The organism is Teichococcus aerophilus (genome assembly GCF_014490485.1).
Taxonomy (GTDB): Bacteria; Pseudomonadota; Alphaproteobacteria; order Acetobacterales; family Acetobacteraceae; genus Pseudoroseomonas; species Pseudoroseomonas aerophila.
The window spans coordinates 1-56,131 of the sequence record NZ_JACTVA010000023.1 but is presented as its reverse complement, the minus strand read 5'-3'; the positions used below and the strand labels follow the sequence as shown (position 1 = coordinate 56,131).

48 protein-coding genes (1 of these 48 cut by a window edge) are annotated in these 56,131 nt (G+C 68.6%); 17 read left to right on the top strand and 31 right to left on the bottom strand.

The features are described from left to right. The 3 genes from IBL26_RS13725 to IBL26_RS13715 all read right to left on the bottom strand — a co-directional run. Nucleotides 1-151, bottom strand: partial view of a 3-ketoacyl-ACP reductase gene (locus IBL26_RS13725; protein ID WP_187785061.1) — the 5' portion only. It extends 626 nt beyond the left edge of the window; only the first 151 of its 777 coding nucleotides appear in the window; its start codon is at nucleotides 149-151; its stop codon lies off the left edge, out of view. Next, nucleotides 148-1,284 (bottom strand): acyl-CoA dehydrogenase family protein, encoded by a 1,137-nt coding sequence (locus IBL26_RS13720; RefSeq protein ID WP_187785087.1) that lies wholly within the window; start codon nucleotides 1,282-1,284, stop codon nucleotides 148-150. The genes IBL26_RS13725 and IBL26_RS13720 overlap by 4 nt, the downstream gene beginning before the upstream one ends. A gap of 69 nt (nucleotides 1,285-1,353) precedes the next feature. Beyond that, a complete protein-coding gene (locus tag IBL26_RS13715) occupies nucleotides 1,354-2,364 on the bottom strand; it encodes a LacI family DNA-binding transcriptional regulator (protein WP_187785060.1) in 1,011 nt (336 codons plus the stop codon). Between the two features lie 409 nt (nucleotides 2,365-2,773). Here IBL26_RS13715 and IBL26_RS13710 point away from each other — a divergent pair, with 409 nt between their 5' ends. Both IBL26_RS13710 and IBL26_RS13705 read left to right on the top strand, forming a co-directional pair. Beyond that, nucleotides 2,774-3,697: a ring-cleaving dioxygenase gene (locus IBL26_RS13710; RefSeq protein WP_187785059.1), complete on the top strand. Its 924-nt coding sequence runs from the start codon at nucleotides 2,774-2,776 to the stop codon at nucleotides 3,695-3,697. A 57-nt stretch (nucleotides 3,698-3,754) separates the two neighbouring features. Then, entirely contained in the window at nucleotides 3,755-4,378 is a 624-nt protein-coding gene (locus tag IBL26_RS13705) for an alpha/beta hydrolase (RefSeq protein ID WP_187785058.1), read from the top strand. 156 nt (nucleotides 4,379-4,534) lie between these two features. On the opposite strand, the gene IBL26_RS13700 is transcribed toward IBL26_RS13705, so the two are convergent. After that, a complete protein-coding gene (locus IBL26_RS13700; RefSeq protein WP_187785057.1) occupies nucleotides 4,535-6,175 on the bottom strand; it encodes an ABC transporter substrate-binding protein in 1,641 nt (546 codons plus the stop codon). Nucleotides 6,176-6,319: 144 nt separating this feature from the next. Between IBL26_RS13700 and pobA the strand changes: the two genes are divergently transcribed. Continuing rightward, complete coding sequence (gene pobA / locus IBL26_RS13695) at nucleotides 6,320-7,510, top strand: 4-hydroxybenzoate 3-monooxygenase (RefSeq protein ID WP_187785056.1); 1,191 nt, start codon at nucleotides 6,320-6,322, stop codon at nucleotides 7,508-7,510. A 310-nt stretch (nucleotides 7,511-7,820) separates the two neighbouring features. On the opposite strand, the gene IBL26_RS13690 is transcribed toward pobA, so the two are convergent. From IBL26_RS13690 to IBL26_RS13665, 6 genes are all read right to left on the bottom strand, one after another. Then, nucleotides 7,821-8,417, bottom strand: coding sequence for an alkylhydroperoxidase domain protein (locus tag IBL26_RS13690; RefSeq protein ID WP_187785055.1), 597 nt, complete (start codon nucleotides 8,415-8,417; stop codon nucleotides 7,821-7,823). A gap of 16 nt (nucleotides 8,418-8,433) precedes the next feature. Continuing rightward, the gene (locus IBL26_RS13685; RefSeq protein ID WP_187785054.1) at nucleotides 8,434-9,045 is read right to left on the bottom strand and encodes a CMD domain protein; all 612 of its coding nucleotides are present in this window, start codon (nucleotides 9,043-9,045) and stop codon (nucleotides 8,434-8,436) included. Nucleotides 9,046-9,082: 37 nt separating this feature from the next. Next, on the bottom strand, nucleotides 9,083-10,111 hold the full coding sequence (locus IBL26_RS13680; protein ID WP_241749361.1) for a putative FMN-dependent luciferase-like monooxygenase: 1,029 nt from the start codon (nucleotides 10,109-10,111) through the stop codon (nucleotides 9,083-9,085). A gap of 171 nt (nucleotides 10,112-10,282) precedes the next feature. Then, complete coding sequence (locus IBL26_RS13675) at nucleotides 10,283-10,957, bottom strand: RraA family protein (RefSeq protein WP_187785053.1); 675 nt, start codon at nucleotides 10,955-10,957, stop codon at nucleotides 10,283-10,285. 170 nt (nucleotides 10,958-11,127) lie between these two features. Next, on the bottom strand, nucleotides 11,128-11,712 hold the full coding sequence (locus IBL26_RS13670; RefSeq protein WP_187785052.1) for a hypothetical protein: 585 nt from the start codon (nucleotides 11,710-11,712) through the stop codon (nucleotides 11,128-11,130). Continuing rightward, the gene (locus tag IBL26_RS13665; protein WP_187785051.1) at nucleotides 11,709-12,041 is read right to left on the bottom strand and encodes a hypothetical protein; all 333 of its coding nucleotides are present in this window, start codon (nucleotides 12,039-12,041) and stop codon (nucleotides 11,709-11,711) included. Before IBL26_RS13665 ends, IBL26_RS13670 begins: the two co-directional genes overlap by 4 nt. A 449-nt stretch (nucleotides 12,042-12,490) precedes the next feature. Here IBL26_RS13665 and IBL26_RS13660 point away from each other — a divergent pair, with 449 nt between their 5' ends. Together IBL26_RS13660 and IBL26_RS13655 are read left to right on the top strand one after the other, a co-directional pair. Next, nucleotides 12,491-14,077, top strand: a complete 1,587-nt coding sequence (locus tag IBL26_RS13660) for an ABC transporter substrate-binding protein (protein ID WP_187785050.1) — start codon at nucleotides 12,491-12,493, stop codon at nucleotides 14,075-14,077. Beyond that, nucleotides 14,077-14,982: an NAD(P)-dependent oxidoreductase gene (locus IBL26_RS13655; protein ID WP_206684223.1), complete on the top strand. Its 906-nt coding sequence runs from the start codon at nucleotides 14,077-14,079 to the stop codon at nucleotides 14,980-14,982. Before IBL26_RS13660 ends, IBL26_RS13655 begins: the two co-directional genes overlap by 1 nt. Before the next feature lie 102 nt (nucleotides 14,983-15,084). Here IBL26_RS13655 and IBL26_RS13650 read toward each other — a convergent pair whose 3' ends face one another. The 6 genes from IBL26_RS13650 to IBL26_RS13625 all read right to left on the bottom strand — a co-directional run bounded on the left by IBL26_RS13650 (nucleotide 15,085) and on the right by IBL26_RS13625 (nucleotide 22,054). Beyond that, nucleotides 15,085-15,840, bottom strand: a complete 756-nt coding sequence (locus IBL26_RS13650; RefSeq protein WP_187785048.1) for an IclR family transcriptional regulator — start codon at nucleotides 15,838-15,840, stop codon at nucleotides 15,085-15,087. A 51-nt stretch (nucleotides 15,841-15,891) separates the two neighbouring features. Then, nucleotides 15,892-17,112 (bottom strand): chromate efflux transporter, encoded by a 1,221-nt coding sequence (gene chrA, locus IBL26_RS13645; RefSeq protein WP_187785047.1) that lies wholly within the window; start codon nucleotides 17,110-17,112, stop codon nucleotides 15,892-15,894. A gap of 97 nt (nucleotides 17,113-17,209) precedes the next feature. Beyond that, the gene (locus tag IBL26_RS13640) at nucleotides 17,210-18,064 is read right to left on the bottom strand and encodes an HpcH/HpaI aldolase/citrate lyase family protein (RefSeq protein ID WP_187785046.1); all 855 of its coding nucleotides are present in this window, start codon (nucleotides 18,062-18,064) and stop codon (nucleotides 17,210-17,212) included. Beyond that, a complete protein-coding gene (locus tag IBL26_RS13635; protein ID WP_187785045.1) occupies nucleotides 18,061-18,516 on the bottom strand; it encodes a MaoC family dehydratase in 456 nt (151 codons plus the stop codon). The genes IBL26_RS13640 and IBL26_RS13635 overlap by 4 nt, the downstream gene beginning before the upstream one ends. 10 nt (nucleotides 18,517-18,526) lie before the next feature. After that, nucleotides 18,527-19,744: a CaiB/BaiF CoA transferase family protein gene (locus IBL26_RS13630; RefSeq protein ID WP_187785044.1), complete on the bottom strand. Its 1,218-nt coding sequence runs from the start codon at nucleotides 19,742-19,744 to the stop codon at nucleotides 18,527-18,529. A gap of 3 nt (nucleotides 19,745-19,747) precedes the next feature. Next, nucleotides 19,748-22,054, bottom strand: a complete 2,307-nt coding sequence (locus IBL26_RS13625) for a molybdopterin guanine dinucleotide-containing S/N-oxide reductase (RefSeq protein WP_187785043.1) — start codon at nucleotides 22,052-22,054, stop codon at nucleotides 19,748-19,750. Nucleotides 22,055-22,151: 97 nt separating this feature from the next. Between IBL26_RS13625 and IBL26_RS13620 the strand changes: the two genes are divergently transcribed. The 3 genes from IBL26_RS13620 (at nucleotide 22,152) to IBL26_RS13610 (ending at nucleotide 26,986) form a co-directional block, all read left to right on the top strand. Next, complete coding sequence (locus IBL26_RS13620; protein WP_187785042.1) at nucleotides 22,152-23,081, top strand: LysR substrate-binding domain-containing protein; 930 nt, start codon at nucleotides 22,152-22,154, stop codon at nucleotides 23,079-23,081. A gap of 550 nt (nucleotides 23,082-23,631) precedes the next feature. Beyond that, nucleotides 23,632-25,341, top strand: coding sequence for a gamma-glutamyltransferase (ggt, locus tag IBL26_RS13615; RefSeq protein ID WP_187785041.1), 1,710 nt, complete (start codon nucleotides 23,632-23,634; stop codon nucleotides 25,339-25,341). Nucleotides 25,342-25,387: 46 nt separating this feature from the next. After that, nucleotides 25,388-26,986, top strand: coding sequence for an ABC transporter substrate-binding protein (locus IBL26_RS13610; RefSeq protein WP_241749359.1), 1,599 nt, complete (start codon nucleotides 25,388-25,390; stop codon nucleotides 26,984-26,986). A 44-nt stretch (nucleotides 26,987-27,030) separates the two neighbouring features. Here IBL26_RS13610 and IBL26_RS13605 read toward each other — a convergent pair whose 3' ends face one another. Further along, nucleotides 27,031-28,020, bottom strand: a complete 990-nt coding sequence (locus IBL26_RS13605; RefSeq protein WP_187785040.1) for a Bug family tripartite tricarboxylate transporter substrate binding protein — start codon at nucleotides 28,018-28,020, stop codon at nucleotides 27,031-27,033. 85 nt (nucleotides 28,021-28,105) lie between these two features. Next, entirely contained in the window at nucleotides 28,106-28,729 is a 624-nt protein-coding gene (locus IBL26_RS13600) for a TetR/AcrR family transcriptional regulator (RefSeq protein WP_187785039.1), read from the bottom strand. Between the two features lie 105 nt (nucleotides 28,730-28,834). Between IBL26_RS13600 and IBL26_RS13595 the strand changes: the two genes are divergently transcribed. Together IBL26_RS13595 and IBL26_RS13590 are read left to right on the top strand one after the other, a co-directional pair. Next, nucleotides 28,835-29,935: an NADH:flavin oxidoreductase gene (locus IBL26_RS13595; RefSeq protein ID WP_187785038.1), complete on the top strand. Its 1,101-nt coding sequence runs from the start codon at nucleotides 28,835-28,837 to the stop codon at nucleotides 29,933-29,935. Nucleotides 29,936-30,384: 449 nt separating this feature from the next. After that, nucleotides 30,385-31,881, top strand: a complete 1,497-nt coding sequence (locus IBL26_RS13590) for a M81 family metallopeptidase (RefSeq protein ID WP_187785037.1) — start codon at nucleotides 30,385-30,387, stop codon at nucleotides 31,879-31,881. A gap of 338 nt (nucleotides 31,882-32,219) precedes the next feature. Here the strand turns inward: IBL26_RS13590 and IBL26_RS13585 are convergent, their stop codons facing one another. The 3 genes from IBL26_RS13585 to IBL26_RS13575 are packed head-to-tail and all read right to left on the bottom strand — an operon-like array spanning nucleotide 32,220 to nucleotide 35,183. After that, nucleotides 32,220-33,407 carry an extracellular solute-binding protein gene (locus IBL26_RS13585; RefSeq protein ID WP_194443598.1) on the bottom strand — a complete coding sequence of 396 codons (1,188 nt, stop codon included), beginning with the start codon at nucleotides 33,405-33,407 and terminating at the stop codon, nucleotides 32,220-32,222. Continuing rightward, nucleotides 33,397-34,467 carry an N-acetylglucosamine-6-phosphate deacetylase gene (locus IBL26_RS13580; RefSeq protein WP_187785036.1) on the bottom strand — a complete coding sequence of 357 codons (1,071 nt, stop codon included), beginning with the start codon at nucleotides 34,465-34,467 and terminating at the stop codon, nucleotides 33,397-33,399. The genes IBL26_RS13585 and IBL26_RS13580 overlap by 11 nt, the downstream gene beginning before the upstream one ends. Then, nucleotides 34,464-35,183: a glucosamine-6-phosphate deaminase gene (locus IBL26_RS13575; protein ID WP_241749355.1), complete on the bottom strand. Its 720-nt coding sequence runs from the start codon at nucleotides 35,181-35,183 to the stop codon at nucleotides 34,464-34,466. The genes IBL26_RS13580 and IBL26_RS13575 overlap by 4 nt, the downstream gene beginning before the upstream one ends. Before the next feature lie 131 nt (nucleotides 35,184-35,314). Between IBL26_RS13575 and IBL26_RS13570 the strand changes: the two genes are divergently transcribed. Then, on the top strand, nucleotides 35,315-36,574 hold the full coding sequence (locus IBL26_RS13570) for an ROK family transcriptional regulator (RefSeq protein WP_187785034.1): 1,260 nt from the start codon (nucleotides 35,315-35,317) through the stop codon (nucleotides 36,572-36,574). Between the two features lie 186 nt (nucleotides 36,575-36,760). Here the strand turns inward: IBL26_RS13570 and IBL26_RS13565 are convergent, their stop codons facing one another. From IBL26_RS13565 to IBL26_RS13555, 3 genes are read right to left on the bottom strand one after another with little or no spacing between them, the layout of a single operon-like run. After that, nucleotides 36,761-37,588 (bottom strand): transporter substrate-binding domain-containing protein, encoded by an 828-nt coding sequence (locus tag IBL26_RS13565; protein WP_187785033.1) that lies wholly within the window; start codon nucleotides 37,586-37,588, stop codon nucleotides 36,761-36,763. A gap of 29 nt (nucleotides 37,589-37,617) precedes the next feature. Beyond that, nucleotides 37,618-38,268: an amino acid ABC transporter permease gene (locus IBL26_RS13560; RefSeq protein ID WP_187785032.1), complete on the bottom strand. Its 651-nt coding sequence runs from the start codon at nucleotides 38,266-38,268 to the stop codon at nucleotides 37,618-37,620. A gap of 10 nt (nucleotides 38,269-38,278) precedes the next feature. Next, on the bottom strand, nucleotides 38,279-38,950 hold the full coding sequence (locus IBL26_RS13555) for an amino acid ABC transporter permease (protein WP_187785031.1): 672 nt from the start codon (nucleotides 38,948-38,950) through the stop codon (nucleotides 38,279-38,281). 240 nt (nucleotides 38,951-39,190) lie between these two features. On the opposite strand from IBL26_RS13555, the gene IBL26_RS13550 reads away from it, so the two are divergent. After that, nucleotides 39,191-41,218, top strand: a complete 2,028-nt coding sequence (locus IBL26_RS13550; RefSeq protein ID WP_187785030.1) for a M3 family metallopeptidase — start codon at nucleotides 39,191-39,193, stop codon at nucleotides 41,216-41,218. 426 nt (nucleotides 41,219-41,644) lie between these two features. Here the strand turns inward: IBL26_RS13550 and IBL26_RS13545 are convergent, their stop codons facing one another. Next, nucleotides 41,645-42,799: a serine hydrolase domain-containing protein gene (locus IBL26_RS13545; protein WP_187785029.1), complete on the bottom strand. Its 1,155-nt coding sequence runs from the start codon at nucleotides 42,797-42,799 to the stop codon at nucleotides 41,645-41,647. A 51-nt stretch (nucleotides 42,800-42,850) separates the two neighbouring features. Next, the gene (locus tag IBL26_RS13540) at nucleotides 42,851-43,447 is read right to left on the bottom strand and encodes a helix-turn-helix domain-containing protein (RefSeq protein WP_187785028.1); all 597 of its coding nucleotides are present in this window, start codon (nucleotides 43,445-43,447) and stop codon (nucleotides 42,851-42,853) included. Nucleotides 43,448-43,506: 59 nt separating this feature from the next. Here IBL26_RS13540 and IBL26_RS13535 point away from each other — a divergent pair, with 59 nt between their 5' ends. Then, entirely contained in the window at nucleotides 43,507-43,734 is a 228-nt protein-coding gene (locus tag IBL26_RS13535; RefSeq protein WP_187785027.1) for a hypothetical protein, read from the top strand. Continuing rightward, nucleotides 43,731-45,107, top strand: coding sequence for an LLM class flavin-dependent oxidoreductase (locus IBL26_RS13530; RefSeq protein ID WP_367615432.1), 1,377 nt, complete (start codon nucleotides 43,731-43,733; stop codon nucleotides 45,105-45,107). The genes IBL26_RS13535 and IBL26_RS13530 overlap by 4 nt, the downstream gene beginning before the upstream one ends. Nucleotides 45,108-45,158: 51 nt before the next feature. On the opposite strand, the gene IBL26_RS13525 is transcribed toward IBL26_RS13530, so the two are convergent. The 5 genes from IBL26_RS13525 to glsA form a co-directional block, all read right to left on the bottom strand. Next, on the bottom strand, nucleotides 45,159-45,482 hold the full coding sequence (locus IBL26_RS13525) for a hypothetical protein (protein ID WP_187785026.1): 324 nt from the start codon (nucleotides 45,480-45,482) through the stop codon (nucleotides 45,159-45,161). A gap of 399 nt (nucleotides 45,483-45,881) precedes the next feature. Further along, on the bottom strand, nucleotides 45,882-46,391 hold the full coding sequence (locus tag IBL26_RS13520) for a DUF1269 domain-containing protein (RefSeq protein ID WP_187785025.1): 510 nt from the start codon (nucleotides 46,389-46,391) through the stop codon (nucleotides 45,882-45,884). Nucleotides 46,392-46,438: 47 nt separating this feature from the next. Beyond that, a complete protein-coding gene (locus IBL26_RS13515) occupies nucleotides 46,439-47,422 on the bottom strand; it encodes an asparaginase (RefSeq protein WP_187785024.1) in 984 nt (327 codons plus the stop codon). After that, nucleotides 47,419-49,068 carry an MFS transporter gene (locus tag IBL26_RS13510; RefSeq protein ID WP_241749351.1) on the bottom strand — a complete coding sequence of 550 codons (1,650 nt, stop codon included), beginning with the start codon at nucleotides 49,066-49,068 and terminating at the stop codon, nucleotides 47,419-47,421. The genes IBL26_RS13515 and IBL26_RS13510 overlap by 4 nt, the downstream gene beginning before the upstream one ends. A 56-nt stretch (nucleotides 49,069-49,124) precedes the next feature. Next, nucleotides 49,125-50,129 (bottom strand): glutaminase A, encoded by a 1,005-nt coding sequence (gene glsA, locus IBL26_RS13505; protein WP_187785023.1) that lies wholly within the window; start codon nucleotides 50,127-50,129, stop codon nucleotides 49,125-49,127. A 373-nt stretch (nucleotides 50,130-50,502) separates the two neighbouring features. Between glsA and IBL26_RS13500 the strand changes: the two genes are divergently transcribed. From IBL26_RS13500 to IBL26_RS13490, 3 genes are all read left to right on the top strand, one after another. After that, complete coding sequence (locus IBL26_RS13500; protein WP_187785022.1) at nucleotides 50,503-51,567, top strand: helix-turn-helix domain-containing protein; 1,065 nt, start codon at nucleotides 50,503-50,505, stop codon at nucleotides 51,565-51,567. A 340-nt stretch (nucleotides 51,568-51,907) separates the two neighbouring features. After that, the gene (locus IBL26_RS13495) at nucleotides 51,908-53,008 is read left to right on the top strand and encodes an efflux RND transporter periplasmic adaptor subunit (protein WP_187785021.1); all 1,101 of its coding nucleotides are present in this window, start codon (nucleotides 51,908-51,910) and stop codon (nucleotides 53,006-53,008) included. Beyond that, nucleotides 53,005-56,100: an efflux RND transporter permease subunit gene (locus IBL26_RS13490; protein WP_187785020.1), complete on the top strand. Its 3,096-nt coding sequence runs from the start codon at nucleotides 53,005-53,007 to the stop codon at nucleotides 56,098-56,100. Before IBL26_RS13495 ends, IBL26_RS13490 begins: the two co-directional genes overlap by 4 nt. Nucleotides 56,101-56,131 lie beyond the last annotated feature (31 nt).

The following is a 56,131-nucleotide window of genomic DNA, read 5'->3' as shown; positions in this document are numbered from 1 at the left end:
CGGCCGCCGTCTCCGCCGCGCCATCCTCCGCGATGTCGGCGATCAGGATGTCGAAGCCCCGCCCGGCCAGGGCGACGCAGGCGGCACGGCCGATGCCGCGCCGGCCACCGGTGACCAGCGCCACCGGGCGGTGTCCGGACAAGCCGCTCATGCCAACAGGCTCCGCGCCATGATCATGCGTTGGATCTGGTTGGTGCCCTCGTAGATCTGCGTGATCTTGGCGTCCCGGAACAGCCGCTCCACCCGCACGCCACGGATGTAGCCGGAGCCGCCATGGATCTGTACCGCATCGGCGGTGCGGCTAACGGCGGCGTCCGAAGCGAAGCACTTCGCCATGCTGGCTTCCAACGTGGCGCGGCCGCCGCCATCCAGCATTTGCGCAGCGTGCAGAATCATCAACCGCGCCGCATGCGCATCCTTCGCCATGTCGGCGATCATCCACTGCACCGCCTGGAAGTCGCCGATGGCCTGGCCAAATTGCCGGCGCTGCTTGGCGTAATCGATGCTGTCCTCGAGTGCCGCCTGCAGGATGCCGAGTGCCAGCGCGCCGATGCCGACGCGGCCCTTGTCGAGCACCGACATCATCATGTGGAAGCCGCGCCCCTCCTCGCCCAGCAGCGCGTCGGCCGGCACCTGTACGTTGTCGAAGCGCAGCCCGCCGACCTGCGAGGCGCGCTGGCCCATCTTGTGTTCTTTGCGGTCGCGCGTCACGCCGGGGCTGTTCAGATCCACCAGCAGGATCGACATGCCGCGATGCCCGGCCTCCGGGTCCGTGCGGGCCAGTACGGCGGCGAAATCGGCGACGGGTGCGTTGTGGATCCACAGCTTGGCGCCATCCAGCACCCAGCCATCCGCCGTGCGGCGCGCACGCGTCTTCAGCCCGGCGAGGTCGGAGCCCGCCTCGGCCTCCGTCAGCGCATAGGCGCAGCGCAGCTCGGCCTTCAGCAGCGGGCGCAGATAGCGCTCCTGCTGCGACGGGGTGCCATGGCGGGTCAGCAGCGTGCCCAGCAGCTCCACCAGCCCGACCTGGTCGGCGACGGAGGCGTAGCCGCGCGAAAGTTCCTCCATCACCATCGCATAGGCAAGGACGTCGGCGCCGGCGCCGCCCAGTTCCTCGGGTACGCTGATGCCGAACAAACCGGCCTCGGCCAGCTTCCGGTACAGCTCCGCCGGATATTGCTCCGTCTCATCGAGCTCGACGGCGAGGGGGGCGATCTCGTCATCGGCGAAGCGGCGGGCGGCGTCGCGCAGGGCGACATGCCACTCCGACACGCCAGCCGGCATGTTGGTGTCTGGCACCGGATGTTTCTCCCGATTCTTTACTTCTTCTTGGACAGGCAAGGCACGGCAGACTTACGCGATCCGCATATTCTCCATCCTGGATGCGCCGCAGGATTCACGGATGACGAGCGAGGGCCGCAGGATTTCCCGCTGCGGCGGGCTGTCAGGATTGGTGATGCGTTGCAGCAGCACCCGCGCCGCCGCCTGCCCCAATGCCTTCAAGGAGACGCCGACGCTGGTGAGCCGCGGATACCACACCGCGGCTTCCCGGACGTCGTCGAAGCCCGTCAATGCCACGTCGCGGCCCGGCAGGCGGCCGCCGCGCAACAGGCCCAGCGTGGCGCCGAAGGCGACGGAATCGTTGAAGCAGACCAGCGCGGTCGGGCCACTGAGCGGCAGCGCCTGCGCCAGCGCGGCGGCGACGCCGATCTCGGTGGGGCAGGAGAGATGCTGCGGCGTCAGCCCCGCCTTGGCCATGGCGCGGGAATAGCCTTCAAGCCTGCCGGTGCTGACGGAGTTCTTTGCCGCACCGCCGAGGAAGGCGATTCGCCGATGCCCCAGCCGCAGCAGATGTTCGGTCGCGATCTTCGTGCCCGCACGGTTGTCCGGGCCCGCATGCGCCCCGCGGCGGAAGCCGCGCACCACCGTGGCATGCGGCAGGCCCCAGTGTTCCAGCTCGTCGATGAGGCCCGGGGGCGTGCCGGAGGCCGGCATCATGATGACGCCATCGACCGGCTGTTCCCGGAAGCGTTCCAGCATGCGGCGCTGCCGCGTCGGTGATTCTGCTGTGTTGGCCAGCATCGTCACGTAGCCGGCGGCGTCGAGCGCTTCCTCGATGCCGGCGGTCAGCTCCGCGTAGAAGGGGTTGGTGATCTCGCAGACCAGCAGGCCGATGGTGTGGGACTTGCCGGAGCGCATCATGGCGGCCGAGCGGTCATACACATAGCCAAGCCTGGCGGCGGCCTCGCGCACCACACGGCGGGTTTCCTCGCGAAGCCGCGAATCATCCCGCAGCGCCAACGCGGCCGTGGACAGGGCTACACCTGCCTCGCGCGCGACATCCTTGATTCTAACACGTTGCATCGTTCAGGTCTGGGTTTCCGACGCCGACAATGGAACGTTCTAATAGATGCGTCAAGGGAGGGTTCTGCGTATCGAGCCTGCGCGCTGCATCCAGCGAACGGTGGTAGCGATGGGTTGGAGAGGGCCGTCCTGCGGCGCAGCGCAGGAGCAGACCGACGTTCAGCACGGCCGGGCAAGCGCCATACTCTTCCAAGCCAAGCCGGGTTCATCTCGTCTTTGCGGTAGGCTGCGTGCGCCGGTCCTGGCTTCCGTTCCGCAGGAACTGCGGTGGTCTATCGGCCACCGCACCTGCTTGCAATGCGTCGATTGCATTTATGCAATCGGTTTTCGCTATCTTCCGTGTGCAGTTTGCCTATTTGCTGTGTTCAGACAAGAGCGCCCCACCGGCGCATCACAGGAGACCGAGACCATGACCCAGAACGGCATCCATCATGTGACCGCCATCGCCGGCAGCGCCCGGCGGAACCTCGACTTCTACACCCGCACCCTCGGGCTGCGTCTGGTGAAGAAGACGGTCAATTTCGACGATCCCGGCGCCTACCACCTGTATTACGGCGACGCCGCCGGCAGCCCGGGCACCATCCTCACCTTCTTCCCCTGGGAGAACGCCGCGCCCGGCCGTGCCGGCGCCGGCGAGTTGCAGGAGACGAGCTTCCGCATCCCGCAGGGTGCGATCGGCTACTGGATGCAGCGCTTGACCGCTTATGGCGTGGACCGGGTGCAGCGCTTCGGCGAGACCGTGCTGACCTTCAAGGACCCGGACGGCATGCGCCTGGCCCTGGTCGGCCTGCCCGGCGTCGAGGCCGAGCCCGCCTGGGATAATGGCGAGATCCCCGCCGAGTTCGCCCTGCGCGGCTTTCACGGCGTCAGCCTGATGCTGGACAAGACGGAGGCTACCGGCGCCATCCTCTCGGACATCTTCGGCTTCGCCGAGGCGGCGCGGGAAGACGGTACCATCCGCTACCAGGCGCCCGGCACCAAGGTGGGCGGCATCGTCGACCTGCGGGGTGTCGGTGGCTTCCTGCCGGCGCGGCTGGGGCGCGGTTCGGTGCACCACCTGGCCTTCCGCGCTGCCGATGATGCGGCGGAGGCCGAGATGGTGCGCAAGCTGGCCGCCAACCACGGCATCGAAACCACGGAGCAGAAGGACCGGAACTACTTCCGCTCCGTCTACTTCCGGGAGCCGGGCCACGTGCTGTTCGAAATCGCGACCGATATCCCCGGCTTCGCGGTGGATGAGCCGTCCGAGACGCTGGGCCAGGCGCTGAAGCTGCCGGACTTCCTGGAGCGGCACCGCGACAGCATCAAGGCGACGCTGCCCGAGCTGGCCTGACCTTCCATTCCCGGCCCCGCTGCCCGACGAGGCGGCGGGGCGCGAAGGAGAGATCCCATGACGACGACCGAAGACCTGGCCTTCATCCACCGCTTCGAACCCGCACGGGACGCCGCCCTGCCGCCGCTGCTGCTGCTGCACGGCACCGGTGGGGACGAGAACGACCTGCTGCCGCTGGGCCAGGCTGTGGCGCCGGGCGCCGCGCTGCTCTCGCCCCGCGGCCAAGTGCTGGAGAACGGCATGCCGCGCTTCTTCCGCCGTATGGCGGAGGGCGTGTTCGACGAGGACGATGTGCGCCGCCGGGCCCATGAACTGGCCGACTTCATCACCGCTGCGCGGCAGCAATACCGCCTGCCGGCCCCGGTGGCGCTCGGCTTCTCCAACGGCGCCAATATCGCGGCGGCGCTGCTGCTGCTGCGGCCGGAGGCGCTGGCCGGCGCCGTGCTGCTGCGCGCCATGCCGCCGCTGCGGCAGCCCCCGGAGGTGGCCTTGGGCGGGAAGCCGGTGCTGATGCTCTCCGGCGTAGCGGACCCGATCATCCCGCCTGCCTCCAGCCAATTGCTGGCGGAGCAACTGCGGGCCGGCGGTGCCACGGTGACGCAGAAGGAACTCCCTGCCGGCCATGGCCTGACGCAGATGGATGTGGCGCTGAGCAAGAACTGGCTGGCCGGGTTGGCCTGAACCTCCGCGGCACCGCCCGGGCGGCCACGGCCGCGAGTCCTTGCGGTGCTCTGGGACGAAAAGCGCGCCGGGGGCTATGCCTCCGGCGCGCTTCCTCATTTCCAGGCCGATCGGCCGGCCAGTCAGGCCTGGGGGACGTCCCCAGGCCGCCAGCGGCTACTTCTTCTCGACGTTCCAGAACACCGGCACGGTGGTCGGCCGCAGGCCCTCGATATTGCTGCGATAGGCGGACAGCGTACGGAACTGCGCGGCCGGGATATAGGGCAGTACCTGGAAGGCGCGGGCCTGCACCTGGTCCAGGATGACCTGGCGCTTGGCCGGGTCGCTCTCCTCCCACCAGGCGCGGCGCAGGGCTTCCAGCTGCTCGTCCTTCGGCCAGCCGGCCGGCGCGGCATCGCCCGTGCTGGCCAGGTACTGGTTGGTCAGCGGGTTCTGCCCGTCCAGCACGTTCGCCACGGTGACGAAGAGGTTCCAGCCGCCAGCCTCCGGCGCCTCCCGCCGGTTGCGGCGCTGGGTTACCGTGCCCCAGTCCATCGAGGGCACGTCCATGTTCAGCCCGGCGCGCTGCATGGCATCGGCCATCACCAGGGTGGAGGCGTTGTTCAGCGGGCTGTCCGAGGCGTTGAGGAACACCACCTTGGCGCCGTTATAGCCGGCCTCGCGCAGCAGGGCCCGCGCCTGGTCCAGGTTCGGCGCGCCGAGCCCGGTGGCACCGGCGCGGCTTTCCAGCGGCGTGCCGCAGAAGAAGAAGGCCGGGCAGTTCGCGATCTGCTCGGAAGGCCGCACGCCCATCCCGTCCAGCACGTCCTGCTGGTTGATGATATGCAGCAGCGCCTGCCGTGCGCGCGGGTCATTGAAGGGCGGCTGGGTATGGTTCAGCCGCAGCCAGACCTGGAAGCCGACCGGGTTGTACGCCATCGTCCGCACCTGGCGGTTGCGCTCCAGCGTCGGCACCACATCCGGCGTAGGCTGCTCGATGAAGTCGATCTCACCGTTCTGCAGCGCGGCGGCGGCGGTGGCCGGGTCCGGCATCGCCAGCCATTCCACCGTGCCCACCTTCACCACCTTGCCGCCGGCGAGCCCGTCCGGGGCCTCGGCCCGCGGGCGGTAGGCGGGGTTGCGGCGGTAGATGGCGCGGTCGCCGGCCCGCCAGTCGCTGGTGCTGAAGGTGAAGGGGCCGGAACCGGTCGGGTCGGTGATGGCGACGTTCGCCGGCGTGTTGGCCACGCGCTCCGGCATCACGAACAGCGCGCTGCCGGTGGGGCGTGCCAGCGCCTCCAGCACCAGGGCGAAGGGGCGGGAGAGGGTGAGGGTGAAGGTCTTGTCGTCCACCACGTCCATCGAGGCCGTGGCGGCGGCCAGGGCGCGGCCGACGATATCGCGCTGCGCCCAGCGCTTGATGGAGGCCACCGCATCCGCCGCCCGCACCGGCTGGCCGTCATGGAAGGCCAGGCCGTCGCGCAGCGTGAAGCTGTAGCGCAGGCCGTCCGGGGAGGCGGTGTAGCTGTCCACCATCTGCGGCTTCGCCTTGCCCTCACTGTCGAAGGCGAAGAGCTGGTCGTAGACGAAGAAGCCATGGTTGCGCACGAAGGCGGCCTGGGACAGCACGGGGTCGATGGCCGTCAGGTCGTTGATCAGCACCACGCGCAGGGTCTGGTTGGGGGCCGGCGCCTGGGCGGCGGCGGGGGCGGCCGCCAGGGTGGTGCCGATGGCGGCGCCCAGCGTGGCAGCGGCAGCGAGCCGCGACAGGCCGCGCCGGCCGGGCAGGGAGATACGCCCGGGCAGGGAAATACGCATGGTGAAAGCCCCTCGATTCAACGGTGACACATCCTGTCACAAGCACCGCCGCTTGCAACGGCCATGCCAGACGCCGCCTTGGCCATGGATAATCCGCCCGAAGTGTCGGATACCGGAGGCAAGAGAGACAAACAGAGGACGTCCATGCGGTCACGGACCCAGGTTGCGATCATCGGCGCGGGCCCGGCGGGCCTGCTGCTGTCGCAATTGCTGCATACACAGGGCATCGACTGCGTGGTGCTGGAACGGCAGACCCAGGCGCATGTCGAGGGCCGTATCCGCGCCGGGGTGCTGGAACCCGGCACCGTCGCGCTGCTGGAGCAAGCCGGGGTGGCCGGCCGGCTGCGGCGCGAAGGCCTGCCGCATCACGGCTTCCGCCTGGCGCTGGACGGCGCCTCCTTCCGCGTCGATATGCAGGACCTGACCGGCCGTGCGGTCACCGTCTATGGCCAGACCGAGGTGACGCACGACCTGATCGCTGCGCACCAGGCACGCGGCGCCGCCCTGGTGTTCCAGGCTGCCGACGTCGCCTTGCACGACATCGCCGGCGATACTCCCTTCGTCACCTACAGCCAGGACGGCACTGCGCACCGCGTCGACTGCGACTACATCGTCGGCTGCGACGGCTATCACGGCCCCAGCCGCGCCAGCATCCCACCCGACGTGCTGCGGGTGTTCGAGCGGGTCTATCCCTTCGGCTGGCTCGGCCTGCTGGCGGACGTGCCGCCCTGCGACGAGGAGCTGATCTACTCCAACCACCCGCGCGGCTTCGCCCTGGCCAGCATGCGCTCCCCCACCCGCAGCCGCTACTACGTGCAGGTGCCGCTCAGCGAGAAGCTGGAGGACTGGCCGGATGAGCGCCTGTGGGACGAGCTGGCGCTGCGCCTGGGTCCGGATGCCGCCGCCAACATGGTGCGTGGCCCCTCCATCGAGAAAAGCATCGTCCCCCTGCGCTCATTCGTGGCCGAGCCGATGCGCCATGGCCGGCTGTTCCTGGCCGGGGACGCCGCGCATATAGTGCCGCCGACCGGCGCCAAGGGGTTGAACCTGGCAGCGTCCGATGTCGGCCTGCTGGCCGAGGGCCTCGCCGCCTACTACCGCGAACACAATGCCAGCGGCCTGGAGCAGTACTCTGCCCGCGCGCTCTCCCGCGTCTGGATGGCGGAACGGTTCTCCTGGTGGTTCACCGGACTGACCCACCGCTTCCCGGACATGGACGACTTCGCCCGCCGCATGCAGGTGGCGGAGCTGAACTACATCCGCGCCTCCGACCACGCCCGCCGCGTGCTGGCGGAGAATTACGTGGGGCTGCCTATGGCTTATGCGCTCGGCTGAACTGCGCGGTTTGTTTGGTGAGGTTTGGGGAGCGCTTTGCTGGGCAGGGCAGAGGGAAGGCTGGGGAATGAATTCCCCAGGCCCCTTCTTTTTTCTGCAAGTTTGGCGTTGCGCCTCAGGACTGAGAGCGGACGCTGCTTGATGATATTAAAAATGAGCCGCGAGGGCTTAACCGTCAGTCGCCGGAGGTCCTAGACCTCCTGCGCACCCTGCCGTCTCTCAGGGACCATCCATTCAGCAGCCATGACCAAAACTCGAAAAAAGAAAAGAAGGGGTCCGGGGAATTCCTTCCCCGGCCTTTCTCCGGCCCTCAAAGCGAGGGTTCGCCAATCGATAGCATCAGGCGGTTCGCCCAGTTGAAGAAAGCGGCGCCATGGATGACGTCGGAGATTTCCAGTTCACTGAGGCCGGCTTCGCGCAGGCGGGTGATTTCGGCTTCGCCAAAGACTGTTGGTGTCTTCGTCAGGGCGACGGAGGCGGCGATGATGGCGTCCCAGCGCGGATCGATGGTGACGGTGACGCCTTCATCCAGCAGCCGCTGCACGTCCCCTTCGCGCTTGGAGAATTGCGTGGTGAAGCGGGCATGGACGGAGGCGCAGTAGATGCAGCCGTTGAAGCGGGAGGCCGCGGTCGCGGCTAACTCCCGCTCCGGTCGCGGCAGGCCGTCCTTGGTGTTGTAGAAGATGTCCTTGTCGGTCTTGGTGCGGGCGCCAAGGATGTCGGGGTCGCGGGCCAGCAACATGAAGTAGGGGGATTTGGCGCGCGCCTTGTCCACCAGCCCGTCCCAATGGCGCTCGGTCAGGTCGGTCTCGGCGAGGGGTTCCAGCCAGGGCAGCCAGTCCAGTTGCGCCTGGGTGAAGACCAGCGGCGGGTTCTCGGCGTGCTGGACGACGATTGTGTCGGTCATCGTGGTCTCTCCTGCTTCAAGCGCTGTGGGGCGCGGTCTTCGCCATGATGCGCAGACCGTGGATGACGCGGAGCTGGAAGGTGAGGAAGGCGACGAGCTGGGAGAGGGTGACGATGCCGGTGGCTGACCAGCCGGCCGAAAGCAGCGCCTGCAAGGCGTCGGCGCTGGCATCGCGTGGGTGGATGACCAGCATGTGGGCATGCTCCAGCGCCGCGGCCAGGCGGTTGCCCAGCCTGGCGCGAGAATCGTCCGGGATGCGGTAGGCGGTACCCTCGCTGTCCTCGGCGCTGAGCGGGCCGGCAGGGAAATGGCCGGTCGGGCCTTCGGCTTGCCCCCGCGTGATTTCAGCATCGATGGCGTCGGGGAGGGACGGGTCCCGCGCCACCTTGGCCAGGCCATCCCGATAGAAGGTGGTCTCCGGTGCCTGGGCGTGCAGGCCGGCGACGAAGCAGGCGACGGCGAAGCGCTCCTGCAACGAGGCCTCTGCGGTATCGACTGGCTCGAACAGGGCCAGGTAGCTGGCCTGGGCATTGTCCCGTGCCTGCTGTCGTGCGGCACGGATGGTATCAAGCGCCGAGCCGGGCGTGATGCCGGCCAGCAGGTCGATGACGTCAGGCGTGGAGGCCATCAGGCGGTATCCTGTGGTGGGCGTGGTGAGGGAGAGCTCAGGCGGTCGCGGCGGCGCGGGACCGTGCGGGCACCGGGGGCGCCCAGCCCAGGGCCGGGGCGACGCGGGTGGCCAGCAGCTCGATCGAGCGCAGGATGTAGGGGTGCGGCGGGTCGGCCGAATGCACCTGGAACACCAAATCGGTGGCCCTGGCCAGCGCGGTGTCGGCGGAGAGGCTGGCGATCACCTCGTCCGGCGTGCCGACATGCATGTCGTTGATGGCCATGAGCTCGGCCAGGCTGCCGGTGGGGTAGTGCTGGCCGATGCTGCGCGCGCGGGCGGCGGCGCGTTCCAGGCCGATTTCCGTCAGCCGCAGCGCCTCCTGCCGGTCATCGGCGACGAACAGGCTGCGGGAGCCGAGGATGCGCGGCGTGGCGCCGGAGGGCAACTCGTGCAGATAGGCGTCAATGATGGGGTTCTGCACGTCCCACAGCGTGGCGCCGTCCGGCTTCGGCTGGGTGCGGGAGAGCATTAGCCCATCCCCCGCCTGGCCGGCGCGGATGCCGCCGGCGACGGAAAAGGTGGCCTGCCACAGGCGCTCATGCAGCCGGGGCGCGGTGGGGTAGAGACGGGCGCCGCCTTCCAGCGGATCGCCACGCCAGGCGCGCAGCAACAGGTCCAGCTTCTCGCCATAGATGGCGCCGCGCGCGCTGCTCTCCAGCCCGAAGGCGGTATAGGCGGCGGCGGAGCCACCGGAGCCGAGGCCGATTTCCAGCCGGCCTTCGCTCAGCAGGTCCAACACGGCGGTATCCTCGGCCACCCGTAGCGCGTTCTCCAGGCTCAGGGTGATGATACCAGTGCCGAGGCGGATGCGGCTGGTGCGGGCCGCCAGCGAGGCGAGGTAGACCAGCGGCGCCGGCAGCCCGCCTTCCTCGGAGTCGAAATGGTGCTGGGCGATCCAGGCGGCATCGAAGCCCAGCCGTTCGGCATGCAGGATCTGCTCGGTCAGCAGGCGATAGCGCTCGGCCGGACCGGTCTGGTCCAGGACGCGGGAGAAAAAGCCCAGGCGCTTCGTGGTCATGCTCATGCTCGCAATGCCTCGGGGGAAGGACGTCGCAGGCAGGATACAGGCTGGGACCGGAAATCGCACGCCGGGGATCGCGGACCCTGCCCGACGCTGGAAGCACGGCGGGGCCGGGCAGGGATAGGCCACCGGAGGCCAAGACCTCCGGCGGCGCGGGCTGGATCGGCGCGGTGGCTACAGACCCTCGCAGCCCAGGCGGCGCAGAGCCGCATCGACCCAGCTGGTATCGTTCGTGCCGGCCTCGATATCGGCGATCATCTTCACCTCCGCCGCGTGCTTGGCGGCGGCGGCGGCGTGGATCGCTTCCATCTCGTCGAACGGCACGCAGAGCAGGCCGTCATCATCGCCCAGGATGAGGTCGCCGGGCGCGATGACCATGCCGTCGATGGCGATTGGCACATTGATCTCGCCGGGGCCGTCCTTGTAGGGGCCGCGATGCGTGACGCCGGCGGCATAGACCGGGAAGTCCTGCTCCCGTAGCGTGGCGCAGTCCCGGATGGCGCCGTTCAGCACAATGCCGCCGACGCGGCGCTTGACCATCTGCGCCACCATCAGCTCGCCGATCAGGGCGTTGGTCAGGTCGCCGCCGCCATCGACGACGATGACATCGCCGGGCCCGGCGAGGGACAGCGCTTTATGGATCATCAGGTTGTCGCCAGGGCGCGTCTTGACCGTCAGGGCCGGGCCGACCATGCCGCCGCCACGGTGCATCGGCCGCAGCCGCGGGCCGGCGGCGGTGATGCGGGCCATGACGTCGCTGACATTGGCCACGGGCAGCGGGCGGAACCGCTCCACCCACTCGGCGCTGGCGGCGCGCTGGCGCGGCAAGATCCTGAAGCCTGTACCCATTCGTTCCTCCTGCTCGGCAGCGGCCGATCCTGGCCGCGAGGCGGCAGGATTGCGCGGAGCGGGAGGGAACGCAACGGCATTTCAAAATGGCTGACCGCCCTGGACCGATGCGCCTGGGCAGGGCCTGGGGCCGGGCGCCCGTCGGCCAGGCGGGACGCTGCCCGTTGGCTTCAGCTTCCCGCGGCCCGCCCGCGCTTCTCCCGCGCCGCCAGCAGACGCCGCGCCAGCCGCGGGTCTTCCGGCAGCTCGGGCGGCGGCGCGTAGCGGCCGATGGCCGCCGCCAGCTCCTCGAAGCTGCGGTTGGTGCCGCCCGCGTTCAGGGTCACGTCACCCATGCCGAGCCACTTGTTCGCCGGCGCCAGAAGGCGGTGGATCGTGGTGGACCGATACTCCGATGGCTGGTGCAGCCACAGGGTCACGAACGCAATGCCCATATGCCGCTTCGCCTGCCAGCGCTGCACGGCATCCCAGCCGATCCGCTTGCGGGACCATCGGCGCCACAGTAGCCCTTCGCCATCGACTTCGATAATCGGCTTACGGAAGAAGACGAGGCGGACATTGATCGCCAGCCAGGTCAGCAACGGCGCCAGGATAACCAGCCCGATCAACCGCGCCGCCAGCGGCGCCCCCGGTAGCAGCGGCAGGGACACCGCGCCGATGACGACGAGTGGCAGCACTCCCGCCGTCACCACCAACAGCTGCAACCGGGACGAATAGGCGGTGAATGTCGCGTCCGCTGCGCGCCCGGCATTCATGCATTGATCCTCATGCTGACGGCGACGCCCAGCGCGCAGGCAGCGAGGGAGAGCAGGCATAACAGGAACACCGAGCAGACCTTCAGCCGGAACTCCGCCATCGGCGACAGCCCGAGCCACACGAATGCCCGCGTCAGCGCCCGCCGGAACACCATGTCCAGAACGATGATCGCGACGACGACGCCGGCGGCTGCCATTTCGAAATCCGCCCCGCTCTGGGCTGCCTGGGTGGACAGCAGCGCCGCCCCCATCCCGCCGAAGATCAGTGCCACCAGCCCGTAACCGACCAGGATCTGCCGCCAGCCGATCGCGTCCCGCTCGATGTCCATCCTGTGCTCTCCATCGATACGATCGTTGAAGCGCTCAATCATGGCAGCAATGGGACTGCTGGCGGATCAGTCATCACAAGCATCCGTCATTGGCGATCACACGGTCGGGATCATCGGGACATGACCGGGCGATGAACCGAGGCGCCGGCACGAACCTTCGATACTTGCCAACGCGGTACCCGGGCGCTCGCTAAGCCCGGCGCCGGTGAATAAGCAGCGGCGAAGTTGGTCTGTGCTCTGGCGCGAGCGGAATCTGGGCCGGCTTTGCCGTGAGAACTGGCCTGTACCCGCGCACCGGCCGCCCATAGGCGTGCAGCCCAGGCCTAGTCTGGACCCAACGGACACTTGACAGGGCTGGTCCCAACCATCCAGGTTAAAAACGCAACGTCATTCTGAAATGACCAGTCAGACGCCCCGGCAGAGGGCGCTGCAGGAGGAACCAGCCCACCATGCAACGTCGCCACTTTCTGGGTGGGGTCTCCGCCGCCGCCCTCGCGCCCCTCGCCATGCCGAGCCTCGCCCGTGCGCAGACGGAGAGCGTCCTCCGCTTCGTGCCCTTCGTCGATCTCTCGCTGCTCGACCCGGTGGCGACCACGGCGACGCCGACGCGCAACCACGCCTTCATGGTGTTCGATACGCTTTATGGCCTGGACGCCAATTTCCAGCCACAGCCACAGATGGTGCAGGGCCACGTCATCGAGAATGATGGAAGGCTGTGGCGGCTGACATTGCGGGACGGCCTGCGCTTCCACGATGGCAGCGCCGTCACCGCCAGGGATTGCGTCGCCAGCATCCGCCGTTGGGCTTCCCGCGATTCCTTCGGCCAGGCGCTGATGGTGGCGACGGATGAGCTGGACGCGCCGGACGACAAGACCATCCGCTTCCGCCTGAACCGCAGCTTCCCGCTATTGCCGGCGGCGCTGGCCAAGGCCTCGCCCAGCATGTGCGCCATCATGCCGGAGCGGCTGGCCAAGACGGAATCTACCAGGCAGGTGACGGAGATGGTGGGCAGCGGCCCGTTCCGCTGGCTGCCGGACCAGCACATGGCCGGCGCCCGCGCCGCCTATGCGCGCTTCGACGGTTACGTGCCGCGCGGCGACGGCACGCCGGGCGGCACCGCCGGCCCGAAGGTGGCGCATTTCGAGCGGGTGGAATGGACCACCATGCCGGACGTCTCCGCCGCCGCCAACGCGCTGCAGGTGGGCGAGGTGGATTGGTGGGAAACCCCGTCGCCGGACCTCGTTCAGATGCTGCGGCGGCACCGCCAGCTGCGCGTCGAGGTGAAGGACCGCCAGGGGCTGACGCCGATCCTGCGCTTCAACTGCATCCAGCCGCCATTCGACAACGTGGCGCTACGCCGCGCCGTGCTGCGCGCGGTGGACCAGGCGGAATTCATGCAGTCCTACAGCTCCGACCCCGATACCTGGCACGTCAAGCTCGGCATGTTCTGCCCGGGTACGCCGATGGCCAACGATGTCGGCTTCGACGAACTGTTCGGCAAGACGGATATCGAGCGCGCCAAGCAGGAGATCGCGGCCTCCGGCTACAAGGGCGAGAAGGTGGCATTCATGCTGCCGATGGATCACCCGGTCAGCGCACCGCTGGGCCAGCTGGGCATGGACCTGTTCCGCCGCATCGGCCTGAACGTCGATATCCAGGCGATGGATACCGGCACGCTGTTCCAGCGCCGCAACTCGCGTGAGCCGGTGGAGAAGGGCGGCTGGAGCGTCTTCCCCTCCATGGTCTCCGGCCTGAACATCCTGGACCCGGCGGTCACCAGCGTGGCGCGCGCCAATGGGCTGCAGGGCTGGTACGGCTGGCCGACCAGCACGGAGGCCGAGCGGCTGCGCGATGCGTGGATGGAGGAGCAGGACCCGGCCGCGCAGAAGAAGCTGGCCGAGCAGATGCAGGCCCAGGCCTGGCGGGATGCGACCTTCATCCCCACCGGGCAGATCTTCCAGCCCATGGCCTGGCGCCGCACCATCGACGGCGTGCTCGATGGCTTCGTGAAATTCTGGAACGTGCGGAGAGTATGATGACGGCGCAGCAGATCAGCATCGGGTTCATCGGCTATGGCGAGATCGGCAGCACGCTGGGCGCGGGCCTGCGGGACCGCGGGGTTGAGCAGGTTCTCAGCTATGACACCGGCGCCTTCGACGGGCCCTATGCTAGCCTGATCCAGAGCCGCGCCAAGGCGGCCGGCGTGACGCTGGTGCGCAGCCCGGCCGAGTTGGCGGAACGGGCGCAGGTCATCATCGGCGTCACGCCCGGCTCCGCCTCGGTGGCCAGCGCGCAGGCCTTCGCGCCGCATCTCTCCGCGCGGCACCTGTTCATCGACATCGCTTCCGCCACGCCGAAGGTGAAGCAGGCGATGGCGGCGGCTTTGGCCGGCAGCGGCGCCATCCTGGCCGATGGTTCCATCGTCGGCACGCCGAAAGATGGGCTAGCGCTGCCGATCCTGGCCAGCGGCCCGGCGGCGGAAGCGGTGCGCGATGCGCTGGTGCCTTGGGGCATGAAGATCGACGCGGTGGGCGAGAAGCTTGGCACCGCCTCGGCCATCAAGATCCTGCGCTCGGTGTTGATCAAGGGGATCGAGGCGCTGACGGGCGAGATGCTGCTGGGCGCGCGCCGCTACGGGCTGGAGGACGTCGTCCTGGCCTCCGCCGCCAAGACGCTGTCGCGCCCGTTCGAGGATTTCGCGGCGGGCTTGCTGACCACCGGCGTCATTCATGCCCGCCGCCGGTCCGAGGAAGCCGGCATGGCAGCCGAGGCGCTGGCCGATGTCGGCATCGAGCCGATCATGAGCCGCTCCACCGCGGCGCGGTTGCAATGGGTCGAGGCGCTGGGGCTGAAGGAGCATTTCGGCGGCAAGGTGCCGGCGACGCTGGAGGAGGCACTGGTGGCGATCGAGGCACGGATGGAGCCGGCCGAAGTCGCGTGAAGCTGGAATACCTGCGCTAAAATCTGCAGAACGCCGAATCACGCTTCCTGGCGAAAGCCGGGGAGCGTGATCGCGTAAACCGGAAGAAAATGCGCGCCGGCCTCAACGTGGCTTGCGTGGCGCGGCGGTGGGCGGCGGTGTCGGAATCTCCGGCATGCGGCCGCCCAGGCTGCGGGTGAGGGCGGTGGCCGCATCCCGCAGCAGCGGCGCGATGTTGCGGCCGGTCTCTTCCGTCAGCCGCGCCAGCGGGCCCGCCAGGGTCAGCGCGCCGGCGAATTGCGCGTCCGGCCCGAAGACCGGCGAGGCCATGCCGGCGACATGCGGATCGCTGACCCCGCCGGTATAGAGCGGGAAGTCCAGCATCGCGGCCTCCGCCGGCAGCGGCACCGTGGTGAACAGTCTCAGCACCTGCGCGATGGCAGAACTGTCCATCGGCAGCAGGTCGCCCTGGCGGACATGCAGGCGCAACCGGTGCGGCGAATCGGCGCGGAACAGGCACAGGCGCTGCTCGTCCCGCCGGATGTAGAAGGACGCGCTTTCGCCTGTCTTTTCCACCAGCTTTTCCAGCACCGGCATTACATGCGCCTCCAGCCGGAAGGATTGCTGGTAGATCATGCCGAGGCGCAGCAGCTCCGCCTCCAGCCGGTATTCGCCATCACCGGTGCGGGAGAGATAGCCGAAGGCTTCCAGTGACACCGCCAGGCGCATGATGGTGCTTTTCACCAACCCGGTGCGGGCGGAGAGCTCCGCCAGGGTCAGCGTGGCATCGCCCTTGCGGAAGGCACTGAGCAGGGCCAGCGTCCGCTCGGCGGAGGCGACGCCTTCCAGCGCGGGGACGGCCCTTGGCTTGCGTGTCATGCCACAGGTCTATCGCCTGGATGGCAGCGCCATCAAGGGCCGTTGGCGAATTCAGCCGAGCACGGCGATGCCCAGTCCGGCCGTGGCGCCAAACACGACGATCCAGAGTGGCGAGACGCGCCAGACCGTCAACAGCAGGAAGCCCGCGGCAACCAGCAGGAAATCCAGCGGCCGCAGCACGGCGCTGGTCCAGACCGGCGCGTAGAGCGCGGCGCCCAGCAGCCCGACCACGGCGGCATTGATGCCGCGCATGCCGGCCTGCGCCGCGGGGCGGGCGCGCAGCGCGGCCCAGAAGGGCAGCACGCCCAGCAACAGCAGCAACCCCGGCAGGAACACCGCCACCAGCGCCAGGGCGGCGGCCGGTACCCCCGCGCCTGCCGGCTGGATGCTGGCGCCAAGGAAAGCGGCGAAGGTGAAGAGCGGCCCCGGCATGGCCTGTGCCGCGCCATAGCCGGCCAGGAAAATATCGTCCGAGAGCCAGCCGGGTGCCACCACGCCATCCCGCAGCAGCGGCAGCACCACATGGCCGCCGCCGAAGACCAGCGCGCCGGCGCGGTAGAAGGCATCGAACATCGCCAGCGCGCCGGCCTCCCCGGCCAGCAGCGGCGGCAGCACCAGCAGGAGGCCGAACAGCGCCAGGCACAACAGCCCCGCCTTGCGGGAGAACGGCACCGCCAGCCACTCGGCCGGGGCGGCGGGCGCGCTGTCCCGGCACAGCCACCAGCCGGCCACGGCGCCAAGGACGATGGCCGCCACCTGCCCGGCCGAGACGGGGAGCAGCGTGACCACCGCCAGCGAGGCCAGTGCGATGCCCGCCCGCACCCGGTCCGGGCACAGCGCCCGGGCCATGCCCCAGACCGCTTGGGCGACGATGGCCACCGCCACCAACTTCAACCCGTGCAGCAGGCCAGCCCCCAGCGGTGAGGCGGCGAGGTCCGCCGCCCCACGGGCGAAGAGCAGCATCGCCAGGGCCGAAGGCAGGGTGAAGCCGGCCCAGGCCGCCACCGCGCCCAGCTTGCCACCCCGCAACAGACCGAGCGCGAAGCCCGCCTTGCTGGAGGCCGGTCCAGGTAGGAACTGGCACAGGCCGACCAGCTCGGCGAAGGCTTGCTCGCTCAGCCAGCGGCGCCGTTCGACGAACTCGGCCCGGAAATAGCCGAGATGCGCGACGGGTCCGCCAAAGGAGGTCAGGCCCAGCTTCAGGAAGGCCAAAAAGACTTCCCAGGGCGAGCCTGCCGGGCGGCGGGGCGGGGCGGAATCGGGGTGCTGCATCGGCATGGCTCTACCACAGGCGCCGCCAACGCGATCCCACCGCGACGATGACATCTCCATGCAGGCGGCGTTGCCCGGCGCGGCAATGCCGCCTCCGTCAGTCGGCCCCGGCCAGCAACCGCTGGGCCAGGCGCAGATGCATCCGCTCCACCATCCGCCCGTCGAGCGAGAGCACGCCGGCCTCGGGCTGCCGGGCAAAGGCATCCCGCACGGCGCGGGCCCAGGCGAGCTGCGCCGCATCCGGCGTGAAGGCGGCATTGACCGGGGCGAGCTGCGCCGGGTGGATGCACATCTTGCCGCTGAAGCCGTCGCGCGCCGCTGCCTGAGTCTCCCGCAGCAGCCCGGCTTCGTCGCGCGGGTCGGGGAAGGGGGTATCCAGCGCCGGCACCCCGGCAGCGGTCGCGGCCAGCAGCATGGCGCCACGGGCCTGGATGGCCGGTGCGGCATAGCCACCCCCGGTATCGCGCGGCAGTACGCCGAGTTCGGCCGAGAGATCCTCCGCCCCGAAGCACAGCGCCCGTAGGCGCGGGGTCACGCCCCGGTAATCGAGGTGGTGCAGGGAGGCCGCCGTCTCGGTCGCCAGCGCCAGCACGCCGATGCCTCCGTGCGGCAGCCCGGCCGCCGCCTCCAGCGCTTCCAGGTGGTGGTCCAGCGCCTGCAGGTCGGCGGGGCCGGTGCATTTCGGCAACATGACCGCCGCTGGACGCAGGGCAACGGCGGCGGCCAGGTCGTGCAGGTACCATGGCGTGCCGCGTGCGTTGACGCGCACCACGATGCCGGGGCGCCGCTGGGCCGGCAGCAGGCCCGCAAGGCCGGCGCGGGCGCCGTCCTTGGCGCTGGGCCCGACGGCGTCCTCCAGGTCCAGCACCACGGCGTCGGCGGTGCTGGCCAGCGCCTTCTCCATTTTGCGCGGCTGGTCGGCCGGCGCGAACAGCAGGCTGCGGAGCTTCATGCCGCCGGCCTCCGGCTGACGAGCGCGGCCCGCTCGCAGGTCGCCACCAGTGCATCCGCCTGGTTGAAGGCCTGGTGCAGCAGCGTGACGATGCCGGCATCGGCGCGGGAGCGGCTGGCGCGTGCCTCCTTCACCGTGGTCAGCACCCGCAGCGTATCCCCGGCGAAGACGGGGGCGGGGAAGCGCACGTCGTTCATGCCCAGATTGGCGATGGCGGTGCCGTTGGTGGTGTTGTGCACGCTCATGCCGATCATCAGCCCCAGGGTGAACAGCGAGTTCACCAGCGGGCGGCCGAACTCGGTGCCCTTCATGTATTCGGCATCCAGGTGCAGCCGGGCGACATTCATGGTCATGCCGCTGAACAGCACGTTGTCCGCCTCGGTCACCGTGCGGCGCCACTCGGCGTCGATCACGCGCCCGGGCTCGAAATCCTCGAAGTACAATCCTGGCATGGCTGGCTCCTCACTCCGCCGTTGTTGCGATGTCGGCGTGTTGCTGGATGGCGCCGGCTTCCGCCAGGCGGTCGATCTCGGCCTGGGCGTAGCCGGCCTCGGCCAGCACTTCCCGTGTGTGCTGCCCAAGCAGGGGCGCGAGGCGGGAGGGCTCCGGCTGGCTCGCACTCCAGGTGGCGGCGATCTTCATGGAGCGCACCGTGCCCTCGGCTGGATGCTGCTGCTGCTGGAAGAAGCCGACGGCGTTGAGATGCGGGTCCGCCAGCAGGCCGGGCAGGTCGTGCATGGGGGTGTAGGGAATGTCCGCCGCATCCAGCAGCGTGATCCACGCCTCGGTCGTGCGGGTGGTGAACAGGCGGGCGGCCTCGGCATAAATGGCGTCGATATGCCGGGTGCGGCTGCCATGACTGGCGAAGCGCGGGTCGGCCAGCAGGTCCTCTCGCTCTACCGCGCGCAGGAAGGACTGCCAGTGCCGGTCGTTGTAGATCAGCACGCAGAGAAAGCCGTCGGCGGTGCGGTAGGGGCGGCGGTGCGGCGTCAGTAGCCTCGGGTAGCCACCGCCATCCAGCGGCGGCTCGTGGCTGAGGCCGCCGAGATGGTCGCCGAGGACGAAGCCCGCCATCGTCTCGAACATCGGCAGGTCGATGCGCTGGCCCTCGCCGGTGCGGTCCCGGTGCCGCAACGCGCCCAGCACGGCGGTGACGGCGTGCAGCCCCACCACGCGGTCGGCGATGTTGACCGGCACGTAGCGCGGCACACCATCGCCGCTTTCCGCCATCAGAGCCGGGATGCCGGCAATGCCCTGCATCAGGTCGTCATAGGCGGGGCGCGCCGCATAGGGCCCGTCCTGACCGAAGCCGACGGCGCCGAGATAGACGATGCGCGGATTGACCGCCGCCACGTCCTCGTACCCCAGGCCCAGCCGTGCCATGGCCTGCGGCCGGATATTGTGGATCAGCACGTCCACGCCTTCGGCCAGCCGCAGCAGCACCTCCCGCCCGCCGGGGGCCTTGAGGTCGACGACGATGCCGCGCTTGCTGCGGTTGGCGTGCAGGAACATGCCGCCCATCTCGCCGCTGCGGCTGGGGCCGACCTGGCGGATGATGTCGCCCTGCGGGCTTTCCACCTTGATCACGTCGGCGCCCATGTCGCCAAGGATCGAGGTCGCGTACGGCCCCATCACCACCGAGGTAAGGTCCAACACCCGCACGCCTTCCAGCGGTCCCATCGCTCAGGCGCCTGCCGGCGGCATATGGGCGCCGACGGGCGGCGGCGTGCTCTCATACCGCGCCACCTGCGCCACCGTGGTCTGGCCGCAACTACCCTGGGCGAGGCGGGAGGTGCCGAGGTCGCGAGTCAGCACATTGGGGTTTCCATGGCGGCAGAGTGGTTGCGCCCCGGGGTCCGGCTCCGGGTCGTACCAGGCGCCGGTCGGCAGGTGGATGACGCCGGGCGCCATGGCGTCGGAGAGGCACACCGCGGCCAGGCAGGCGCCGCGATCGTTGAAGATGCGGACGACGTCGCCCTCCGCGATGCCGCGTTGCGCGGCGTCCTCCGGGTGCAGCCGCACCACTTCCCGCCCGGCGCGCTTGCCGGACTGGCTGTAGGCGCCGAAATCCAACTGGCTGTGCAGCCGTGTGGCCGGCTGGTTGGCGATCAGGCGCAGCGGATGGCGCGCATCCGGTTGCTCGGTGCTTGGCAGCCAGGCGGGATGGCCGGGGCAATCCGCATAGCCGAAGCCGGCGACGGCCTCGGAGGCGATTTCGATCCGGCCGCTCGGCGTCTGCAACGGATGTGCGGCAGGGTCGGTGCGGAAGGCGCGCAGCGGGCCGCCGTCATCGGGCTCGGAGGGGAGCGTGATCTCGCCGTGGGCCCAGAAGGTGGCGAAATCCGGTGCCTCAAGCCCGCGTGCCGCCAGCGCGTCCTGGGTGCGCCGGTAGAGGTGACGCAGCCACTGCGCGGCATCGCGGCCTTCGGTGAAGGCGTGCTCCACGCCCATGCGGGCGGCCAGCCCGGCGAAGATGGCGAAGTCATCCCGTGCCTCGCCTGCCGGCGGCGCGGCGGCGCGCATGGCCACCAGCAGCGGGTCGGTGGCCGCGGCGCCGATATCGTCACGCTCCAGCGTCATGGTGGCCGGTAGCACGATGTCGGCGTGGCGGGCGGAGGCGGTCCAGGCATTGTCCTGCACCACCAGCGTGTCCACCCGCGCGAAGGCCTCGCGCAGCCGGTTAAGGTCCTGGTGGTGGTGGAACGGATTGCCGCCGGCCCAATAGACCAGCTTGATCTCAGGATAGGTCAGGTGCTGGCCATTGTATTCGAAAGGCGCACCGGGGTTCAGCAGCATGTCGGCGATGCGCGCGACCGGGATAAAATCGCGCACGCCGTTGGTGCCCTGCGGCATCGTCGGGATCGGTACGGCATTCACCTGGCGGCCATAATGGCCCATGGCGCCCAGCGCGTAGCTGTAGCCGCCGCCCGGTAGGCCGATCTGCCCTAGCATCGCTGCCAGCACCGCCGAGGCCCAGATCGGCTGCTCGCCGAACTCGGCGCGCTGCAGCCCATGCGCCACGGTGATCAGGCTGCGCCCCGCCGCCAGCCGTCGGGCCAGGCCGGTGATGGTCTCCGCCGGGATGCCGCAGAGGGAGGCGGCCCAGGCGGCATCTTTCGCTTGGCCATCGTCCTGGCCCATCAGGTAGCGCTCGAACACCGCGTAGCCGGTGGTGTGGGTGGCCAGGAAGCCGGTGTCGTGCAGCCCTTCCACCGCCAGTGTGTGGCATAGTGCCAGCATCAGCGCGACATCGGTGCCGACAGCGGCGGGCAGCCACTCAGCCTCCGCCTGCGGTGGCAGGTCATCCCTGATCGGGCCGACCAGCACGAACTGCGTGCCGCGCGCGCGGGCGCGGCGGATGGCGTCCGGTTCCAGATGCCGGCTGACACCGCCGCTGGCGATCATGGAATTCTTCAGTGCCATGCCGCCGAAGCACAGGATGATATCGGTATGCTGCTCGATCTGCGCCCAGGTGACGTTGCGGCGGAACAGCGTCTCCAGCGAGCCCATGACATGTGGCAGGATCACCTGCGATGCGCCGGCGCTGTAGCTGTTGACCGAACGGACGTAGCCGCCCAGCGCCACGTTCATGAACCGGTGGATCTGGCTCTGCGCATGGTGGAAGCGCCCGGCGGAGGACCAGCCATAGGAGCCGCCATATACCGCCTGCGGCCCGTGCTGCGCCTTCACCCGGGTCAGCTCGGCGGCCAGACGGTCCAGCACCTCGTCCCAGGGCGGGGCGACGAAATCCTCGCGTCCGCGCCGGTTGGTCGGGCCTGGGCCGCGTTCCAGCCAGCCGCGCCGGACCGCCGGGCGCAGGATGCGCGCCTTATGGCGCAGTGTGTCGGTGAAGTTGCCAAGGATGGGGGAGGGTGCCGGGTCCGCCGGATGCGGCGTCACCGCCAGCTGCTTTCCGTCCCATTGCGCGGAGAAAGCCCCCCAATGCGCGCTGTGGGGCTGCGGTCCGGCGGGCAGGGGCTGGTCGGGCATGCGAGATCCTCCGGCCATGGAGATTGCAGCCGGGCATGCAAGCAGTCCAATATGCCTTGCGGCCATTCTCAATAAGCTGGAGTTCTGGATCGACACGATGACTGGTGGACGACGCCCTTCGCGCGGCAATCTCGAGCTCCGGCACCTGCGTTACTTCCTGGCAGTGGCCGAAGAGCTGAATTACGGCCGCGCCGCCGAGCGGCTGCGGATCGCCCAGCCCGGCCTCAGCCAGCAGATCCGCACGTTGGAGGAGATCGTCGGCACCCTGTTGTTCGATCGCTCCCGCCGCACCGTCAGCCTCACCCTGGCGGGGGAACTGTTCCTGGTGGAAGCCCGCAAGACCCTGGCGCAGGCCGATACCGCCCTGGTCGCCGCCCAGCGCGCCGGGCGGGGGGAAGTCGGGCGCATCGCCATCGGCTACGTCGCCTCCGCCGCCTATACCGGCATCCTGACCTCCCTGGTCGGCAGTTTCCGCCGCGCCCACCCGGAGGTGGAGCTGCAGATCACCGAGATGGAAATGCAGCGGCAATTGGAAGCCCTGGCCGAGGACCGGCTGGATATCGGCTTCATCCGCCCGCCCGTCAGCCTGCCGGTCGGCATCACCAGCTTTCCCCTGTTGCAGGAAGGCGTCTTGCTGGCCTTGCCGGACACCCACGCCCTGGCCGAGGCCGAGAGCGTGGAACTGGCGGCGTTGGCGGCGGATACCTTCATCACGCCGCGGCACGGCACCGGCGTCAGCTTCCACCGGCACACCGTGAAGGCTTGCCAGGCCGCTGGCTTCCACCCGCTTCTCGGTCCGCAAGGGCAGGATTTCGTCACCATCGCCAGCATGGTGGCCGTGGGACTGGGTGTCGCGCTGGTGCCGCAATCGGTCCGCTGCATCCAATTGCCGGGCATCGTCTACCGCGCGGTCGCCGGGCCGGCCATCGTGGCGGAACTGGCCCTGGGCTACCGGCGTACCGAGCCCTCGCCCGCCGCGCGCAACTTCACGCAGCATGCGCGGGGGTTCCGGGTGGGGCCGGGGTAGGCTCGGCGCAGGCGGCCCGGTCCGCCGGCTGAAGCTTCAATGTGCGGGACGGCCGGGGAAGGAATTCCCCGGACCCCATCTTTTTTCTTCGAGTCTGGGTGGGCTTGAACTGGCGAGGTTGGTGCCGGGGAGGCGGCTGCCTGCCGCTGAAGCTGTCCTTGATGTTGCCGAATGCCGGCTGTACTGCCAGGGCTGGCGCGATAAGTAATCGTCATGATAATATTTAATATTATTGTTAAATATAATCGGATTCCTCCTGACCGATAGATATTTACATATGATATATTTCAAAAATATTGTATATTTATTGACAATATCTTGAGTATTCCGCCTTATCTTCACAGATCGCCCGTTCAACGAAGCCCAACATAAAACTCGTAAAAGAAAGATGGGGGGAATTCTTTCCCCGGCCTTCTCTTCTGTCCTCGTCGCCAGAGCGAACCGCTCCCCAACCTAGACGTCCAAATGATCGAAATACCGCGAAGTGCGTATTGGACCGATCCAGCTGAGCGCATGAATACTCGTGCAGCCCCGGATGCAGGATGCGCGCATGACCCAGACTCCCTCGCACGATTGGCGCAGCCGCGCAGGCAGCGTCTTTGCCACCGAGAAGACGCCGGTAACGGCGGAGCGTGGCATGGCGGTGACGAACCATCCTCTCGCTTCGGCGGCGGCGATGGAGATGATGGCGATGGGGGGCAACGCCATCGATGCCACGGTCGCGGCGCTGTTTACCCTGACGGTGGTGGAGCCGATGATGGTCGGCTTCTTCGGCGGGGGCGTGGCCGTCATCCGGCTGGCGGATGGGCGGGAGGTGGTGATCGACAGCCTCTCCACCGCGCCGGCGGCGGCGCGGCCGGACATGTACACCCCGGTGGCCGACACCTGGCCCGATTACATGGAGACGGCGGGGCGGGCCAACCGGCGCGGTGCTTCGGCCGTGGCCGTGCCGGGCACGCTGAAAGGGTGGTGCGAGGCGCTGGAGCGTTTCGGTACGCTGCCCTTGGCGGCGGTGCTGGAGCCGGCCATCCGTCACGCCGGCAACGGCTTCAAGGTGACACCCTACCTGGCATCCTGCATCGCCGAGACGGCGATGGACCTGGAGCTGGATGAGACGATCGCCGCCCTGTTCCTGCCCGGCGGCCAGCCATTGCGCGCCGGGGACTGGCTGCGGATGCCGGACTATGCCAACACCCTGCGGGGCCTGGCGCAGCATGGCCCGGATTGGCTGTATGGCGGTGCGTTGGGCGAGAGGGTTGCGGCGTACCTCGCCTCGAAGGGTTCCACCATCGCGGCGGCGGATCTCGCCGGCTACCGCACGGTGGAGCGGGCGCCGGTTCGCGGCACCTATCGCGGCGTGGAACTGGTCGGGCCGCCGCCGCCCTGTTCCGGCGGCGTGCATGTGCTGCAGATGCTGAACCTGATGGAAGGCTTCGACATCCGCGCCAGCGGCTTCGGCACGGCGGATACGCTGCACCTGGTGCTGGAGGCGCTGAAGATCGCCGCCGCCGACCGGCGCGCCGCCACGGCGGACCCGGCCTTCGTGACGGTGCCGGTGGAGCGCCTGATCTCCAAGGCCTATGGCGACGAGCGCCGGCCCGAGATCGACCCGGCGCGCAGCCATGACTTCACGTCGCGTGTACTGAGCGTGGAATCCGCCAATACCACCCATGTCACCATCGCCGATGGCGCCGGCAACATCGTCACCTCGACCCAGACGATCAACAGCCTGTTCGGCGCGCGGATCATGATCCCCGGCACCGGCATCATTCCCAACAACTACATGTATCTGTTCGACCCGCATCCGGGGCATGCGCTGTCCTTGCAGCCGGGCAAACGGATCACCAGCGGCATCTCGGCGATGATCGGCTATCGCGAGGGCCGGCCGGCGTTCGCCGTCGGGCTGCCAGGCGCGCACCGCATTCCCTCGGCGGTGTTCCAGTTCGTGCTCAACGTGGTCGATCACGGCATGGGTTTGCAGGAAGCGGTGGAAGCGCCGCGCGTCTTCACCCACGGCCATGATGCGGAGGTGGAGCGCGGCTTCGCATCGGCGGTGCATGAGGCGCTGCGCGAGAAGGGCCATGACGTAACGCCGGTGGACCATGTGGCCGGCGGCATGGGCGCCATCGGCTTCGACGGCACGGCCATGACCGGTGCCGCCTGCTGGCGTGCCGATGGCGTGGCCATGGGCCTGGGCGGCGGGCTGGCCCGCGAGGGCACTTCCTTCTGGCCGGACCCGCGGCGCGGCAAGCCGGCCTGACTGCGACTGCCTACCCGAACGTCCCAACATCCCGGAGAACAGGACCATGACTTTGCTCAGCACACGACGCGGCATCATGCAGACCACCCTGGCCGGGATGGCGACGGCGGCCGTGGCGCCGCTGCCGCGCGCCCAGGCACAGGGTACGGGCCAGAAGCGCACGCTGAAGGCGGTGATGCATGCGACGCTGGGCGTGCTGGACCCCTACGCCACCACCGCCTACATCACCCGCAACCATGGCTACCTGGTCTACGACACGCTGTTCGCCATGGATGACCAGATGCGGCCGCAGCCGCAGATGGTGCGGGACTGGACGCTCTCCGACGACAAGCTGACCTACACGTTCCGCCTGCGCCCGGGGCTGGTGTTCCACGATGGCGCGCCGGTCACCGCCGCCGATTGCGTTGCCTCCCTGACGCGGTGGTGGAAGCGGGACCTGATGGGCACCCGGCTGATGAACGCCACCCAGACGCTGGAGGCGGTGGACGCGCAGAGCTTCCGCCTGGTGTTGAAGCATCCCTACGGGCTGGTGCTGGAGACGCTGGGCAAGCCGGGCGGCCCGGTGCCGTTCATCCTGCCGGCGCGGCTGGTGCAGATCCCAGAGGACCAGCGCATCACCGAAGTGGTTGGCTCCGGCCCGTTCCGCTTCATTGCAGGCGAGTACCGTTCCGGCGACCGTGTGGTGTACGAGAAGTTCGAGGGCTACGTGCCGCGGCAGGAACCCGCCAGCGGCCTGGCCGGCGGTAAGGTGGTGCATTTCGACCGGCTGGAATGGCTGGAGATCTCGGACGTGCAGACGGCCGCCAGCGCCCTGCAGACCGGCGAGATCCAGGTGATGGAGAATGTCTCCGCCGAGATGATGGAACTGCTTAAGCGCGACCGGCGCGTGGTGCTGCGGCCGCGCGGCATCGGCAACTCGCTGCTGATGCGGCTGAACTGGCTGAATGCGCCGTTCGACAACAAGCTGGTCCGCCAGGCCGTGCTGAATGCGGTCAGCCAGCCGGACTACCTGGCGGCGCAGGTCGGCGATGACAGCCTAACCCAGCCCTGCAAGGCCTTCTTCACCTGCGCCTCCCCCTACGCCACCGATGTCGGCGCGCCCGCCGGGCAGAATCTCGACCGTGCGCGCCAGCTTCTGAAGGAAGGCGGCTATAACGGCGAGAAGGTGGTGATCCTGCATCCGGCCGACCTTGCCTCGGGCAGCGCGCTGGCGCCGGTGACGGAGCAGCTATTGAAGAGCATCGGCATGAACGTGCAGGTGGACAGCATGGACTGGAACAGCCTGCTGGCCCGCCGCGCCCGCCCGGCGCCGATCGCCGAAGGCGGCTGGAGCATCGCCTGGGGTATCTGGAGCGACCTGGACCTGATGAGCCCCATCATCAACCTCAACGTCGATGGGCGCGGCCGGCGTGGCTATGTCGGCTGGGCCGAAAGCGCCGAGATGGAGAAGCTGCGCGACGCCTTTGCGCTGGAGCCGGACCAGGGCAAGCAGATGCAGCTGGTCGAGCAGATGCAGCGCCTGGCCTATGACGATGTCTTCGCCATTCCACTCGGTTCCTACAAGGTCGTCTCCGCGCACCGGGACAGCGTGAAGGACGTGGTGGCGCACCAGCTGATCGTCTTCTGGAATATGAAGATGACCTGAGGGTCCTGCGCACCGGGCCGTTGCTGCGGCCCGGTGCGCGAGGATCAGGGCGCGAAGCCCAGGCCGGCCGCACGGATTGCGGCGGCGTAGAGCGGCCTTTCATAGGCCAGCATCTCCTCCACCTGCTGCACCGTGCTGCCGGTAGACTGGATGCCGAGCAGGCCGAGGCGCTGCACGAAATCCGGCTCCCGCGCGATCTCCATCACGTGGCGGGAGAGCAGTGCGATGACCGGCGCCGGCACGCCGCTGGGGGCGATCAGCCCATTCCAGGCTTCGTAGACCAGGCCGGGGATCGTGTCGGTCATCACCGGCAGGTCCGGTGCCTGCGGGATGCGTTCCCGGCTGGTGATGGCCAGCAGCTTCATGGAGCCGGTTCCGGCATAGGGCAGCAGGTCGGCCACCGAGCCGAAGTGGATATGCACCCGCCCGGCGATGACATCCGAGTTCGCCGCCGCGGCACCGGCATAGGGCACGATCACCATGTCCAGCCCAGCGCGTTCCTGGAAAATGACGCCTGCGATGTGGCTGGAGGTACCGTTGCCCGCCGCCGCGCAATTGAGCTTGCCTGGATTGGCCTTGGCCCAGGCGATGACCTCGGCCGGGCTGTTCGGGCCAAAGCCGGGCGACGCGACCATGACAACGCCGTTGACGCCGACGATGCTGACGCCTTGCAGGTCCTTCGCCGGATCGAAGGACAGGCGCTGCATCAGCGGTACCGCGGCGAACAGGGAGCCGCCGGAGAATAGCAGCGTGTGCCCGTCGCGCTCCGCCTGCACCACGGCCTGGGCGCCGATGGCACCGCCCGCGCCCGCGCGGTTCTCGACGATAACATTCTGCCCAAGGCGGCGCGTCAGCCGTTCCGCCACCATGCGGGCCATGGTGTCCGTGGCGCCGCCGGCGGCATAGGGAACCACGATGCGCACGGGCCGGTTGGGCCAGGACTGCGCCGAGGCCCGCGGGGCCCAGGCGGCGCCGGGCAGCGCCAGCGCGCCGAGGCGCAGTGCGGCGCGCCGTGTAAGCCCGGGTGTTCCCATGGTCCGATTCCTTCCTGTCCTACGGGGCAGGAAACGACTTTGCTGCGTAGGGCACAAGCCGTGGTGAACCGGACGTGTCGCGCGCTCAGGCGGCGGCGCGCAGCCAGCCGTCCCAGGCGAACATCGCTCCGTCGGCGATGGCCAGCAGCCGTTCCCGTGACGCGCCGTCCTGCGCCTGGATGGAGAGGCCGACCAGGACGGTGCGGTAGAAGCCGGCCATCGCCGCCGTGCCGGTGCCCTGGGGCAGGTGACCCCGGGTGATGCCGAGTTCCAGCCTGGCGCGCAGCGCGGCCTCGCCCAGATGGCGCCGCTCGCGCAGCAGGTCCCGGATCGGCGCGCTGGCGGGGGCGAAGTTGAAGGTGGCCAGGTCCAGCATGCAGCCGCGGGGCTGGTCCGGCATGCTGTACTGCAAGGCGGCTTGCCGCAGCAGGCCGGCAATCGCCTCCCGCGTATCTTCGTTCGCCAACGCCACCGAGGCCCAGCGGCAGACACTGCCCTGGTAGAGGTCCAGCGCCTCCCGGAACAATTGCTCCTTGGAGCCGAAGGCGGCGTAGAGGCTGGGCGAGCACAGGCCGCCCATGGCTTCCTTCAGCTGGGATAGCGTCGCGGCGTCGTAGCCGACGGCCCAAAATACCTCCATGGCGCGGTGCAGGGCGGTCTCCCGATCGAAGCTGGGCGGGCGGCCACGGCGGGGGGGCGAACATTCCATACCAGACAATATAGAATTCTTGACAGGCTTGGCGATAGCCCTTACCCATTTTTATAACGGCTGATCTAGAAATCGGCCTCCCCATTTTCGCTACCAGGATATCGCATGACCACGGACAGCCTGTTTCAGCCCTTCGCGTTGAAATCCCTGCGTCTCAAGAACCGCATCGTCATGGCGCCGATGACCCGTTCCTTCTCCCCCGGGGGCGTGCCGACGGAGGGCGTGGCGGCCTATTACCGCCGCCGCGCCGCCGGCGATGTCGGGCTGATCCTGACCGAGGGCACCGTCATCGGCCGCCCGGCTTCTTCCAACGACCCGGCGATCCCGCGCATCCATGGCGACGATGCCTTGGCCGGCTGGCAGGGTGTGGTGCAGCACGTGCATGAGGCCGGTGGGCGCATCGCGCCGCAGATCTGGCACATGGGCATCGTCAAGCCGCATGCCTCCGGCTGGCTGCCGCCGACGCCGATGGAAGGCCCCGCCGGGCTGGTGCTGCCGGCGCAGGAAGGTGGCGCCGCGATGAGCGAGGCGGACATCCAGGCCACCATCGCCGCCTTCGCCCAGTCCGCCGCCGACGCCAAGCGGCTGGGCTTCGATGCGATCGAGCTGCATGGCGCGCATGGCTACCTGATCGACCAGTTCTTCTGGCCGGGCACCAACACCCGCACCGATGCCTGGGGCGGTGCCACCATTGCCGAGCGCAGCCGCTTCGCGGTCGAGGTCGTGCGGGCCGTGCGGCAGGCGGTGGGCGAGGATTTCGTTATCATCCTTCGCCTGTCCCAGTGGAAGCAGCAGGACTTCGCCGCCCGGCTGGCTGAGACGCCGGCGGAAATGGAAGCCTGGCTGGGCCCGCTGGCGGAAGCCGGCGTGGACATCTTCCACTGCTCCCAGCGCCGCTTCTGGGAAGCCGAGTTCGAGGGCTCCGACCTCAATTTCGCCGGCTGGGCCAAGAAGCTGACTGGGCGTGCGACGATCACCGTCGGTTCCGTCGGCCTCTCGGGCGAATTCATCGCGGCGTTTGGCGGCGAGAGTTCCAGTCCCGCCTCGCTGGACGAGCTGCTGCGCCGCCATGCGCGCGGTGACTTCGACTTGGTGGCGGTGGGCCGCGCGTTGATCTCCGACCCCGAGTGGGTGCGGAAGGTGCGCGATGGCCGCACGGACGAGCTGCGGGACTTCAGCCGTGCCGCGCTGGCGGAACTGGTCTGAAGCCTGGGGCGGGGCTTTTGTTCCTGCCTGACGGCGGTTGACGGCAAGGCTGCCAGGAGGGAACGGTTCCTCCTGGCATCTTTTCGTTCTGGCTCCTGCCGGTTGCGGCGAGGTTCCACTGTTGGCTCGCCTCTGGGTTTTGCGACGTGCGCAAAACTCCTGGCTTGTTCGATATCCTTTATCGGCTTCGACGGAGCTTCGCTTGGCCGGACGTCGGGCCAGGGCCGGTGAGGCCTCAAACCTCCGTAGCAGCGAACCCGCTTTACGCTGACCATCGCTCAGCCGCCGCCTTACTCGCCCCACCCAAACCCTAACTCGTAGAAAAAAGATGGGGTCCGGGGAATTCCTTCCCCGGCCTTCCTCCGCCGCTCCAAAGAATGCCACACCGGGTCGCCGTAGCCCTACCGCGGGTCTATGCTCACGCCTCGCAGCGGCACGAGGGAGTAGTGATGCGGATCGCGGTACTGCAATTCATGCACGAGACGGTGACGTTCCTGTCCTACGACACGACGCTCGAGGACTTCCGTTATCCTGGCTCGCCTGCCGCTGGCGAGGCCCTGCTGGCCAGCGACCCCAAGGGCTATATTGGCGGCTTCGTGCAGGTGGCGCGGGAATTCGACGGCGTCGAACTCGTCGGCATCGAGTCGCCGCTCTGGCCCAAGACCGGCTCCGGTTCCGGCTGGGTAACGCAGGAGGCGTACGAGACCCTGCTCGGCACCATGCTGGAAGGGCTGCGGCGGGAAGGGCCGTTCGACGGCATCTATCTTGCGTTACACGGCGCCATGGCGGTGCGCGGCGTGATGCGCCCGGAAGCCGACATCGCCCGGCGCGTGCGGGACGTCGTTGGGACCGGCATTCCCATCGCCGCCACCTTCGACCCGCATGGCAATGAGGACGAAGAGTTCCTCCGCCACGCCGACATGGCCTTCGCGGTGAAGTACTACCCGCATTACGACATGCACCTGCAAGGCCAGCGCGCCGCGCGCATGCTGGTGCGCACCATCCGCGGTGACTTCAAGCCGGCGCATGTCACGCGCAAGGTGCCCGTCATCTCCCCCACCGTGCTGCAATGGATCGGCGCTTCGCCCTGGTCCGACCTGATCCAGCGCGCGCTGACCTGGGAGGCGCGGGAGCCCGACCTGTTCGTGAACGTGTATTTCGGCTTTCCCTGGAGCGACGTGCCCGATGCCGGCATGGCCGTGCAGGTGCTGACCAACGGCAAGCCGGAGCTGGCCGAGGCCGTCGCCAGCGACATGGCCATGACCATCTGGCGCCGTCGCGCGGAGCTGCTTGGCGCGGCGCAGATCCACCGCATCGGTGCCGGGGTGGCGCTGGCCCGCCAGGCGGTGGAGGAGGGACGTACGCCCGTCGTCCTGGCCGACCATAGCGACCGGTCCGGCTTCGCCACCTGGCTGCTGCGCGAGATCCTGGAGCAGAAGCTGCGCCGCACGCTGGTCTGCACCGTGGCGGACCCGAAGGCGCTGGAAGCCCTGGTGGCGCAAGGCGCCCAGCCGGGCGATGCCTTCGACATGGAGATTGGCGGCCTGGCCGATGAATCCGCCGGCGCGCCGGTACGCATCACCGGCACCGTGCACGCCATCGTGCCCAGCACCACCGCGCGCGCCATGGGCGGCGGGCAGAGCTGGGCCTGCATCCGCTTCGGTGACGGCAACATCCTGGTGCTCAGTCCCTACCTGGCGCAGATCATCGAGACTTCCGAGCTCTGGGCACTCGGCTTCACGCCCGATGAGTTCGATGTCATTGCCATCAAGTCCCGCGTGCATTTCCGCCGCGGTTTCGACGACAGCGGCTTCGCGCCAACCATCCTGCTGGTGGAGCCGGACGAGCCCTTCCTGGGCACGGTGCGACTGGATGGGCTGCGCTACGAGAACCTCCGGCTGGGCGACTACTACCCGTATGGCGGGCCGGCGGAGTTCACGGCCTGACGCGGGCCGATGCTCGCGGGGTGGGAGGGGTAAAGGCCGGGGAAAGTATTCCCCGGACCCCTTCTTTTTTCTGCAAGTTTGGCGTGGCGCTGCAGGACTGAGAGCGGGCGCTTTGATGATATTTGAAATGGTCCAACAGGGCTGAACCGTCATTCGCCGGAGGTCTAGGACCTCCGGCGCACCCAGCCGTCCCTCAAGGCCATCGATTCGACGGCCACACCAGAATAACTCGAAAAAGAAGGGGCCCGGGGAATTCCTTCCCCGGCCTTCTCTTCCCAAGAAGGCAAGGCTCCGAAGAAATGAGAGCCTCGCAACACCAAGCCGGAAACCGAGTGGCCTTACTTCTTGGCGCCGACGCGTTCGTCCCACTGGCGGAAGGCCAGCACCATCTGGTCGGGCTTCAACGGCAGTTCGATCGGGTTGTCGGCGATCAGCGCGGCGTATTCCGGCCGGCCGAATTCGGCGATGACGTCCTGGCTGCGCTGCGGCGCGAGGGAGAGCGGGACGTTCCGCACTGCCGGGCCGGGGTAGAGGTAGCCTTCGTCGTAGGAATAAGCCTGCATCTTCGGTTGTAGCACGAAGGCCATGATGTCCAGCACCACCGCCAGGCGTTCCTCCGGCAGGCCCTTCGGCACGCACATGAAGAAGGCGTCCGAGATCCAGCGGAAGTTCCGCAGCGTGGCGATGCGCGCATCCTTCGGCACGATGCCCAGGGCACGCGGGTTGATGTCCCAGCCGGTGGTGGTGACGATGATGTCCCGCGTGCCCTGGCCGAATTCCTTCATCGTCGCGCCGGTGCCTGCCGGGTAGTACTCGATGTATTTGCCGAGTTCTTCCAGATAGGCCCAGGTCTTGTCCCAGCCCTTCACCGGGTCGCGCGGGTCGGCATCGCCCAGGATGTAGGGCAGGCCCATCATGAAGGTGCGGCCGGGGCCGGAATTGCTGGGCCGGGCGTACATGAAGCGGTTGGGGTGGGCACGGGCCCATTCCAGCAGGTCCTCGGCGCTGCCGGGCGCCTGCGGCACGCGGTCCGGCGCGTATTCCAGCAGGGGGCCGGAGGGGTAATAGTTCATCACCACGCCGAAGCCCTGGCCCTGGGCGTTGTGCAGCGCCAGCGCGGCCGGTTCGTAGTTCGCCTCGATGTTGGGGAATTTCTCGGCGTAGTCCGGCATGATGCGCTGCCACAGGTCGAAGTTCAGGCCAGCGGCCAGGCCGTCGCTGCCGGTCAGCACCAGGTCGATATCGGCGCGGTTGGCCCGCTGCTGGGCGCGTAGCTTGCCCGCCAGCTCCGGCGCCGGCGCCTTGACGAAGTTGATGCGGGAGAGGAGCTGCGGGTTGGCCGTGCGGTAATCCTCGAAGGCCTGCTGCATCAGTGCCAACGCGCCGCCCACATCCATCAGGTTGAGCGTGACGGGTGCGGTGGGCATGGCGGGCATCGCCGCGCGCGCGGCGGTCCCCCCCAGCGCCGCGGCAGCCAGCCCGCCCATCACGGCGCGACGGTTCAGCGAGATCCGGTCAAACGGCATGATCATTCTCCATGCGAGGGGCGTTGAAGGTGGCGGCGTAGTCACGCACCAGCGGGCCCAGCCGGAGCTGGCGCAGGGCCAGGCTGTCCGACCACTGCAACTCGGCGCTGGGAAGGCTGAGGCCGTGGGCTGCCAGGGCAGGGGCCAGCAGGGCGGCGGGGCGGGTGGAGGCCATTTCCAGCGCCAGGGCCGCATCGGCGATGTTCCAGGCAACGAGGTTGCGCACCGCTGTATCCAGGCACAGCGAGGAGCCGGCAAGGGTGATGCCGTCCGGCAGCCGTACTGTGCCGTCGGCTACGCGTTCCACCACCATGCCGGCGAACGGATAGCGGCCGGGCGGTGCGGCGGCGGCGGCCACCGCGTCCGTCACCAGCAGCGCGCCCTTGCCCTTGGCGCGGATCAGCACCTTCAGCGCGGCGGGGTGCAGATGGATGCCATCGGCAATCAGCCCGGCGGCCAGCCGGTCCTCCGCCAACTGGGCGAAGATGGCATTATCCAGCTTGTGCAGGATCTGCGGCAGTCCGTTGCCGAGATGGGTGGAAAGGCGGGCACCGTTCGTCGCTGCCTCGGCGATCTGGGCGAAATTGGCTGCGCTGTGGCCGATGGCCACCAGCTTGCCGGCGGCCTTGGCGCGGCGGATGCACTCCTGCGCCCCCGGCAGTTCCGGCGCCAGGGTCAGCAGCAGGATCGGGCGGCTGAGCCGGCGCTCCAGCCGTTCCACCAGCGCGTAATCCGGCGTGGTCATGGCTTCGGCGGGATGGCAGCCGGCATAGCCGCTGGCCGGGTTGAGGAACGGGCCTTCCAGGTGGAAGCCCGGGCACATCAGCGCGCCCAACGGCGTGGCGGCCAGGGCGGCGTCCAGCGCCACCAGCCGCGCTTCCAGCTGGTCCGGCGTGGCGGTGATCACGGTGGGCAGCAGGGTTGTGACGCCGGTGGCCAATATGGCCTCCAGCGCCTGTTCCATGCACCCGCCGGCAAAGGCACCGGGTGTATCCCCGGCATTGAAGTCGACGCCCGCGAAGCCGTTGACCTGCAGATCGACCAGGCCGGCCGACTTCATGCCGCTTGCGTCCCGCGCAGCAGGGATGCAGCGGGCGGGTCGAGGAACAGCACGGTATCGGCGTGCCCCTGCAGCACGGAGGCAGGGTGCAGTGGGGTCACCGGCCCCTCCAGCGCATCGCGCACGGCGGCGGCTTTCCGCTGGTCCGGCACGGAGAGGATGATGCGGCGGCTGCGCAGGATCTGCGGGATGCTCATTGAAATCGCCTGGCGTGGCACCGCCTCCAGGCTCTCGAACCAACCCTCGCCGTGCTGCTGGCGGCGGCAGGCTTCATCCAGCTCCACCACGATATAGGGCTCGGTCGCGTCGAAATCGGCCGGGGGGTCGTTAAAGGCCAAGTGGCAGTTCTCCCCAATGCCGGCGAAGCACAGGTCGATGCGCCGCTCCGCGATCAGCGCACCCAGCCGCCGCGTCTCCGCCACCGGGTCAGGCGCCGTGCCGTCCACGTCGATGAAGCGGGGCGCGTTGTGCAGCGGCGCCAGGAAGCGCTCCCGCAGATAGCGGCGGAAACTGGCCGGGTGGCTCTCCGGCAGGCCGACATACTCATCCAGGTGGAAGGCGGTCACGCAGCTCCAGTCGATATCCGGCTGAGCCACCAGGTTCTGCAGGACGGTGAACTGGCTGGCACCCGTGGCGACGATGATGCACGCCTCGCCATGGGTGGCGATCGCATCGCGGATGGCCTCCGCCCCCAGGGCGGCAGCGGCAGCGCCCATGCTGGCTGCATCAGCCGTTATCCGAACATCAATCATGCTATAGACCTATCCTATACCCAGCCGCCGTCTGTCGCAGGCGTTTCCGCATCCTACACAACTCTTTCGCATTCGTTGCAACGTGATTCTGAAAGATGCCGTTCATAAATACCCCGCCGTTGGAACAGGCCCTGGCGCTACTGGCCATGCCAGATGAGGCTCATTTCTCGGAAGCGCCCGAGAGGGACCGCGCACGGGTGCTGCGGATGGTCGCGGCCGGAGTCCGTTCCCGCCCCGAGTTGGTCGAACGGCTGGGCCTGCGCTCCACCACCGCGTCCCGCGCCGTGGCGGCGTTGCTGGAGCGGCGGCTGCTGGTCGAGGCCTCGGGGGAAAAGCAGGGGCGTGGCCGGCCTGCCGCCACGCTGGCGCTCAACCCGCATCGGTTGGGCGTCTCCGTTATCCACGCGGCTAGCCGTGCCTTCATCGGCGTGCTGCTGGGGCTGGACGGTTCGGTGGTGGCGCGGGAAATGCTGCCGGTTTCACAGGACGCGGATAACGAGGCGATCGGCGCGGCGCTGGCCGGGCTGGCAGGCCGCTTGGCGGCGCAGGCACCACCCGGGATGCTGCATGCCGGCACGGTAGCCTCCGTCTCCGGCATCGTTGACGGGCCGCGCTGGCTGATCGCCTCCCGCTGGCCGCGCATGCGCGATTTCGACATCGCAGCGGCCATCGCCCCGGTGGCCGGCCCTGTCGACGTGGTGCGGCAGCTGGATGCCGAGTTCCGCAGCCGCGCCTTGGCTGATCCGGCTGCCTATGCGGAGGCTGTGGTGCTGCTGCACTGGGGCTGGGGCATCGGCATGGCCTATGGCAAGGGCGGTGAGCCGTTCGGCGTCGGCGCCGGGCCGTTCGGCGAGATCGGCCACTGGCGCCTCGAAGGGCTGGAGGAGCGGCGGTGCGATTGCGGGCGCTCTGGCTGCCTGGAAACCTCGGCGGCGCTATGGGCCATGCTGCCCGCGTTGCGGCATCGCTGGCCGGAGTTGAGCGAGGATGAGGACGAATTGCTGCTGCAACTGCCTCGCCTCGACCTCCTGGCCTTGCCGGACATCCGCGTTGCCGCGCACCACATGGTGCGGGCCATGGCCAATCTCAGCCTGATCCTGTTTCCCGCCCGCATCGTCATCAACAGCCCGCTATTGGCCAACGCGGCGTTGTGGGCGCATGTGGAAGCGCTGTTCCGCGCGGCGGGCTCCATCAGCGGCCTGCCCATGCCAGTGCTGTGCAACGAGCCGATGCCGGCCGCACGTGGCATTGCCGGCGCGGCAGGGCCATTGATGGTGCGGGCACTGGAGCACATGCTGCGCGGTCCGGGTCAGGGCCCTTCGGGCGAGGATACGACCGCGCCGTCAGCGGATTGAGAGGGGCGCTGCCCCTCTCAAACTCTCCCCGCCAAAGGCCTGAGGCCTTTGGAAACCCACCCGTGGGGTGATCACGAGGTGGGTAGAGATCGCCCTATAGTCTGTTGATTGTAAAGATTAAGGATGCACGCGGCGCTGATGCCACGCCGAAGATCGAGGGCGGGCGCCCTCGATCCTGCGGCAAGTTTAGAACTGCGGCATGGGCGGCAGCGGGTCCATGGCGACGTTGAACCAGCGCTGGTGGATCTTACCCAGCTCGCCATTGTCGGTGATGGTCTTGATGAAGGTGTTGGACCAGTCGCGCAGCGCTTCGTCCTGCTTGCGGAAGGCCATGCCGTTGGCCTGGGCGCGCAGGGTGAATTTCGGCTCGATCTGCAGCTGGGCGTAGTTGGCCGTCAGCTGCGCCAGGATGGTGTTGCTGGCGCCGATGGCCTGGGTCTGGCCGGAGATCAGGGACTGGGTGACGGTCGCGTCGTCATCGAACCGCATCAGGCGTATTTCGCGCGGGGCGATGGCGGAGACGGCGATGTCCTGCGTGCTGGCGCGCGCCACGCCGACGCGGATGCCCTTCAGGTCCTCCGGCGTACGGATCGCCAGCGACTTCGGCGCCAGGATGTAGGTCGTCAGCGCGCTGTAGGGGTTGGAGAACAGCACCTGCTTGGCGCGTTCCTCGGTGATGCCGAAGGTGGCGATCAGCATGTCCACCTTGTTGGTCAGCAGGAACGGGATGCGGTTGGGGCCGGTAACAGGCACCAGCCGCAGCTCGACACCCAGCGCCTGCGCCGCCAGCCGGGCGACATCCACGTCGTAGCCGGCAGGGTTCTGCGAGGAGTCGATGCCGCCGAAGGGCGGATAGTCCGTCAGCACGCCGACCATGATGTGGCCGCGCTTCTTGATCTCGTCCGGCGTCGCCGCCTTGGCGGCGCGCGTCAGGCCCGGCATCAGGGTGGCGGCGCCGCCCAGGGCCAGCAAGCCGCCCAGGCTGCGGCGGCGGATCGGGTGCGAAAGGATCATGGTCCGTGTTCCTCGTTGTGTTGCGCTGCTCAGCGTGTCGCGAGAGCGAGTTTTTGTTCCATTCGCCGGCTGTAGAGCGAGAGCGGCCAGCAGACGATGAAGTAGGTGAGCGCCACCAGCCCGAAGATGGTGAAGGGCTGGAAGACGGCGTTGTTGATGACCTGCGCCGCCCGCGTCAGCTCCACGAAGCCGATGATGGAAGCCAGCGAGGTCGCCTTGATCAACTGCACAAGGAAGCCGACCGTGGGCGGGATGGCGATGCGGAAGGCCTGCGGCACGACGATGTGGCGCATCTGGTTCCAGTAGCGCAGGCCGAGGGCGGAGGAGGCCTCCCACTGCCCCTTCGGCACTACCTCGATGCATCCGCGCCAGATCTCGCCGAGGAAGGCGCTGGCGTGCAGGGAAAGGCCGAGTGCCGCGGCGCCCCAGGGGTCGACATCGATGCCGAAGATACCGGGGACAAAGAAGGCCAGGACCAGCTGCATCAGCAGCGGCGTGCCCTGGAACAGCTTGATGTAGGCAATGGCGGCCCAGCGCAGCCCCTTGAAGCGGCTGGTGCGCATCAACGCGATCAACAGGCCGCCGACGGTGCCGCCGGCGAAGGCGGCGATGGAGAGCAGAAGTGTCCAGCGGACCGCCAGAAGTATGAACCAGATTTCATTCGGGCCGAGGCTGCGCATGTCGGGTTCCTCAGCGCGTGGCCGGCTGGCGCAGGAACGTGCGCTCAACCCAGGCGAAGATGCCCCAGAACATCAGGGACAAAACAAAATACATGCCGGTGACGACGAAATAGACCTCGAAGCTGCGGAAGTTGCGCGCCTGGATGTCGTTGGCTGCCGCCGTCAGCTCGCTGGCCGCGATGGCGGAGCAGACGCTGGAATTCAGCATCAGCAGGATGAACTGGCTGGTCAGGGACGGATAGATCGCCTGCAGCGCCGGCTTCAGCACGATGTGGCGGAAGATCTGCAGCGGATGCAGCCCGAGCGCCTTGCCGGCCTCGATCTGCCCCTTCTGGATGCTTTCGATGCCGGCACGGATGATCTCGATCCCATAGGCGCCGACATTGATGACCAGCGCGAGCAGCGCCGCCTGGTCCGCCTCCAGCCGGATGCCGATTGCCGGCAGGCCGAAGAACACCATGAAGATCTGGATCAGGAACGGCGTGTTGCGGATCAGCTCGATATAGGCGTCGATCACCCAACGCAGCCAGCGCGGCCCGCTGGTCTTGCCCAGCGCACCGGCGATGGCGACGACCAGGCCGATGGCCATGGACGCGGCCGAGAGCCAGAGCGTGCGCAGCGCGCCCGCCAGCAATTCATCCCAGGCAGCGAAGACCTGCCCGAATTCAAAGACGTAATTCATCCGTCCATCCGCGTGAAGGCGAAGGCGGCATGATGCCAGGGGGCCGGGGCCGGCATGGCTTCACCTTTCTCGATCCGTTTCCCGCCAGCCTTGGGCCGTGCGTTTTCTTGAGTGGCCGTCCCCCGGAATCCCGCGGATAACCGGGCGCGACAGTCGGCGAAAGCTGGCCTGGATCGGGGCCGGTGGCAAGGGTGGATACGGGCGCTTGACCCGGCCGCCCGCATCTGCGCCGATCCTGGGATGACCGACCGCAATCCTCTCCTCGCCCCCTGGTCGACGCCCTTCGGCGTGCCGCCTTTTGCCGAGATCGAGCCCGGCCATTTCGTGCCCGCCTTCGCCCACGCCATGGCGGAGCATCTGGCCGAGATCGCCGCCATCGGCACCGACCCCGCCGCGCCCGGCTTCGCCAACACCATCGAGGCCCTGCAGCGCAGCGGCCGCGCCCTGACCCGGGTGGGCAGCGTGTTCGGCAACCTGGTGGTCAGCCAGGGCGGCGCGGCGCTGGAAGCGCTGGACCGCGAATTGTCCCCCACCTTGGCGCAGCACGGCATGCGCGTGGCGCTGGATGCCGCGGTGTTCCGCCGGGTGGCCGCCCTTTACGAGCAGCGTGACAGCCTGGGGTTGGAGGAGGACCAGATGCGGCTGCTTGAGCGCACCCATCTGGGCTTCATCCGCAGCGGCGCCGCGCTGCCGCCGGCCGAGCAGGCGCGCATGACCGCGATCTCCGAGCGGCTGGCCAGCCTGCACACCGCCTTCGGCCAGAACGTCCTGCATGACGAGAAGGCCTGGCACCTGCCGCTGACGGAGGCTGACCTCGACGGCCTGCCGGAATTCGTCCGCGCTGGCGCCGCCCAGGCCGCAGCCGAGCGTGGGCTGAGGGATTACGCCGTCACGCTCTCCCGCTCCCTGATCGAGCCGTTCCTGACCTTCTCCAGCCGCCGGGACCTGCGGGAAGTGGCCTATGCCGCCTGGATCGCGCGCGGCGCCCATGCCGGCGCGCACGACAACCGCCCCCTGATCCCGGAGATTCTGGCCCTGCGGGCGGAGCGGGCGCGGCTGCTGGCCTACCCGGACTTCGCCACCTTCCGCCTGGCCGACAGCATGGCCGGCACTCCCGCCGCCGCCGAGGCGCTGCTAGCCGAGGTGTGGGAACCCGCGAAGCGCCGCGCGGCGGAGGAGCGCAACCGCCTGCTGGCCGTGGCCCGCGCCGAGGGCTTTACCGGCGCCCTGGCCCCCTGGGACTGGCGCTACTATGCCGAGAAGGTGCGCCGTGCCGACTACGCGTTGGATGAGGCCGAGCTGAAGGCCTACTTCCAGCTGGAGAACATCCAGCGCGCGGCCTTCGATACCGCCGGGCGCCTCTTCGGCCTGAGCTTCACCCCACTGCCGGACCTGCCGGTCTACAACGCGGATGTGCGCGGCTACGAAGTCCGCGACGCGGAGGGCCATGTCGGCATCTTCCTGGCCGACAACTACGCCCGCGCGGACAAGCGCTCCGGCGCGTGGATGAGCAGCTACCGGGACCAGGAGGCGCTGGACGAGGCCGTCTCCCCCATCATCGTCAACAACAACAACTTCGCCCGCTCGGCACCGACGCTGCTGAGCTTCGACGATGCGGAGACGTTGTTCCACGAGTTCGGCCACGCCCTGCATGGGCTGCTGAGCCGCGTGCGTTACCCGTCCCAGTCCGGCACCTCGGTCCGGCGCGATTTCGTCGAGCTGCCCTCGCAGATCTACGAACACTGGGTCGCGTTGCCGGAGACGCTGCACCGCTACGCCCTGCATCACGAGACCGGCGAGGCGGTTCCGGCCGCGCTGGTGGAACGGCTGCTGGAAGCCCGCACCTTCAACCAGGGCTTCGCCACGGTGGAGTACGCGGCCTCCGCTCTGATCGACCTGGCGCTGCACCGTCATCCTGCGCCGGAAACCATCGACATCGCGGCCTTCGAGGCGGCATTCCTGGACGAGATCGGCATGCCGGCGGAAATCGGCATCCGGCATCGCCCGGCGCATTTCCAGCACCTGTTCGCCAGCGGCGGCTACGCGGCGGCCTACTACTCCTACCTCTGGTCCGAAGTGCTGGACGCGGATGGCTTCGAGACCTTCAAGGAAGCCGGCGACCCGTTCGACGCCGCGACCGCCGCCCGGCTGAAGACGCTGTTGGGCGCTGGCGATACGCGGGACCCGATGGCCCTCTACGTCGCCTTCCGTGGCCGCGCGCCGAGCACGACGGCGCTGCTGCGGGGGCGTGGGCTGGCGCCGGCTTGATGGTGGTTCTCGAGAGGGTTGCTGTTCCTCTCAGACTCTCTCCGCCAAAGTTCCGAGGCCTTTGGGAACCTATTTGGAAAGGTTCGAGGTGGAGGCGATAAGGGAAGGTCAGGGGAAAGAATTCGCCTGAAACCCCATCTTTTTTCTATCAGTTGGCGTGGGGTTTGGGGACTGGCGGATTGTGGTCCGAACTGTCCAGTGCTGGCCGGCCATGAACGCCAGGCGCGACCATGGCCAGTCCTGTGGGTATGACGCTTCCACAATCAAGTCCTGAGGACTGACAGAAAGAAAAGAAGGGGTCCGGGGAATTCCTTCCCCGGCCTTCCTGCGTCCACCTGAATGCCGATCCGTCCTAACGCTGTCGCAGGCAAGCCGGTAAATCCATCGTCAGCAAAGTCGTCCCACTGTCATTTCAGAAGCCCTGCCTCAATGCGCTGCGGCGACCACCGCGTGCTGGAAGGCCTTGCGTTCCGCTTTCATGTCGACGCCGTAGGCGGCTGCGTAGGGTGGCTGCGGCTGGCAGGACAGGGTGACGATGACCAGCTCCTCGGCCGGATGAATGAACAGCGACTGCCCGGCGAAGCCGACGGCCACCATCGCTCCGCTCTCATCCAGCCACCAGCTATAGCCATAGCCGGTCGCGCCATAGGAATTCTGCGATGGGTCGAGCGTGAAGGCCGGGCGCGCGGCATCCTGTACCCAGTTCCCGGGCAGGATGGCATCGTCGCCGATGTGGCCGCCGGCGAGGATGAATTGCCCGAACCGGCCGAAATCGCGCAGCGCCATGCCGGCGCGGCTGCCGCCGATTTCCTGGCCGCCTTCGGATTCCAGCGTGTAGTAGGCATCGAACTCCATGCCCAGCTTTGCCCAGATGCGGCGGCTCATATAGCTGGCCAGGGTCTCGCCGGTCGCCGCCGTCAGCAGGCAACCGAGCAGATAGGTGTCGCCGGTGTTGTAGCGGAACTGCGTACCCGGCGGATGCTCCGCCTGCAGCCCGCGCAGCAGGTCCAGCACACCACCCGGGACACGGGCGCCGAGGGAGCGGCTGTACTGGTTCACATGCGATTGCCGGTCCGTGTAGTCCTCGCTCCACGCCACGCCGGAGGACATGGTGATGAGGTGGCGGATGGAGACGGCATCATAGGCGGAGCCGCGGACCGCCGGCACGTAGGCGGAAACCGGGTCCTCCAGGCTGCCGATGCTGCCATCGCGCAGCGCGGCGCCGACCAGGGTGGAGGTCAGCGACTTGACCATGGACATGGAGGACCAGCGCGTCTCCTCCCGCAAGCCCAACCCGTAGCGTTCCAGCACTACCTCGCCGCGCTTGATCACCAACAGGCCGGCGACGCAGGCGCGGTGGAAGTAGTCCTCCACGCCGCGTTGTTGGCCATCGCTCTCGTAGCGCGGCGAGATCTCGGCACCGCGGGGCAGGGGGGAGGCGGCGGCGCCGCGGGCAATGGTACGGGTGGCGAACATGCGGTCCACATTCGCATAGGCATGCGGTTGCAGCGTTGGCGGCAGCAGCAGGAACTCCCCTCCATCCGGCATGTGCTGCGTGGGAAGAGATTTCGGCGGCGCCATCGCGTTCAACTCCAGGTTCGGCGCGAAGTCTACACCGATCGCGCCATCTGGCTATCGCGGCGGTTGCCGACGCGCGAGGGCAACGAGATAGATGCAGGGATTATCGGTCATGTTCTCGAACGCACAATCCTGCGGCTGGCCGAGCGCCAGGCAATCACCAGCGTCCAGGTTGTGGCGGGCGGGACCCTCGTGGAAGCGCAAATGGCCTTCCAGCACCCAGATGGTGTGTTCCCAGTCCACATAGGTGGCGGCCGGGTAGGCCACCTTCGCCTTCGGTGGCAGCTCTACCTGTATCAGCTCCAGCGCCGCGCCGGGCGGGGTGACGGCGCGGCGCAGATAGCCGGAGGCCGGGTCCCGCCACAGCTTCTGCTCGGCCTGGCGCGCCACGCGGCCACCGCGCGTGGCATCGTGCTCGGCCCGGGCCAGCAGGGTGGAGAGGGTCAGGCCGAAGGCTGCCGCCAGTCGCCCCAGCAGCGCCGCCGTCGGGCTAGCCTCGCCCCGTTCCACCTTGCTGATCATGGCGCGGGAGACGCCGGAGCGGGTGGCGAGGTCGGCGATCGACCAGCCACGCGCCTCCCGCTCCACCCGGAGGCGGGTGGCAAGGAGCAGGGTGAGATCCTGGGCCGAATCGTCTTGTATAGTAGTCATTGTTCTACGATAGTGGATGTGGCCATGTTCTAGCAGCTCGCCGTGAAGGAGTCCCGCCTATGATGGATCGGCCCCCCGCCCTTGGCCACAATGGCGGCCCGCCGCTGCAGGACGCGCCCGACCATGCGACGAGCTGGGCCCACTTCACCTGGCGCAAGGCGCACAAGAAGGCCTGGAAGACGCCGCCGCGCGAGATCGCCCTGCGCCGGCTGGCGCGGGCCGAGGAACTGGGCATGACCTACAAAGCCTACACGTTGGAAATCCTGGAACGGGGCCGCTACCTGTGACCAATCTTCGCGAAATCCGCCTCAATGCCTTCGACATGGCCTGCGTCGGGCATATCCAGCAGGGTCTGTGGCGCCACCCGCGCGACCAGGCGACGCAATACAACACGCTGGAATACTGGACCGGCATGGCCCGCACGCTGGAGCGCGGCTTGTTCGACGGCTTGTTCCTGGCCGATGTGCTCGGCGTGTACGACGTCTACGGCAACAGCCCCGACGCCGCCATCCGCGAAGCGGCGCAGGTGCCGTTGCTGGACCCGATGCTGCTGGTGCCCGCCATGGCCGCCGCCACGCAGCATCTGGGCTTCGGCATTACCTGCAACCTGGCTTACGAGACACCCTACCTGTTCGCCCGCCGCGTCTCGACGCTGGACCACCTGACCGGCGGGCGTGCCGGCTGGAACATCGTCACCGGGTATCTGGACAGTGCGGCGCGCGCCATGGGCCTGGCGGCGCAGATGGCGCATGACGATCGCTACGACCTGGCTGACGAGTACATGGAACTGGTCTACGCGCTGTGGGAAGGCAGCTGGGCCGACGATGCGTGCGCCGCCGGCGCCGCCATGGGCGCCTATGCCGACCCCGCCCGCATCCGCCGCGTGCGGCATGAGGGGCCGCAGTACCGGCTGGACGCCATCCATCTGGTGGAACCCTCGCCGCAGCGGACCCCGGTGCTGTTCCAGGCCGGGGCGTCGGACCGCGGCCGGCGCTTCGCTGCGCGCCATGCCGAATGCGTCTTCGTCAATGGCGGGCCGAAGCCCGGCGTCGCTGCCCTGGTGGCCGATCTGCGCCGGCAGGCGGCGGCGCGGCCGCTCTGCATCATGGTGGGCGCCACACTCGTCGTCGGCCGCACCGAGGCCGAGGCGCGCGACAAGCTGGAGGATTACCGCCGCCACGCCAGCGTGGAGGGCGCGCTGGCGCATGCCTCCGCCTCGCTGGGCATCGACTTCGCCCGCTATGGCATGGACGAGCCGGTGCAGGCCGGCCCGACCCAGGCTATCCAGTCCAACGTGGACGCCATGGCCCGGCAGGCGGGCCCGACCTGGACCAAGCGCAAGCTGATCGACCAGTTCGTCCTGGGCAGCCGGCAGCCACCGATCGTCGGCTCCGCCGAGCAGGTGGCGGATGCGTTGATGGGCTGGGTGACGGATGCCGATGTCGACGGCTTCAACCTCTCCCGCACCGTGGCGCCGGAGTGCCTGGAGGATGTGATTGAGCTGGTCGTGCCGATCCTGCAGGAACGTGGCGTGTACAAGCGCGCCTATGCCCCGGGCACGTATCGGGAGAAGCTGTTCGGTGCCGGCCCGCTGCTGGCGCCGCCGCACCCGGCGGCGGCGCATCGGCAGGTGGCCGAACACGCGAACGCCGCCGGTTGAGCCGGCGGCGCGTCACGAAACCATCAGGTCTGCGGTAGGCAGTGCTGCGGTTCAGCCCTGGTTGCTGCCGCCGGCCATCAGGGACGGGGTCGCGGCCGGGGCGGTGTAGACCACGTTGCCCTGGCTGCCGCCGGTGAAGCTGGGGATGCCGACGCTCTGCGAGACATTGGGGTCGGCATAGACCACGCGGGGGTTCTTGCCGGTCGTCGTCCGGACGACCTCACCGCCGCCAACGATGTTGCCGGTGTAACCCGGCGCGTACTCCACGGCGAAGTTCTCACCCTGGCTGGTGACCTGGAAAGGCTCCTGCGCCTGGGCGGCACCGGCGGCGCCGGCGATGACAAGGGCGGAAAGCAGCGTGCGAATAGCGTTCATAACCGTTAATCCTCAAGCGTTTAGATCATATCGGGTGGCGAGTGTCGCTCGCCGTTGAAGCCGATATGGGCCTCGTCTTGCCTGAGGGGAACGTCGCATTGGTGATGTCGGGTATCGGCCTGGCGGATGACATGGCTGTCATGATGTCTGGGTGGAGCTGGGCCGTTCTTGCGGGGTGCGATTGACGGAAGGAAAGCCGGGGGAAGGAATTCCCCCGGACCCCCATCTTCTTTTTAGGAGTTTGGCTTCAGGGCTGGTGGGCTCGTTCGCTGGAGGCATGAGCCTGCGGCGCATCAAGGCGGCCACATCTCAGCCCGCCCTACCCAACACTGCAGACAGAAAAGAAGGGGTCCGGGGAATTCCTTCCCCGGCCTTCACCGCCAAGCCGCGCGAAGATGCTCAGGCCAGCGCGGGGCGCGCCGCTTCCACATCGGCCAGCGCGTCCCGCAGCGTGGCTTCCTTCGTCTCGTCGAAGGAACTGCGGAGGATGGTGCCGCCGCTGCCGCGCAACTCGGCGACCACCTTGTCCGTCGTCATCTTGCGGATGAGCAGGAACAAGGCCGCGTTGCCCGAATGCAGCGAGGCGGCGGCTTCCTTCATGAAATCATCCTCGATGCCGACATCGAGCAGCTTGCCGCGCAGTGCGCCGGAGGCCGCGCCGAGTGCGGCGCCGGCAAACGGCATCAGCACCAGCATGCCGATCAGCGTGCCCCACAGGGCACCGGAGACAGCGCCGGCGGCAACCGGCTGCAGCAGCTGGTTGAGCTTCACATGCCCATCGGGCTGCTTGACGGCGACCACGGCGTCACCGAGCTCGATCAGGTACTCCTTCTGCATCCCCAGCAGCTTCTTCCGCACGTCCTCGGCCTGGGCCTCGGTGGGGAAGGAAATGACCAGAAGGTCGGACATGGTGGCTCCTTTCGGGGCGGCGTCGCCAGGGGCGCTGCCGCCGGTTGTCAGTGGTAGGCGGAGAAGGCTTCCACCAGGCCCGCGCGGTCCGGCGCGCCGCGCAGGTGCAACCCAAGCAACAGCCGGGCCTTCAGCGGGCCCAGCGTGCCGGCGGGAATCAGGCCCCGCCCGATCAGGTCGATCTCGGCGCCCGGATAGCCGTAGGTGGCGGTGAAGACCGGGCCCGTCGTGCAGCGGCTGGCCAGCACCACCGGCATCTGTTTGGCGAGGTCGCCCAACAGCGGCGCCACGCCGGCCGGCACGTGCCCGGCCCCCATTCCGGCCACCACCAGCCCGGCATAGCCAAGGCCGGGCAGGGCGGGCAGCAGGCGGCCATCCTCCCCCATCGCCCAGGTCAGCAGCGCGACGGGCGCCGGGGTGTCCTGAGCGGTGGAGAGCGTCGGCATGCGGGCCAGGCGGGTGAAGATCCGCGCGCGGCCTTCCGCCACCACGCCGATCGGCCCGGCCATGGGGGAGGCGAAGGCGGATGGCAGCGCGGTATGCGCCTTCTGCACCCAGCGGGCGGCATGGATGGTGTCGTTCAACACTACCAATGTGCCCAGGCCGCGCGCGGCGGTGGAGGCCGCCACCTGCGCCGCCGCCAGCAGGTTGGCCGGGCCGTCGGCGCCCGGCGCGTCGGCGCCGCGCATGGCGCCCGTCACCACCACCGGCTTCTCCCCACCCACCAGCAGGTCGAGCAGGAAGGCGGATTCCTCGATGGTGTCGGTGCCCTGGATCACCACCGCGCCGTCGCAGCCAGCGGCGAAGCCGGCCTCGATCCGCCGCGCGACCTCGACCAGATTGGCCGGATCGAGCGACGGGCTGGCGAGGCGGAAGGGCGATTCCATCTCGATCTCCGCCACCCCCGCCAGGGCGGGGACGGAGGCGACCAGTTCGGCCGCCCCCAGCTGTGGCGTGATGCCGCTCCCCGTGCCCTGGACCATGGTGATGGTCCCGCCGAGCGAGAGGAACAGAAGGCGTGGCTTGGTCATGTCGTCCTCGGTGCTACCGTGCCCGGGACCGGTGACGGATCGGGCAGCTCACCCGGCTTGTAACCCGGCAGGCGGCTGGCGGGCAGGATGGCCACCAGCGCCAGCCCGGCCATGATCAGCAGGCCGATCTTCAGCGCGCGCAGGCGGGCTTCGGTGTTGATGCGCATCGCCTCCTCCACCTGCACCGGCGTCGCCGTCGTCTGTTGCAGGGCGGCGTAGAGGCGGTCGTTGCTGACGAAGTTCACGCTGTCCAGGTTCACCTGGCTCTGGATGTAGGGCGGGATGACCGGGTTGGAGGCGAGGCTGCTGAAGATGCCGGCGCTCAGCAGGCCGACCAGCAGCGCCCCGGCGACCGCGGTGCCGACAGCGGCCGCCAGGTTGCCGGTGGTGCCGCGCAGCGAGCCGACATCGCCCGCCAGTTCCTTCGGCGAGGCGGTGACCAGCACGTTGAACAGCAGCGTGACCAGCGAGCCCTGGCCGATGCCAAAGACGACGAGGCCGAACAGGACGGGGATCTCGCTCCAGTCATTGCGGACGACCCAGGACAGCCAGATCAGCGCGATGGTGCACAGGCTGAAGCCGATCTGGCCGATCATGCGCGGGGAGAGCTTGTCGTAGAACCGGACGATCAGCATGGCCGAGAAGAACACGGACAGGTTGAACGGCATCATCGCGATGGCGCTGGCCAGCGGCGTGCGGCCCTGCACGATCTGGATGTAGAGCGGTACGGAGAAGTTCAGCGCCGCTTCCAGCGCCACCACGGTGAACATGGCGTAGACCGCCGCGCGCTCATACGGCGAGTCGATGACGCGCAGGTCCAGCAGCGGGGTCTTGCCGGCTTCCTGGCGCTTGCGCGTCCACATCAGGAAGGCCTGCATGATGACGATGCCGAGGACGATCATCACCGGCGCGGGAGAAAGGCCGAACAGGTTGAACGGCGCGCCCGGCGTGGCGATGCCGAGGCCCCAGCGGTTCAGGTTGTTGAAGCCGAAGCTGATCATGATGATGGCCAGCGCCGCCAGCACCACGCCGACGATGTCGATCTGCACGTCCGGCCGGCCTGCATCCGGCTTCAGGCGGAAGCTGAGCATGAACACCACGCCGGACATCACGATGAGGATGCCGAAGGCGGGCCGCCAGCCGATGAAGGTGCCAAGCACGCCGCCGATGAGGAAGGCCAGCACGCCCGCCGCGGCACGCGCCGAGCCGAGCGCGCCGAGCGCCGTGGCCTGCTGCTTGCCGCTGTAGTTATGCGCGATCAGCGCCACCAGCGATGGCACCAGCGCCGCGCCCGCCGCACCGCTGAGGCCCTGCGCGATCAGCATGGTGGTCGCAGTGGGGCTGAACGTCATCAGCACCTGCGCGACGCCGAACACGGCGACGACGACGCGGAACACCCGCAGCGCGCCGAAGCGTTGCGTCAGCTTGGCGCCGAGCATGACAAGGCCGGCCACCGCCAGCGAGTACATGACGATGCCCGTCGCCACCGTCGTCGGCGGCACGTTGAAGCTGGCGACCATGCCGCTCAGCGCCACCGGCAGCGAGGCGACGTTGAACGACATGAGGGCCTGGCCGAGCGCGATGGCGATCATCGGCGCCCAGCCAGCCTGTTCCTCCGTCAGGGAGGGAATGGCCGTGGTTGTCATGACCGGCTCTCTTTCTGGTTGCGTGTCTGGTGTGGGGTCATGCGGCGCCGCCTGCCTCAGGCCTCGGGCTTCGAGGCGAACAGGTTGAGGCCGAGGCGCTCGGAGAGGAACTTGGTCGCCAGCTGGCCGCGCACGCTGTTGCCAGCGGCATCCAGCGGCGGCGCGAAGGTGCCGAGGCCGCCCTTGCCGGGGGAAATGGTCACCAGCCCGCCGCTGACGCCGCTTTTGCCCGGCAGGCCGACCTCGTACAGCCAGTCGCCTGACTGCTCGTACAGCCCGGCGGTGGCCAGCACGGCGAGGACGCGCTTGCAGCGATCCGCATCGACCACGCGTTCCCGGGTGATCGGGTTGACGCCGCCATCGGCCAGCGTCGCGCCCATCACCGCCAGATCCTTGACGGTGATATTGAGCGAGCATTGCTTCGTATAGACGTCGGTCGCCTGCAGCGGATCGCTGTACATGCGTCCGTAGCTCTGCAGCAGGCGGGCGATGCCCTGGTTGCGCTGGTTGGTCGCGGCCTCGGACTCATAGACTTCCTGGTCCATGGTCAGCTCCCGCCCGGCGAAGCTCGACAGGCCCTCGTGGATGAAGCGCCACTGGGCGTCCGCCGTATCGCCCGGCGCCAGGCTGGTGGTGGCGATGGCGCCGGCATTCACCATCGGGTTCATGGTGCGATCCTGGTTCAGCTCGATCGCCATGACCGAGTTGAAGGGCAGGCCGGTGTTGTTGACGCCGACCTTCTGCCGCGCCTGCCCACCACCCAGTGCCTGGCAGACCAGGGCGAAGACGAAGGGCTTGGAGATGCTCTGGATGGAGAATTCCCGCGTGATGTCTCCCGCCGAGAACACATGGCCACCGACGCTGACGACACAGAGGCCGAACAGGTCCGCCGGCACCGCGGCCAGTGCCGGAATATAGTCCGCCACCTTGCCGTCCGTGACCGTGCGGTAGCGTTCATGCGCTTCCTGCACCAGCGACGTCACCATCTCGGCGGAAGGCAGGTGGCCGGTGGAGATCTCGGCCGGCCCCAGCGCTTCGTCCGCATGCAGGCGATTGTACATTCGGTGCCTCCTTGGCAGTCGCTGGTTGGAGGTTCAGGTCAGGACTGGCGCCGCGCCACGACGCCTGTGTGCTGGCGGGAAGCCGCCCGCGTCGCGGCGAGGGAGGCCACGCGCCCGGCCGCTCCCTGTTACGTCAACAGATTGCAATCGAAACGAGCGCTTCTCTGTGGTTAAGATAGCGATAGCGGCCACACGGGGAGATATGCGCTGCGTCCCGATGATGGGCGCCCGGTCCCAATTTCGCCTCGCGAACTCGTGTGCCGATTGCTGGGCGTATCCAGGCCTTTCCGCTTGGTGGAACCGGTCCCGTAACGGATGGTAGGACAAGCTAGAACGTAGCCATTATAGGTGCAGCATGGCGAGCTCTGCGAGGTTGAGCCAGGCGATCCAGGACGGCACGGAAAAGCCCGGCGCGCTCTGTCCACGGCCGTTGCCGGCGGAGGCCGCGCGGGTGGGGGAGCAGTTCCAGTTCTGGCACGACCGTAGCGGCACGGTGCTGGGCCTGCAGGGCGTGCGGGACACGCTGCAGGGCTTCCAGGCGACGAATGTGCTGTGGACCATCGGCAACATGGCTTTGAGCCACGTCATCATTCCGGCCGGTGTCAGCGTCCGTCCGCGTGTGCAGGCGAGGCGGAACGAGGCCGACCACTGGGTGATCGTCTTCCTGCTGAAAGGCTCCATGCGGCACCGCAGCGACGACACCGCCTTCACGGTGCTGCCCGGGCAGATGTTCCACGTCTCCCTGGCCGAAGCCTTTGAGGGCGAGCGGTCCGATTGCGAGTGGCTGAGCCTGTTCGTACCGCGCGATGTCCTGCGCGACCTGGCGCCAGCGCTGGACAGCATGCGCAATGCGCCGATCGAGACGCCGCTTTCCGTTCTGTTCCGCGATTACCTGCTTTCGCTGGAGCGCCGCCTGCCGTCGATGACGGAGGCGGACGTGGTGGCGGTGCAGGAGGCGACCCACGCCATGATCGCCGCCTGCATCGGCCATGGCGGCGGCGCGGCCGCGCAGCCGACGGCACGGCTGGAGGACATGCGGCTGGAGCGCATCCGGCAGATCATCGATACCCACCTGAAATCGCCGACGCTGGGACCGAAGAAACTGTGCCGGCTGGCGGGCATTTCCCGCTCCCATCTCTACAGGTTGTTCGAATCCAGCGGCGGCGTTGCCCGCTACATCCAGTCCCAGCGCCTGGCGGAAATTCATTCGGCGTTGTCAGACCCGCAGAAGCGCCAGTCCATCGCCTCGATCGCCGAGGAGTTCGGATTCTCCGATGCCTCTACCTTCGGGCGGGCGTTCCGGGCCGAATTCGGCTGCCGCCCCAGCGACGTGCGGGCGGCGGGACTATGCGGCCGGGTGATGCGCACCACCGGCCCGCGTGAAGGGGCGCGGCATGGGGATGATAGCGGTGGGATGCTACGCCAACTGCTGATCTGACCCCGCTTTGGGACGCTGCGCACAATGATGGGACGACCCGCAGATGGCCGAGCGATGGTGCACAGCGGGATAATGCGCTGCTTCCGCAAGGCGTTCCGGCGATCGATCCGCGTGATGGAACGGCATGCCGGTGGAAGCGGGGAAGGAATGCGCGGCAACGACCGGCATCGGGCTGGCCGGATGTCCGCGCCGGCTCCGCCCACGGCCGCTTCACGGTGCAGGTCCTCGCCTGGAGCGGGCGTGGCCAGGCAATGTCCCAGAATTCTGAATGTCTTTGGATTGAGCGTTGTCCGCCTGCAGCCTCCTGGAGTGCGTCGTGGGCCTTGATGGGAACCGAATGATGGATCACCGGCGAGTTGCCGCCACGCCTTCCCGCCTGGCCCTGGCTGCTGGCTTCTCGATGCTGCTGCTGGCAGGGTGCGATGGCGCGCCGCCACCTGCGGCACCCGAGGCGCGGCCTGTGCGCGTGGTGACGGTGGAGCAGCGGCCGACGGGCGAGGTGATCGCGCTCTCCGGTACGGTGCAGGCCGAGACCCAGGTGAACCTGGCCTTCCGCATCGATGGCCGGGTGGTGGAGCGCGCGGTGAATGTCGGCGACCGGGTGGTGGCCGACCAGCTGATTGCGCGGCTGGACCGCGAGAACGAGGAGAACGGCGTGCGCGCCGCGCGCGCCGCCGTCGTTGCGGCGCAAAGCGCGCTGGTCGAGGCGCGTAACAATTATGGCCGCCAGCGGGACCTGCTGCGCAGCGGCTTCACCACCCGCGTCCGCTACGACGAGGCGACGCGGACGCTGCGCACCGCCGAATCCCAGGCCGATTCCATGCAGGCGCAACTGAGCAACGCGCAGTTGCGGCTGGGCTATACCGAGCTGCGCGCCGATGCGCCCGGCATCATCACCGCGCGCGGCGTCGAGCCCGGCGAGGTGGTGCAGGCCGGCCGCATGGTGGTGCAGATTGCCCGCCAGGAAGGCCGCGACGCCGTCTTCGACGTGCCGGCGCAGATCAAGAACCTGGCGCCGGCGGAGCCGCGTATCGAGGTCTCGCTGACCATGGAGCCGGCTGTCGTCGCGCAGGGGCGGGTGCGGGAAGTGGCGCCGCAGGCGGATGCCGTGACCGGCACCTTCCAGGTGCGGGTCGGGCTGATCGATCCGCCGCCGGCGATGCGGCTGGGCTCCACCGTCACCGGCCGGCTATGGGTGCATGGCGGCCCGGGCATCGAGGTGCCGGCCACGGCGCTGACCCGGGGCGAGCGGGAGCCGGCGGTGTGGATCGTCGACGCGGCGACGCAGACGGTCTCGCTCCGCCCGGTGGAGGTGGTTCGCTTCGATCCGGGCCGGGTGCTGATCGGGCAGGGGCTGACCACGGGCGACATCGTGGTGACGGCGGGGGTCCAGGCCTTACGGCCGGGGCAGAAGGTCCGCCTGCTCGGCGCCACGCCATGATCGGGCCAAATCTGTCCGACTGGTCGATCCGTCGGCGGTCGCTGATCCTGTATTTCATGCTGGCGGCGGTGCTCGCCGGCGCGATCGCGTTCCTGACGCTGGGCCGCAACGAGGACCCGGCCTTCACCTTCCGCAGCATGGTGGTGCAGGCCGCCTGGCCGGGCGCGACGCTGGACGAGACGCTGTTGCAGGTGACCGAGCGGCTGGAGCGCACGCTGCAGGAAACGCCGAATGTCGACAGCCTGCGCAGCTTCACCAGCCCTGGCGTCACCACCATCTTCGTCAACCTGAAGGGTTCCACCCCGCCTGCCATCGTGCCCGACATGTGGTATGAGGTGCGCAAGCGGGTGGCCGATATGCGCTCCACCCTGCCGGCCGGCATCGTCGGCCCCGGCTTCAACGACGATTTCGGCGCGACCTTCGGCATCATCTACGGCTTTACCGCCGACGGCTTCACGCACCGTGAGTTGCGCGACCAGGTGGAGGCGGCACGCTCCCGCCTGTTGCGGGTGCCGGACGTCTCCAAGATCGAGATCCTCGGCGCGCAGGACGAGCAGATCGTCATCGAGTTCTCGACCGAGCGGATGGCCGGGCTGGGGCTGAACTACGGTGCGCTGATCGCCAGCCTGCAGGCGCAGAACGCCGTCCGCTCCGCCGGCATCGTGCAGACGGATGAGGAGCGGCTGTCGCTGCGCGTCTCTGGTGCCTTTACGTCGGAGCAGGACCTGCTGGCGGTCAACTTCGCCATTGGCGACCGCATCATCCGGCTGAGCGACATTGCCGATGTGCGCCGCGTCTATTCCGATCCGCCGCAGCCGATGTTCCGCGTCAACGGCAAGCCCGCCATCGGCCTGGCCATCGCCATGCGCGATGCCGGCGACATCCTGGCACTGGGGCGCAACGTCAAGGCGGAGATGGCGCGCATCACCGCCGGGTTGCCGCTGGGCATCGAGCCCACCCTGGTCGCGGACCAGGCGGCGACGGTGGACGACGCCATCAATGACTTCATGACCTCGCTGTGGCAGGCCATCCTGATCATTCTCGTGGCCAGCTTCGTCAGCCTGGGCGTGCGGCCGGGCTCCGTCGTCGCGCTCTCCATCCCGCTGACGCTGGCCATCGTCTTCCCGATCATGTCGGCGGCGGGCATCGATTTGCAGCGCATCTCGCTCGGCGCGCTGATCATCGCGCTGACGCTGCTGGTGGATGACGCGATGACCACGGTGGATGCGATGATCCGCCGCCTCGGTGCCGGCGATACCAAGCAGGAGGCAGCGACCTTCGCCTACCGCTCCCTCGCCGCGCCGATGCTGACGGGCACGCTGGTCACCATCGCCGGGTTCGTGCCGATCGGCTTCGCCAAGAGCGGCGCGGGCGAATACACCTTCTCCATCTTCGCCGTGGTCGCCATCTCGCTCATCGTGTCCTGGTTCGTCGCGGTGATCTTCGCGCCGGTCATCGGCATGAGCATCCTGAAGGCGCCGAAGCCGCGCCCTGCGGGGGAGGTGGAGAAGCCGGGCATCGTGCTACGGGTGTACACGCGGCTGCTACTGGCAGCGATGCGTGCGCGGTGGATCACCATCGCCGTTACCATCGCGGCCTTCGTGCTCTCCGTCCTCGCCGTCCGCTTCGTGCCGCAGCAGTTCTTCCCGGCATCGGACCGGCATGAGCTGGTGGTGGACCTGACCTTGCCGCAAGGCGCATCCATCCATGCCAGCGAGGCGCTGGCCGAGCGCTTCGACAAAATCCTGGCGCAGGACGCGGATATCGAGCGCTGGAGCACCTATGTCGGGCGCGGTGCCATCCGCTTCTACCTGCCGCTGAACGTGCAGCTGGCCAATCCGTTCTTCACCCAGACCGTGCTGATCGCGCGCGACCTGGCGGCGCGGGACCGCCTTCAGGTGAGGCTGGAAAAGCTGCTGGCGGAGGATTTCCCTAGCGCCGTCTCCCGCGTCTATCCGCTGGAACTGGGGCCGCCGGTCGGCTGGCCGTTGCAGTACCGCGTCAGCGGCCCGGATATCGAGCAAGTGCGGCAGATCGCGCTGCGGCTGGCGCAGACCGTCTCGACCAGCGCTGGCGCCCGGCACCTGAACTTCGACTGGATGGAGCCGGCGCGGCAGGTCCGCATCCGGGTGGACCAGGATCAGGCGCGGCAGCTCGGGCTGTCCTCCCAGGCGGTGGCCACGGTGCTGAACGCGGCGGTCAGCGGCATTCCGGTGACGCAGGTGCGGGACGACATCTACCTGATCAGCGTCATTGCCCGCGCCACGCCGGATCAGCGCATCTCGCTCTCCACCGTGCGCTCCTTGCAGGTGCCGCTGCCCAATGGCCGCACCGTGGCGCTCAGCCAGCTGGCGACGGTGGACTATGAACAGGAATATCCGCTGATCTGGCGGCGGGACCGGGTGCCGACGCTGACGGTGCTGGCCGACGTGGTGCCCGGGGTGCTGCCTGCCGCCGTGGTGGCGGAACTACAGCCCGGCATCGCGGCGCTGACCGCCACCCTGCCGCCGGACTACGCGATCGAGGTTGGCGGCATCGCCGAGGAAAGCGCGGAATCCCAGGCCTCGGTGGCCGCGGTGGTGCCGGCGATGCTGCTGATCATGCTGACCGTGCTGATGTTCCAGCTGCAGAGCTTCCGCCGGCTGGCACTGGTGGTGGGCGTGCTGCCGCTGGGGCTGATCGGCGTGGTGGCGGCGCTGCTGCTGTTCCGCCAGCCGCTGGGCTTCGTCGCCATCCTCGGCATCCTGGCGCTGCTGGGCATGATCGCGAAGAACGCCGTCATCCTCATCGTGCAGATCGAGGCCGACCGGGCGGAAGGGATGAATGTCTGGGATGCCGTCGTGGCCGCCAGCAGCTCCCGCATCCGGCCGATGATGCTGACGGCGATTTCCACGGTGCTTGGCATGATCCCGATCGCCCCCACGGTGTTCTGGGGCCCGATGGCCTTCGCCATCATGGGTGGCCTGCTGGTGGCGACGGCGCTGACGCTGGTGTTCCTGCCGACGGTGTATGTCACGGTCTTCGGCGGCCGTCCGCCCGGCGCCGCGCCGGCCGCTGGCCGGGCCGGCAAGGCCGTGGCCGGGCGGGGCTGATGGCACCGCCGGCGGCGCCGTTGGCCTGGCG

Bases quoted from the DNA above. Each gene is read 5' to 3' on its own strand.
- IBL26_RS13720 (WP_187785087.1), bottom strand. From the start codon at position 1,284: ATGCCGGCTGGCGTGTCGGAGTGGCATGTCGCCCTGCGCGACGCCGCC.
- IBL26_RS13715 (WP_187785060.1), bottom strand. From the start codon at position 2,364: ATGCAACGTGTTAGAATCAAGGATGTCGCGCGCGAGGCAGGTGTAGCC.
- IBL26_RS13710 (WP_187785059.1), top strand. From the start codon at position 2,774: ATGACCCAGAACGGCATCCATCATGTGACCGCCATCGCCGGCAGCGCC.
- IBL26_RS13705 (WP_187785058.1), top strand. From the start codon at position 3,755: ATGACGACGACCGAAGACCTGGCCTTCATCCACCGCTTCGAACCCGCA.
- IBL26_RS13700 (WP_187785057.1), bottom strand. From the start codon at position 6,175: ATGCGTATTTCCCTGCCCGGGCGTATCTCCCTGCCCGGCCGGCGCGGC.
- pobA (WP_187785056.1), top strand. From the start codon at position 6,320: ATGCGGTCACGGACCCAGGTTGCGATCATCGGCGCGGGCCCGGCGGGC.
- IBL26_RS13690 (WP_187785055.1), bottom strand. From the start codon at position 8,417: ATGACCGACACAATCGTCGTCCAGCACGCCGAGAACCCGCCGCTGGTC.
- IBL26_RS13685 (WP_187785054.1), bottom strand. From the start codon at position 9,045: ATGGCCTCCACGCCTGACGTCATCGACCTGCTGGCCGGCATCACGCCC.
- IBL26_RS13680 (WP_241749361.1), bottom strand. From the start codon at position 10,111: ATGAGCATGACCACGAAGCGCCTGGGCTTTTTCTCCCGCGTCCTGGAC.
- IBL26_RS13675 (WP_187785053.1), bottom strand. From the start codon at position 10,957: ATGGGTACAGGCTTCAGGATCTTGCCGCGCCAGCGCGCCGCCAGCGCC.
- IBL26_RS13670 (WP_187785052.1), bottom strand. From the start codon at position 11,712: ATGAATGCCGGGCGCGCAGCGGACGCGACATTCACCGCCTATTCGTCC.
- IBL26_RS13665 (WP_187785051.1), bottom strand. From the start codon at position 12,041: ATGGACATCGAGCGGGACGCGATCGGCTGGCGGCAGATCCTGGTCGGT.
- IBL26_RS13660 (WP_187785050.1), top strand. From the start codon at position 12,491: ATGCAACGTCGCCACTTTCTGGGTGGGGTCTCCGCCGCCGCCCTCGCG.
- IBL26_RS13655 (WP_206684223.1), top strand. From the start codon at position 14,077: ATGACGGCGCAGCAGATCAGCATCGGGTTCATCGGCTATGGCGAGATC.
- IBL26_RS13650 (WP_187785048.1), bottom strand. From the start codon at position 15,840: ATGACACGCAAGCCAAGGGCCGTCCCCGCGCTGGAAGGCGTCGCCTCC.
- chrA (WP_187785047.1), bottom strand. From the start codon at position 17,112: ATGCAGCACCCCGATTCCGCCCCGCCCCGCCGCCCGGCAGGCTCGCCC.
- IBL26_RS13640 (WP_187785046.1), bottom strand. From the start codon at position 18,064: ATGAAGCTCCGCAGCCTGCTGTTCGCGCCGGCCGACCAGCCGCGCAAA.
- IBL26_RS13635 (WP_187785045.1), bottom strand. From the start codon at position 18,516: ATGCCAGGATTGTACTTCGAGGATTTCGAGCCCGGGCGCGTGATCGAC.
- IBL26_RS13630 (WP_187785044.1), bottom strand. From the start codon at position 19,744: ATGGGACCGCTGGAAGGCGTGCGGGTGTTGGACCTTACCTCGGTGGTG.
- IBL26_RS13625 (WP_187785043.1), bottom strand. From the start codon at position 22,054: ATGCCCGACCAGCCCCTGCCCGCCGGACCGCAGCCCCACAGCGCGCAT.
- IBL26_RS13620 (WP_187785042.1), top strand. From the start codon at position 22,152: ATGACTGGTGGACGACGCCCTTCGCGCGGCAATCTCGAGCTCCGGCAC.
- ggt (WP_187785041.1), top strand. From the start codon at position 23,632: ATGACCCAGACTCCCTCGCACGATTGGCGCAGCCGCGCAGGCAGCGTC.
- IBL26_RS13610 (WP_241749359.1), top strand. From the start codon at position 25,388: ATGACTTTGCTCAGCACACGACGCGGCATCATGCAGACCACCCTGGCC.
- IBL26_RS13605 (WP_187785040.1), bottom strand. From the start codon at position 28,020: ATGGGAACACCCGGGCTTACACGGCGCGCCGCACTGCGCCTCGGCGCG.
- IBL26_RS13600 (WP_187785039.1), bottom strand. From the start codon at position 28,729: ATGGAATGTTCGCCCCCCCGCCGTGGCCGCCCGCCCAGCTTCGATCGG.
- IBL26_RS13595 (WP_187785038.1), top strand. From the start codon at position 28,835: ATGACCACGGACAGCCTGTTTCAGCCCTTCGCGTTGAAATCCCTGCGT.
- IBL26_RS13590 (WP_187785037.1), top strand. From the start codon at position 30,385: ATGCGGATCGCGGTACTGCAATTCATGCACGAGACGGTGACGTTCCTG.
- IBL26_RS13585 (WP_194443598.1), bottom strand. From the start codon at position 33,407: ATGCCGTTTGACCGGATCTCGCTGAACCGTCGCGCCGTGATGGGCGGG.
- IBL26_RS13580 (WP_187785036.1), bottom strand. From the start codon at position 34,467: ATGAAGTCGGCCGGCCTGGTCGATCTGCAGGTCAACGGCTTCGCGGGC.
- IBL26_RS13575 (WP_241749355.1), bottom strand. From the start codon at position 35,183: ATGGGCGCTGCCGCTGCCGCCCTGGGGGCGGAGGCCATCCGCGATGCG.
- IBL26_RS13570 (WP_187785034.1), top strand. From the start codon at position 35,315: ATGCCGTTCATAAATACCCCGCCGTTGGAACAGGCCCTGGCGCTACTG.
- IBL26_RS13565 (WP_187785033.1), bottom strand. From the start codon at position 37,588: ATGATCCTTTCGCACCCGATCCGCCGCCGCAGCCTGGGCGGCTTGCTG.
- IBL26_RS13560 (WP_187785032.1), bottom strand. From the start codon at position 38,268: ATGCGCAGCCTCGGCCCGAATGAAATCTGGTTCATACTTCTGGCGGTC.
- IBL26_RS13555 (WP_187785031.1), bottom strand. From the start codon at position 38,950: ATGAATTACGTCTTTGAATTCGGGCAGGTCTTCGCTGCCTGGGATGAA.
- IBL26_RS13550 (WP_187785030.1), top strand. From the start codon at position 39,191: ATGACCGACCGCAATCCTCTCCTCGCCCCCTGGTCGACGCCCTTCGGC.
- IBL26_RS13545 (WP_187785029.1), bottom strand. From the start codon at position 42,799: ATGGCGCCGCCGAAATCTCTTCCCACGCAGCACATGCCGGATGGAGGG.
- IBL26_RS13540 (WP_187785028.1), bottom strand. From the start codon at position 43,447: ATGACTACTATACAAGACGATTCGGCCCAGGATCTCACCCTGCTCCTT.
- IBL26_RS13535 (WP_187785027.1), top strand. From the start codon at position 43,507: ATGATGGATCGGCCCCCCGCCCTTGGCCACAATGGCGGCCCGCCGCTG.
- IBL26_RS13525 (WP_187785026.1), bottom strand. From the start codon at position 45,482: ATGAACGCTATTCGCACGCTGCTTTCCGCCCTTGTCATCGCCGGCGCC.
- IBL26_RS13520 (WP_187785025.1), bottom strand. From the start codon at position 46,391: ATGTCCGACCTTCTGGTCATTTCCTTCCCCACCGAGGCCCAGGCCGAG.
- IBL26_RS13515 (WP_187785024.1), bottom strand. From the start codon at position 47,422: ATGACCAAGCCACGCCTTCTGTTCCTCTCGCTCGGCGGGACCATCACC.
- IBL26_RS13510 (WP_241749351.1), bottom strand. From the start codon at position 49,068: ATGACAACCACGGCCATTCCCTCCCTGACGGAGGAACAGGCTGGCTGG.
- glsA (WP_187785023.1), bottom strand. From the start codon at position 50,129: ATGTACAATCGCCTGCATGCGGACGAAGCGCTGGGGCCGGCCGAGATC.
- IBL26_RS13495 (WP_187785021.1), top strand. From the start codon at position 51,908: ATGGATCACCGGCGAGTTGCCGCCACGCCTTCCCGCCTGGCCCTGGCT.
- IBL26_RS13490 (WP_187785020.1), top strand. From the start codon at position 53,005: ATGATCGGGCCAAATCTGTCCGACTGGTCGATCCGTCGGCGGTCGCTG.